General features: G+C 74.6%; 54 protein-coding genes, 2 pseudogenes and 1 riboswitch (1 of these 57 running past the window's edge). Of the genes and pseudogenes, 25 read left to right on the top strand and 31 right to left on the bottom strand.

The window, feature by feature from the left end:
• The 3 genes from LPU43_RS17460 to LPU43_RS17450 all read left to right on the top strand — a co-directional run.
• A partial coding sequence (locus LPU43_RS17460; protein WP_229401514.1) for a S8 family serine peptidase occupies positions 1–589 on the top strand: 589 nt, incomplete at its 5' end.
• Between the two features lie 34 nt (positions 590–623).
• Positions 624–1,256 (top strand): RNA polymerase sigma factor, encoded by a 633-nt coding sequence (locus tag LPU43_RS17455; protein ID WP_229401513.1) that lies wholly within the window; start codon positions 624–626, stop codon positions 1,254–1,256.
• Positions 1,231–1,695: a hypothetical protein gene (locus tag LPU43_RS17450; RefSeq protein WP_229401512.1), complete on the top strand. Its 465-nt coding sequence runs from the start codon at positions 1,231–1,233 to the stop codon at positions 1,693–1,695. The genes LPU43_RS17455 and LPU43_RS17450 overlap by 26 nt, the downstream gene beginning before the upstream one ends.
• Before the next feature lie 13 nt (positions 1,696–1,708).
• Here LPU43_RS17450 and LPU43_RS17445 read toward each other — a convergent pair whose 3' ends face one another.
• Positions 1,709–2,332, bottom strand: coding sequence for a class I SAM-dependent methyltransferase (locus tag LPU43_RS17445; protein ID WP_229401511.1), 624 nt, complete (start codon positions 2,330–2,332; stop codon positions 1,709–1,711).
• Between the two features lie 59 nt (positions 2,333–2,391).
• Entirely contained in the window at positions 2,392–2,991 is a 600-nt protein-coding gene (locus tag LPU43_RS17440) for a hypothetical protein (protein WP_229401510.1), read from the bottom strand.
• Between the two features lie 272 nt (positions 2,992–3,263).
• On the opposite strand from LPU43_RS17440, the gene LPU43_RS17435 reads away from it, so the two are divergent.
• The gene (locus LPU43_RS17435; protein WP_229401509.1) at positions 3,264–4,979 is read left to right on the top strand and encodes a DEAD/DEAH box helicase; all 1,716 of its coding nucleotides are present in this window, start codon (positions 3,264–3,266) and stop codon (positions 4,977–4,979) included.
• On the opposite strand, the gene LPU43_RS17430 is transcribed toward LPU43_RS17435, so the two are convergent.
• The 3 genes from LPU43_RS17430 to LPU43_RS17420 all read right to left on the bottom strand — a co-directional run bounded on the left by LPU43_RS17430 (position 4,933) and on the right by LPU43_RS17420 (position 7,135).
• On the bottom strand, positions 4,933–5,238 hold the full coding sequence (locus LPU43_RS17430) for a hypothetical protein (RefSeq protein WP_229401508.1): 306 nt from the start codon (positions 5,236–5,238) through the stop codon (positions 4,933–4,935). The genes LPU43_RS17435 and LPU43_RS17430 overlap by 47 nt on opposite strands.
• Before the next feature lie 23 nt (positions 5,239–5,261).
• Positions 5,262–6,365 carry a putative manganese transporter gene (locus LPU43_RS17425; RefSeq protein ID WP_229401507.1) on the bottom strand — a complete coding sequence of 368 codons (1,104 nt, stop codon included), beginning with the start codon at positions 6,363–6,365 and terminating at the stop codon, positions 5,262–5,264.
• A 68-nt stretch (positions 6,366–6,433) separates the two neighbouring features.
• Entirely contained in the window at positions 6,434–7,135 is a 702-nt protein-coding gene (locus tag LPU43_RS17420) for a manganese catalase family protein (RefSeq protein WP_229401506.1), read from the bottom strand.
• Between the two features lie 40 nt (positions 7,136–7,175).
• On the opposite strand from LPU43_RS17420, the gene LPU43_RS17415 reads away from it, so the two are divergent.
• The gene (locus tag LPU43_RS17415) at positions 7,176–7,817 is read left to right on the top strand and encodes a response regulator transcription factor (protein WP_229401505.1); all 642 of its coding nucleotides are present in this window, start codon (positions 7,176–7,178) and stop codon (positions 7,815–7,817) included.
• Positions 7,818–7,964: 147 nt separating this feature from the next.
• Positions 7,965–8,312 (top strand): histone-like nucleoid-structuring protein Lsr2, encoded by a 348-nt coding sequence (locus LPU43_RS17410; RefSeq protein ID WP_229401504.1) that lies wholly within the window; start codon positions 7,965–7,967, stop codon positions 8,310–8,312.
• Between the two features lie 586 nt (positions 8,313–8,898).
• On the opposite strand, the gene LPU43_RS17405 is transcribed toward LPU43_RS17410, so the two are convergent.
• Entirely contained in the window at positions 8,899–9,792 is an 894-nt protein-coding gene (locus tag LPU43_RS17405; RefSeq protein ID WP_229401503.1) for a PDDEXK family nuclease, read from the bottom strand.
• Between the two features lie 167 nt (positions 9,793–9,959).
• On the opposite strand from LPU43_RS17405, the gene LPU43_RS17400 reads away from it, so the two are divergent.
• Complete coding sequence (locus LPU43_RS17400) at positions 9,960–11,096, top strand: DICT sensory domain-containing protein (protein WP_229401502.1); 1,137 nt, start codon at positions 9,960–9,962, stop codon at positions 11,094–11,096.
• A 27-nt stretch (positions 11,097–11,123) separates the two neighbouring features.
• On the opposite strand, the gene LPU43_RS17395 is transcribed toward LPU43_RS17400, so the two are convergent.
• On the bottom strand, positions 11,124–11,822 hold the full coding sequence (locus LPU43_RS17395) for a CBS domain-containing protein (protein ID WP_229401501.1): 699 nt from the start codon (positions 11,820–11,822) through the stop codon (positions 11,124–11,126).
• Between the two features lie 222 nt (positions 11,823–12,044).
• Here LPU43_RS17395 and LPU43_RS17390 point away from each other — a divergent pair, with 222 nt between their 5' ends.
• The gene (locus LPU43_RS17390; RefSeq protein WP_373321738.1) at positions 12,045–12,593 is read left to right on the top strand and encodes a hypothetical protein; all 549 of its coding nucleotides are present in this window, start codon (positions 12,045–12,047) and stop codon (positions 12,591–12,593) included.
• 163 nt (positions 12,594–12,756) lie between these two features.
• Positions 12,757–13,125 carry an FKBP-type peptidyl-prolyl cis-trans isomerase gene (locus tag LPU43_RS17385; RefSeq protein ID WP_229401500.1) on the top strand — a complete coding sequence of 123 codons (369 nt, stop codon included), beginning with the start codon at positions 12,757–12,759 and terminating at the stop codon, positions 13,123–13,125.
• A 61-nt stretch (positions 13,126–13,186) separates the two neighbouring features.
• Here LPU43_RS17385 and LPU43_RS17380 read toward each other — a convergent pair whose 3' ends face one another.
• From LPU43_RS17380 to pdhA, 6 genes are all read right to left on the bottom strand, one after another.
• The gene (locus LPU43_RS17380; protein WP_229401499.1) at positions 13,187–13,693 is read right to left on the bottom strand and encodes an STAS domain-containing protein; all 507 of its coding nucleotides are present in this window, start codon (positions 13,691–13,693) and stop codon (positions 13,187–13,189) included.
• A gap of 288 nt (positions 13,694–13,981) precedes the next feature.
• On the bottom strand, positions 13,982–15,253 hold the full coding sequence (locus LPU43_RS17375) for a L,D-transpeptidase (protein WP_229401498.1): 1,272 nt from the start codon (positions 15,251–15,253) through the stop codon (positions 13,982–13,984).
• Positions 15,254–15,465: 212 nt separating this feature from the next.
• Complete coding sequence (locus LPU43_RS17370; protein ID WP_229401497.1) at positions 15,466–17,145, bottom strand: right-handed parallel beta-helix repeat-containing protein; 1,680 nt, start codon at positions 17,143–17,145, stop codon at positions 15,466–15,468.
• 446 nt (positions 17,146–17,591) lie between these two features.
• Positions 17,592–19,049, bottom strand: coding sequence for a dihydrolipoamide acetyltransferase family protein (locus tag LPU43_RS17365; protein WP_373321745.1), 1,458 nt, complete (start codon positions 19,047–19,049; stop codon positions 17,592–17,594).
• Entirely contained in the window at positions 19,034–20,038 is a 1,005-nt protein-coding gene (locus tag LPU43_RS17360) for an alpha-ketoacid dehydrogenase subunit beta (protein ID WP_229401495.1), read from the bottom strand. The genes LPU43_RS17365 and LPU43_RS17360 overlap by 16 nt, the downstream gene beginning before the upstream one ends.
• Positions 20,038–21,240, bottom strand: a complete 1,203-nt coding sequence (gene pdhA / locus LPU43_RS17355) for a pyruvate dehydrogenase (acetyl-transferring) E1 component subunit alpha (protein ID WP_229401494.1) — start codon at positions 21,238–21,240, stop codon at positions 20,038–20,040. The genes LPU43_RS17360 and pdhA overlap by 1 nt, the downstream gene beginning before the upstream one ends.
• Positions 21,241–21,344: 104 nt before the next feature.
• Here pdhA and LPU43_RS17350 point away from each other — a divergent pair, with 104 nt between their 5' ends.
• Positions 21,345–21,851 carry an Lrp/AsnC family transcriptional regulator gene (locus LPU43_RS17350; protein ID WP_373321737.1) on the top strand — a complete coding sequence of 169 codons (507 nt, stop codon included), beginning with the start codon at positions 21,345–21,347 and terminating at the stop codon, positions 21,849–21,851.
• Positions 21,852–21,911: 60 nt separating this feature from the next.
• On the opposite strand, the gene LPU43_RS17345 is transcribed toward LPU43_RS17350, so the two are convergent.
• From LPU43_RS17345 to LPU43_RS17335, 3 genes are all read right to left on the bottom strand, one after another.
• The gene (locus tag LPU43_RS17345; protein ID WP_229401493.1) at positions 21,912–22,733 is read right to left on the bottom strand and encodes an SAM-dependent methyltransferase; all 822 of its coding nucleotides are present in this window, start codon (positions 22,731–22,733) and stop codon (positions 21,912–21,914) included.
• Positions 22,734–22,806: 73 nt separating this feature from the next.
• Entirely contained in the window at positions 22,807–23,136 is a 330-nt protein-coding gene (locus LPU43_RS17340; protein WP_229401492.1) for a hypothetical protein, read from the bottom strand.
• 178 nt (positions 23,137–23,314) lie between these two features.
• Positions 23,315–25,291 (bottom strand): Xaa-Pro dipeptidyl-peptidase, encoded by a 1,977-nt coding sequence (locus LPU43_RS17335; protein ID WP_229401491.1) that lies wholly within the window; start codon positions 25,289–25,291, stop codon positions 23,315–23,317.
• A gap of 133 nt (positions 25,292–25,424) precedes the next feature.
• Here LPU43_RS17335 and LPU43_RS17330 point away from each other — a divergent pair, with 133 nt between their 5' ends.
• From LPU43_RS17330 to LPU43_RS17320, 3 genes are all read left to right on the top strand, one after another.
• On the top strand, positions 25,425–26,156 hold the full coding sequence (locus LPU43_RS17330) for a histidine phosphatase family protein (protein WP_229401490.1): 732 nt from the start codon (positions 25,425–25,427) through the stop codon (positions 26,154–26,156).
• Positions 26,140–27,003 carry an NAD(P)H-hydrate dehydratase gene (locus tag LPU43_RS17325; protein ID WP_229401489.1) on the top strand — a complete coding sequence of 288 codons (864 nt, stop codon included), beginning with the start codon at positions 26,140–26,142 and terminating at the stop codon, positions 27,001–27,003. The genes LPU43_RS17330 and LPU43_RS17325 overlap by 17 nt, the downstream gene beginning before the upstream one ends.
• A 147-nt stretch (positions 27,004–27,150) precedes the next feature.
• The gene (locus LPU43_RS17320) at positions 27,151–28,638 is read left to right on the top strand and encodes a S8 family peptidase (RefSeq protein ID WP_229401488.1); all 1,488 of its coding nucleotides are present in this window, start codon (positions 27,151–27,153) and stop codon (positions 28,636–28,638) included.
• Between the two features lie 394 nt (positions 28,639–29,032).
• Here LPU43_RS17320 and LPU43_RS17315 read toward each other — a convergent pair.
• Positions 29,033–29,334 (bottom strand): annotated as a pseudogene (locus tag LPU43_RS17315) (transposase family protein); the annotation flags it as partial.
• A 478-nt stretch (positions 29,335–29,812) separates the two neighbouring features.
• On the opposite strand from LPU43_RS17315, the pseudogene LPU43_RS17310 reads away from it, so the two are divergent.
• Positions 29,813–30,303, top strand: a pseudogene (locus LPU43_RS17310) (transposase family protein); the annotation flags it as partial.
• A gap of 69 nt (positions 30,304–30,372) precedes the next feature.
• Entirely contained in the window at positions 30,373–30,858 is a 486-nt protein-coding gene (locus LPU43_RS17305) for a GNAT family N-acetyltransferase (RefSeq protein ID WP_229401487.1), read from the top strand.
• 33 nt (positions 30,859–30,891) lie between these two features.
• On the opposite strand, the gene surE is transcribed toward LPU43_RS17305, so the two are convergent.
• Complete coding sequence (gene surE, locus LPU43_RS17300; protein WP_229401486.1) at positions 30,892–31,818, bottom strand: 5'/3'-nucleotidase SurE; 927 nt, start codon at positions 31,816–31,818, stop codon at positions 30,892–30,894.
• 204 nt (positions 31,819–32,022) lie between these two features.
• Here surE and LPU43_RS17295 point away from each other — a divergent pair, with 204 nt between their 5' ends.
• Positions 32,023–32,790: an HAD family hydrolase gene (locus tag LPU43_RS17295; RefSeq protein WP_229401485.1), complete on the top strand. Its 768-nt coding sequence runs from the start codon at positions 32,023–32,025 to the stop codon at positions 32,788–32,790.
• 65 nt (positions 32,791–32,855) lie between these two features.
• The gene (locus tag LPU43_RS17290) at positions 32,856–33,356 is read left to right on the top strand and encodes a hemerythrin domain-containing protein (protein ID WP_229401484.1); all 501 of its coding nucleotides are present in this window, start codon (positions 32,856–32,858) and stop codon (positions 33,354–33,356) included.
• Between the two features lie 117 nt (positions 33,357–33,473).
• Here LPU43_RS17290 and LPU43_RS17285 read toward each other — a convergent pair whose 3' ends face one another.
• Positions 33,474–34,319: a metallophosphoesterase family protein gene (locus LPU43_RS17285; RefSeq protein WP_229401483.1), complete on the bottom strand. Its 846-nt coding sequence runs from the start codon at positions 34,317–34,319 to the stop codon at positions 33,474–33,476.
• Between the two features lie 128 nt (positions 34,320–34,447).
• Positions 34,448–34,537: riboswitch (ZMP/ZTP riboswitch) on the top strand.
• An 18-nt stretch (positions 34,538–34,555) separates the two neighbouring features.
• On the opposite strand from LPU43_RS17285, the gene LPU43_RS17280 reads away from it, so the two are divergent.
• Positions 34,556–35,995 carry a glycine hydroxymethyltransferase gene (locus tag LPU43_RS17280; protein ID WP_229401482.1) on the top strand — a complete coding sequence of 480 codons (1,440 nt, stop codon included), beginning with the start codon at positions 34,556–34,558 and terminating at the stop codon, positions 35,993–35,995.
• Positions 35,996–36,042: 47 nt separating this feature from the next.
• On the opposite strand, the gene LPU43_RS17275 is transcribed toward LPU43_RS17280, so the two are convergent.
• The 6 genes from LPU43_RS17275 to LPU43_RS17250 all read right to left on the bottom strand — a co-directional run bounded on the left by LPU43_RS17275 (position 36,043) and on the right by LPU43_RS17250 (position 42,456).
• Positions 36,043–36,303: a hypothetical protein gene (locus LPU43_RS17275; protein WP_229401481.1), complete on the bottom strand. Its 261-nt coding sequence runs from the start codon at positions 36,301–36,303 to the stop codon at positions 36,043–36,045.
• Between the two features lie 59 nt (positions 36,304–36,362).
• Positions 36,363–37,673, bottom strand: a complete 1,311-nt coding sequence (locus tag LPU43_RS17270) for an aminotransferase-like domain-containing protein (RefSeq protein WP_229401480.1) — start codon at positions 37,671–37,673, stop codon at positions 36,363–36,365.
• A 21-nt stretch (positions 37,674–37,694) separates the two neighbouring features.
• The gene (locus LPU43_RS17265; RefSeq protein WP_229401479.1) at positions 37,695–38,873 is read right to left on the bottom strand and encodes an alpha-hydroxy acid oxidase; all 1,179 of its coding nucleotides are present in this window, start codon (positions 38,871–38,873) and stop codon (positions 37,695–37,697) included.
• Complete coding sequence (gene lipP1 / locus LPU43_RS17260; protein ID WP_229401478.1) at positions 38,866–39,837, bottom strand: LipP1 family hormone-sensitive lipase; 972 nt, start codon at positions 39,835–39,837, stop codon at positions 38,866–38,868. Before lipP1 ends, LPU43_RS17265 begins: the two co-directional genes overlap by 8 nt.
• A 9-nt stretch (positions 39,838–39,846) precedes the next feature.
• Positions 39,847–41,064, bottom strand: coding sequence for a cytochrome P450 (locus LPU43_RS17255; RefSeq protein WP_229401477.1), 1,218 nt, complete (start codon positions 41,062–41,064; stop codon positions 39,847–39,849).
• 66 nt (positions 41,065–41,130) lie between these two features.
• On the bottom strand, positions 41,131–42,456 hold the full coding sequence (locus tag LPU43_RS17250; protein WP_229401476.1) for an SGNH/GDSL hydrolase family protein: 1,326 nt from the start codon (positions 42,454–42,456) through the stop codon (positions 41,131–41,133).
• A gap of 328 nt (positions 42,457–42,784) precedes the next feature.
• Here LPU43_RS17250 and LPU43_RS17245 point away from each other — a divergent pair, with 328 nt between their 5' ends.
• Positions 42,785–44,359, top strand: a complete 1,575-nt coding sequence (locus tag LPU43_RS17245; protein WP_229401475.1) for an AMP-binding protein — start codon at positions 42,785–42,787, stop codon at positions 44,357–44,359.
• A 191-nt stretch (positions 44,360–44,550) separates the two neighbouring features.
• Entirely contained in the window at positions 44,551–45,753 is a 1,203-nt protein-coding gene (locus LPU43_RS17240; protein WP_229401719.1) for an MFS transporter, read from the top strand.
• A 64-nt stretch (positions 45,754–45,817) separates the two neighbouring features.
• On the opposite strand, the gene LPU43_RS17235 is transcribed toward LPU43_RS17240, so the two are convergent.
• A complete protein-coding gene (locus tag LPU43_RS17235) occupies positions 45,818–46,246 on the bottom strand; it encodes a hypothetical protein (RefSeq protein ID WP_229401474.1) in 429 nt (142 codons plus the stop codon).
• Between the two features lie 72 nt (positions 46,247–46,318).
• On the opposite strand from LPU43_RS17235, the gene yidD reads away from it, so the two are divergent.
• Entirely contained in the window at positions 46,319–46,735 is a 417-nt protein-coding gene (gene yidD, locus LPU43_RS17230) for a membrane protein insertion efficiency factor YidD (RefSeq protein WP_229401473.1), read from the top strand.
• Between the two features lie 179 nt (positions 46,736–46,914).
• Complete coding sequence (locus LPU43_RS17225) at positions 46,915–47,634, top strand: hypothetical protein (protein ID WP_229401472.1); 720 nt, start codon at positions 46,915–46,917, stop codon at positions 47,632–47,634.
• Positions 47,635–47,685: 51 nt separating this feature from the next.
• On the opposite strand, the gene LPU43_RS17220 is transcribed toward LPU43_RS17225, so the two are convergent.
• Positions 47,686–48,177, bottom strand: coding sequence for an FBP domain-containing protein (locus LPU43_RS17220; protein WP_229401471.1), 492 nt, complete (start codon positions 48,175–48,177; stop codon positions 47,686–47,688).
• A 71-nt stretch (positions 48,178–48,248) separates the two neighbouring features.
• On the opposite strand from LPU43_RS17220, the gene LPU43_RS17215 reads away from it, so the two are divergent.
• The 3 genes from LPU43_RS17215 to LPU43_RS17205 all read left to right on the top strand — a co-directional run bounded on the left by LPU43_RS17215 (position 48,249) and on the right by LPU43_RS17205 (position 50,154).
• Positions 48,249–48,818, top strand: a complete 570-nt coding sequence (locus LPU43_RS17215; protein WP_229401470.1) for a TetR/AcrR family transcriptional regulator — start codon at positions 48,249–48,251, stop codon at positions 48,816–48,818.
• Between the two features lie 63 nt (positions 48,819–48,881).
• Positions 48,882–49,448, top strand: a complete 567-nt coding sequence (locus LPU43_RS17210; protein WP_229401469.1) for a hypothetical protein — start codon at positions 48,882–48,884, stop codon at positions 49,446–49,448.
• Between the two features lie 10 nt (positions 49,449–49,458).
• Positions 49,459–50,154: an SGNH/GDSL hydrolase family protein gene (locus tag LPU43_RS17205; RefSeq protein WP_229401468.1), complete on the top strand. Its 696-nt coding sequence runs from the start codon at positions 49,459–49,461 to the stop codon at positions 50,152–50,154.
• 102 nt (positions 50,155–50,256) lie between these two features.
• Here the strand turns inward: LPU43_RS17205 and LPU43_RS17200 are convergent, their stop codons facing one another.
• The 4 genes in view from LPU43_RS17200 to LPU43_RS17185 are tightly spaced (each overlapping or abutting the next) and all read right to left on the bottom strand, a layout consistent with a single transcriptional unit that may run on beyond the window.
• Positions 50,257–51,615 (bottom strand): ATP-grasp domain-containing protein, encoded by a 1,359-nt coding sequence (locus tag LPU43_RS17200; RefSeq protein ID WP_229401467.1) that lies wholly within the window; start codon positions 51,613–51,615, stop codon positions 50,257–50,259.
• Entirely contained in the window at positions 51,615–52,586 is a 972-nt protein-coding gene (locus LPU43_RS17195; RefSeq protein WP_229401466.1) for an alpha-ketoacid dehydrogenase subunit beta, read from the bottom strand. Before LPU43_RS17195 ends, LPU43_RS17200 begins: the two co-directional genes overlap by 1 nt.
• A complete protein-coding gene (locus LPU43_RS17190) occupies positions 52,586–53,557 on the bottom strand; it encodes a thiamine pyrophosphate-dependent dehydrogenase E1 component subunit alpha (RefSeq protein WP_229401465.1) in 972 nt (323 codons plus the stop codon). The genes LPU43_RS17195 and LPU43_RS17190 overlap by 1 nt, the downstream gene beginning before the upstream one ends.
• Positions 53,554–53,832: the end of a DUF3050 domain-containing protein gene (locus tag LPU43_RS17185; RefSeq protein ID WP_229401464.1), read on the bottom strand. The gene runs 519 nt beyond the window's last position; only the last 279 of its 798 coding nucleotides appear in the window; its start codon lies off the right edge, out of view — the gene reads right to left on this strand; the stop codon is at positions 53,554–53,556. Before LPU43_RS17185 ends, LPU43_RS17190 begins: the two co-directional genes overlap by 4 nt.

The raw sequence follows: 53,832 nt of genomic DNA, 5'->3' as shown, positions 1-53,832 counted from the left end.
GCAGGCCGCACCGGGCGTACACGTCGACCCGGAGCAGGCGCTCAACCCGACCGGCGTGGGCGACGAGGCGAGCGTGGTGGCGGCGATCGGCCGGCTCAGCCCGCAGGTGTCGGTCGTCAACCTCTCCCTGGGCGGCTTCACCCAGGACGACCTGCCCCCGCTGCCCCTGGTCAACGCCGTGGCCGCGCTGCCCGCACAGATCGCGGTGGTGGCCGCCGCCGGCAACGCCGGAACCAGCCGGCCCGTGTGGCCGGCCGCCCTGGGCCGGGTGCTGGGCGTGGCCGCCGTGAGCCGCTCCGGCACGGCGGTGGTGCCGGCGCCGTACAGCGGCTACGGCGCGTGGGTCGACGCGTGCGCCGTCGGCGAGCGCGACAGCACGTACGTCGTGGGTCAGCTTCCGCTGCCGGCGCGGCCGACCCGGGTCTTCCACGGCTTCGCCTCCTGGGCGGGCAGCTCGTTCGCCACCGCCCACGTCTCCGGCCGGCTCGCCGCCATGATGACCGCCGGCGGCCTCAGCGCCGACGGGGCGCGGCTGGCCCTGCTCGCCGCGCCCCGGTGGCACGCCGACTACGGCGTGCTGGTCCCGTGAGCGACGCGACGGGTCGCTGCGCGGCGGCGCGCCGATGACCGACCGGAGCGCCACGGCCCTGGTCGCCGCAGCCGGGGCCGGGGACGAGTCGGCGTGGGCCGAGCTGGTGCGCCGCTACGCCCCGCTGGTGGCGGCCGTGATCCGGGCCCACGGGATGAGCCGCGCCGACGCCGCCGACGTCAACCAGACCGTCTGGCTGCGCCTGGTGGAGCGGCTGGACCAGATACGCGACCCGGAGGCGCTGGCCGCCTGGCTGGCCACCACGACCCGGCGGGAGTGCTACCGGCTGTCCCGGCTGGACCGCCGCAGCCGGCCGGTCGACCCGTACGACGACACGCTCGACGCCCGCCACGGGCTGCCGGCCGAGGCGGGCGCGCCGGACGAGGCGCTGCTGCGGGCAGAGCGACGGCAGGCGCTGCGGGAGGGGTTCGCCCAGCTCCCGCCGCGCTGCCAGGAGCTGCTGGCGCTGCTGACGGCCGACCCGCCGGTCAGCTACCGTGAGGTCGGCGAGCGGCTGGGCATGCCGCTGGGCAGCATCGGCCCGACCCAGGCCCGCTGCCTGCACAGGCTGCGCAACTGCCCGGCGCTCGCCCCGTTCCTCGGGGCCCGCCGCGGCGTCGAGACGAACGGGGGTGAACGCGATGGCGCTGTGGCCGCCGGCCGATGACGACGCCCTGACGGTGGAGCTGGGCGCGGCGCTGTGGGACGCCGGGCCGGTGCCGGAGGAGTTCCTGACCGCCGCCCGGGCGGCGTTCGCCTGGCGGACGGTGGACGCCGAGTTGGCCGTCGCCGAGCTGACCTTCGACTCGGCGTGCGACGCCGAGCCCGCCGGCCTGACCCGCTCGGGCGGGCCGGCGCGGACGCTGTCGTTCCGCAGCGGCCAGGTGGTGCTGGAGATCGAGGTGACCGAGGCCGGCATCGTCGGCCAGCTCTCCCCGCCCCGGGGCGGGCGGGTCACCGCCCGGACGACCGCCGGCCCGTACGACGAGTCGCCGGTCGACGAGGTGGGCTTCTTCTCGCTGGGCGCGCCCCCGGCGGGCCCGGTCCGGCTCTCCGCCCGCGCGGACGGGTACGCGGTGGCCACCGACTGGGTCAGCCTGGGCTGACCCGGTCGGGCCGTCAGCCCGGTGGCCGCCGCGACCACACGAGGGTGTGCCCGCTGCTCCCCTCCGGCACGAACTGCTCGGCGGTCGTCGCCAGCCCCGCCCGCTCCAGCCAGAGCCGGTAGGTGGCGGCGTCCGCCTGACTCCACCACATGGTGGCCGGGCCGCCGAGCCAGTTGTCCTGCGTGCCGGTCCAGGCGTCGTGGCCGACGGTCGCCAGCAGCCAACCGCCGGGGCGCAGCCAGGTGGCGATCCGGTCGACGAGGCCGGGCTGGTCGGCCAAAGGCAGGTGGATGAGGGCGTAGAGGCAGACGACCGCGTCGAACGAGGCCGGCGGCAGGTCGAGCGTGGCGGCGTCGGCGCGCAGGAAGGTGCCGTCGGGCACCAACCGGCGGGCCCGCGCGACCTGCACGTCGCTGATGTCGACGCCGGTGACGCGGTGACCGGCGCGGGCGAGGAAGCGGGCGACCGGCACGCCGCAACCGCAGCCGAGGTCGAGGACGGCGGCGCCGGCCGGCAGGCGCTGGTGCAGCTCGGCCAGCCAGGGGCCGTACCGGCCGTCGTCGGCGTCGTCGCGGCGGTAGTGGTACGACAGGGCGTCGTACCCCCGCCGGACCAGTTCCCGCTCGTCGTCGCCCACGCCGGCCGACACTACGAGTTCCCGTGCGCGAGGACGAATGATTTCGTCGCCGCCTACGGTCAGACGGACAACAGGTCCTTCCAGGCGATGTTGTTGTTGTACTGGGTGTTGATGGAGATGTCCGGGCCCTCGAAGACGATCGGGTCGTTCGGCGACTCCCAGCGGGCCAGGATGGAGAAGTGACCGGGCCCGGGGACGGCACCCCACGGGATGACGACCGTCGTCACGCCCGGGGGGACGGTCACGGTCTGTGCGGCAATCTGGGTCCAGTCCAACGGCCAGGTCCTTCCGCCGCCCGGGGTGGTGCGGAGGAGCCGCAGGATGCCGGTGTCGGTGCCCGAGCCGTACGGCCCGGGGTTGCGCAGCTTGACGAAGACGTAGTTCGTCATGCCGACGACCGGCCACTGGCTGGTGGCGCACTCCACGGCGGTCGGGCAGACCTTGATGTCGGAGCTGTTCCAGAGCGGGGTGCCCATGTGCGGCTGGTACCCGAGGTCGGCGACGACGTCCCTGATGTAGATGTCGGTGACGGTCATGATCCGGTCCGGCTCCGCCTGTGGCGGGGCGGCGGTGGCGGTGGCGCCCAGCAGGCCGGCCAGGGCCGTGCCGGCGAGCAGGGTCAGCGCCGCGCGGCGGGCGCGGGTTCCCAGGATTGCCATGACGACGTGTCTCCCATCGACGGGCGGTGGCCGACCCGGGACGTGCGGGTCGGCCAGGTCACGACTTCAGGAGCCGCCGGGCCCGACGCAGATACCCGCCCGCGCCCCGGCCCTTTGGCACATGACGCCAGGCCAGAACAATCCGGCGTCCCGACCTCCGGTGGGCGCGGCGGACGGCAAACGCTCGCCGGTGCCGCCCCGCGCGCGGGGTCGCCGGGGCGGGTGTGCCGGTCGCCGAAACGCGCCCGCCGGGGTGATGAAAGGCTTGTGGCATGAGTTCCGCACCGACACCAGATTCGCAGCTTCCCGGCGCCGAGGACGAGGCCAGCGCCTTCACCGACCTCGGGCTGCGCGCCGAACTGCTCAACGCCCTGTCCGCCCTCGGCTACGAGGAGCCGACCCCGATCCAGCGGGAGGCCATCCCTCCCCTGCTGGCCGGCCGGGACCTGCTGGGTCAGGCGGCCACCGGTACGGGCAAGACGGCCGCGTTCGCGCTGCCGCTGTTGCAGCGGATGCCCGAGGGCCGGACCGGCGGCGACCCGGTGGCGTTGGTGCTGGTGCCGACGCGGGAGCTGGCGGTGCAGGTCTCCGAGGCGTTCCACCGGTACGGCAAGGACCTGGGCGCCCGGGTGCTGCCGATCTACGGCGGCCAGCCGATCGGCCGGCAGTTGCGCGCCCTGGACCTGGGCGTGGACGTGGTGGTGGCCACCCCGGGCCGGGCCCTGGACCACATCGCCCGGGGCACCCTGCGCCTGGGCGAGCTGGCCACGGTCGTGCTCGACGAGGCCGACGAGATGCTCGACATGGGCTTCGCCGAGGACATCGAGGCGATCCTGGAGCACGCCCCGGCGCAGCGGCAGACCGTGCTGTTCTCGGCGACGATGCCCTCGCGCATCGACGGCATGGCCCGGCAGCACCTGAGCGACCCGGTGCGCATCCAGATCGGCCGGGAGCAGCCGGTGGCCGGCGAGACGCCCCGGGTGCGGCAGAGCGCGTACATCGTCGCGCGGGCGCACAAGCCGGCGGCGCTGGGCCGGGTGCTGGACGTGGAGTCCCCGACGGCGGCGATCGTCTTCTGCCGCAGCCGGGAGGAGGTGGACCGGCTCACCGAGACGATGAACGGCCGGGGGTACCGGGCCGAGGCGTTGCACGGCGGGATGAGCCAGGAGCAGCGGGACCGGGTGATGGGGCGGCTGCGCGCCGGCACCGCCGACCTGCTGGTCGCCACCGACGTGGCGGCCCGGGGCCTGGACGTCGAGCAGCTCACCCACGTGGTCAACTACGACGTCCCGTCGGCCCCCGAGTCGTACGTGCACCGCATCGGCCGGGTGGGCCGGGCCGGGCGCGAGGGGGTGGCGATCACCCTCGCCGAGCCGCGCGAGCACCGAATGCTCAAGACCATCGAGCGGGTCACCGGGCAGCGGATCGCCATCGACAAGATCCCCACGGTGGCGGACCTGCGCACCCGCCGGCTGGAGCTGACCCAGGCGGCGCTGCGGGAGAGCCTGCTGGAGGACGACCTGGACCCGTTCCGGGTGATCGTGGAGTCGCTCTCCGACGAGTTCGACCTGATGGAGGTCGCCCTCGCGGCGGTGAAGCTGGCCCACGAGGCGACCCTGCCCGGCTCCGCCGACGACGGGGAGGAGGAGATCCCGCAGGTGGCGGTCCGCCCGCAGCGGGAGGCCCGCCCCGGGTACGAGGGGCGCGGCGGCGACCGCCGGCCGGGCGGCCGTCCCCGCTCGGCGGGGACCACGCAGGTCTTCATCGGGCTGGGCCGGCGCGCCGGGGTGCGCCCGCAGGACCTGGTGGGCGCGATCACCGGGGAGACCGGGATCAACGGCCGGGACATCGGCTCGATCGAGATCGCCGACCGGTTCTCGCTGGTCGAGGTGCCCAGCGCGGTGGCCGACGAGGTGATCGCCGGGCTGCGCGGCAGCACGATCAAGGGCCGCAGGACGACCGTACGCCGGGACCGCGACCGTCCCTGACGCCCGTCGGCGCGGGCGGCCGGCCACCGGCCCGGCCCGTCCGGCCCGGGGGCCGTCGCCCGGGCCGGACGAGGGCCCGCAGCAGGCCCCCGCCGCCGGCCAGGGCGACGGCGAGCGGGATCGCCAGGCTGGTCAGCGCCAGTGCGGCCACGGTGGGGGCCGGCAGGCCGGCGACGGCGGCCACGACCGCGAGGGCGGCGAAGACCGCCAGCTTGACCCGGGTACGCCCCAGCGGCACCGGGCTCGGGTGGTGCGACATCCTTGCCTCCTCGCGTCGGGGCGTCAGCCGTGCAGGACGAGCACGGCCGCGCCGACGGCCGCGGCGGGGACCGTGGTGATGACGGTGGCCAGGGCGGCCGACCGGCGGCGCAGCGCCGCCAGCGGGATCAGCGCGTCGCCGTCCTGGCTGACCGCGTTGGCGACCAGGGTCGACAGCGGCAGCCCGCCGCTGATGAACAGGCCGGTGAAGACGATCTGGACGGCGCACCCGGGGATCAGGCCGATCCCCGCGCCGACCAGCACCCCGGCGATCCCGGCCAGGGCGATCTGCGAGCCGTCGAAGCCGGTGGTGGCGCTGAACACCGCCCAGGCGACGTACGCGACGGCCACCCAGACGGTCACGAAGGACGCCTCGTGCGCGCTGTGCCGCAGCGTGTCGCGCATCGACCGGCAGTGGGCGGTCTCCAGGCTGTCGTCGGCCAGCCGCCCCCGACCGGCGGCGAAGATCAGCCCGGCGACGAGCGTGCCGAGCACCCCCAGCGCGAGGTACGGGTCGACCCCGCCGAGCGGCCTCGCCAGCGCCGCCGGGTCGACGAGCTGGAACACCACCGGCACCGAGACCAGGAAGGCCGGCGTGGTCAGCCCCCAGAAGGCGGTCGCCGGGCTCCGGCGGCCCAGCCGGGCCAGCCACCGGCGCTCGGCGGCCGGCACGGGGACGGGCAGCGCCGGGGCGGTCGACGGGCCGGCGGTGGCGTGGGGCACCGCGCCCGCCCGGGCCGGGTCGATGCCGAGGGCGTCCACGACGTACCCGGTGACCAGGCCGACGGCGAACAGCAGCAGGTGCAGGCGCAGGGCGAAGGCGGGATCGGCGGCGATCACCACCCACGACGAGTCGCCCATGGTGGCGGCCAGCGCGGCGACGACGGTGCCGAAGGAGACCTTCCCCCGGGCGTACAGCGGCATCAGCACGATGGCCCCGCCGCAGCCCGGGCTCACCCCGAGCAGCGCCCCGACCAGCGGGCCGAGCCTCGGCCGGTTGGTCAGCCCGTCGGTGACCCGGTCGCCGTAGCGCCAGCGCAGCCAGCCGAACAGGGCCACCATGACGGCGACGTAGACACCCACCTGCATGAAGGCGTCCGCCAGCGGACGCAGTACCAACTCGGTCACGGCACACCTCCCTCGGGTGCGACACGGCCGGGCCGCCCACGACGCGCGGACGGCCCGGCGCCACGGTGTCAGGTGAGCTTGCTCTTGACCTTGTTGACCATGCCCCCGGCCATGCCGGGGTTGGTGCCGTACAGGCGCGGGTCGCCCGGGGGCAGCACCGGCTCGGGGGCGTGCGCGCGGGGGCTGTTGTCGTAGCGGAACTCGCCCTTGCCGTCCGGGCTCGGCCCGGACGCCCACCGCCCCTGCGCCGCGTCGTCCCCGGGCGAGAAGTCCAGGTACGTGTAGCTGAACTCGGCGAACTCCTTGGAGTCCGGGAAGGCGTCCGGCACCGGCATCTCCTCCAGGCCGTCCTCCTTCAACTGCTCGATCGCGGCCAGCCACATGTTCTGGTGCATGGTGTCGCGGGCCAGCAGGAAGCGGAGCATCTGCTTGACACCCGGGTCGTCGGTCATGCCGAACAGCCGGGACACCTGCAACCGGCCCTGCGCCTCCGCCGTCACGTTGAGCTGGAAGTCGGCCATCAGGTTGCCGCTGGCGGTGATGAAGTTGCCGTTCCACGGCACGCCGCTGCTGTCCACCGCCAGGGCGCCGCCGCCGCCGTGGATGAAGTGCGCCGGGTTGGACCCGCCGTAGATCGCCCCGACCATCGGGTTGGCCCCGGCGGCGTCCTCCAACGACAGCGGGGCGTTCTCCAGCAGGCCACCGGGTGCGAAACCCGCCCCGAACGCGCATCCCCCAGACTCCCCTCGCTTATCGCCTGATACCGGCACACAGGCGCATGATCCTTACCCGCTCGGGAAGAAAACAGGCATGTCCGAGCCCCCGACCCTGCGGCTCGCGGTCGTGGACGACCATCCCCTCTTCGTCCGCGGCCTGGAGTTGCTGCTGCCGGCCACCACGCGGGGGCGGGCCGCGGTGGTCGGCTCGACCGCGGACGCGTCCGGGGCGGCCGGGCTGGTCAGCCGCTGCCAACCCGACCTCGCCCTGGTCGACCTGCACATGCCCCCGCCCGGCGGCATCCGCGCGGTGGCCGCGATCCGGCGGATCGCCCCACGGGTGCGGGTGGTCGCCATGTCCGGCTCCGACGACCCGGCTCCGGCGCTGGAGGCGCTGCGCGCCGGCGCGGAGGGTCTCCTGCCCAAGAGCAGCGAGCCCGAGGAGTTGCTGCCGCCGTTGCTGGCGATCCTCGACGGGTGGGCCGTGCTGCCGGGGCCCCTGCTGCGCGGCCTGCTGACGCCCACCCGCCGGCCCCCGAGCGGGCTGGACACGGAGGAGCGGCGGCTGCTGCAACTGATCGCGGCCGGACAGAGCACGGTCGAGATCGCCGAGGAGCTGCACGTCTCCGAGCGGACCGTGAAGCGGATGACCGCGGCGCTGCTGCGCCGGCTGCGGGTCTCCAGCCGCACCGAGGCCGCCGCCCTGGCCGGGCACGCCGGTCTGCTCGCCGACTGACCCGGCCTGGCAATTTCCACCGGTCGAGCGGGATTCCGACGCGCGTAAGTCGACGCGCCGAATGCAAACGGGGCATATTCTTGCGGATTTGCCCGGCGATACGTCAAACTCTTAGCACACCCCGCCCCACACGAGGAGTAATTGACGATGGCCCGGAAAGTAATCACCGTTCTGACTGATGACCTCGACGGCGGGAAGGCGGATCGGACCGTCGAGTTCAGCCTGGACGGCGTGGCGTACACCATCGATGTGTCGGACGAGAACGCCGGCACCCTGCGCAAGGCACTCGACCCCTACATCAACGCCGGCCGGCGTATCGGCAGGGGGCCGGTGGAGGCTCCCCGGGCCGTCCGTCGCCCCGGTCGGGGTTCGGTCTCGGGAATGGACCGCGAGCAGAACCGGGCCATCCGGGAATGGGCGAGCAAGAACGGCTACGAGATTTCCGACCGTGGGCGCATCCCGGTGTCGGTCGTCGAGGCCTACAAGAATCGCTGAGCGGTCCGCCCACTCACGACCCGACCGCACCGGGGTCGCGCCGGCCTCGGCGTGACCCCGGGCACTTTCCGGCGGATCCCGGGCACTTTTCGGCGGTTGACCTCGCCGTCGACCCGTCGGGCCGGACCGCGGTCGACCCGTCGCGGCACGAAGCCGGCACCCGCCCCACGCAGTTCCGGCGGCGACACCGGACGCAACGCACGCGTGTCGACAACCGCATGCGGTCGACACCGCGCCCGTTACCGCCGGCACCGACGCGCCCCCGAGCGGCGGCGGGCCGAATTGCTCTTCCGCGCGATCCGATGCCCCCACTCGCGACCCCGCCGCGCTGATCGATTCCGGTTGACCGCCTCGGCGGGGATCACTTCGACCGGCCGGGTGGCGCGTCGACGCCCGGCGATGCCCTTTCCGCATCGCGGGCCGGCCCGCCCGACGCCGGGGCCGGAGATCTGTGACCATTCACACCCGGCCACGGTTGCGCGGCGGCGAGGGTTCACCGGTGATCGGGAAAACGGCGGGGCGGCGCATTGGGCCGCAGCGCGGGTAAGGAGAATCCGGCTCGGCGGAACGGTGCGCCCGGCCCCGCTCAGTCGGCGCAGAGGTGGTCGAAGCCAAAGCCGTCGCGCATCTCGGCGCGCCGCTCGCGCAGGTTACGGATGTCGCCGTCGAGCCGTTCCCGGGGCACCAGGCCCGGCGGCGCGTCGTCGGGGCCGCGCAGCCGCTCGCCCACCGCCACGGCGGCCAGGTCCTCGGCGAACCGGGCCGCGTCCACCCCACAGGAGAAGCGGTGCGGGAAGACCTCGACCCGCTCCACGAGGCAGTGGCCGGGAAGCACCTCGACCCAGCTCCAGCCCTCGGCCGGGCCGTCCGCCCAGCGCACGTGCAGGCCACGGACGATCGGGTCGACCAGCCGCCGCGCCACGTACGCCTCGACGGCCGCCGCCCGGGCCAGGGCGCCGAGGTCGTTGACGTGGCCGCTGCGCCCGTCGGGTAGCCGCCCGACGATGTCCCGGAACGCCACGGGCGTCGCCTCCCCCGCCTCGGGGTGCTCCGGCTCCGGGCCGACGGCGTCGGCGTACCCGCGCGCGTCGATGACGTACTCGACGATCCGCCGACCGTGGTCGGCGGCGCGCAGGGTGGGCGAGACGATCCGCAGCACCGGCAGGCCGGCCGCCGCGCAGACCGCGTTCGCCATCCGCTCGGCGCGCTGGGCCGCGGAGTTGGCCGGCGCGGGCGGGCCGATCCCGACGGCGAACAGCGGGCGGCCGGTGTCGCCGGCGCACACCACGTGGTCGAAGCCCTCCCGGGCCGCCGAGCTCCACTGGTGCCCGGTGACGCCGGGCGGGCGGCCGTGCAGCAGCTCGCCGAGCCGCCGGCCCGCGTACACGACCTGGCCGGCGCGGACGAGGACCGGACCGCGCCCGGTCGACGCCGCCACGGGGCGCAGCAGGGAGCCGTCGTCAGTACCGCTGCTCGTCATCCGCCCGTTCCGTCCGTCGCGCCGCCGACGGCCCGAGTCTAGGCCGTCGATCATGGCGGCCCTCCCGCCGGTACGCCCGAATCGCGCCGCCGCCGCCGGCCTCGGGAGCCCCACGGGAGCCGGGGCCGGCGGAGGGGACGGTGGACCCGATTCTCTAGGCTCAGCGGGTGTTGCACAGTGGACGGGCTCCGGAACTTCTGACCAAGCGCAGCCTCGTCGCTGTCTCCCACGCCATCGAGAGCGCCGCCCTGGCCGTCGCCGAGGACGGGCCCCTCGTGGTGGTCGCGCTGTTCCAGCGGATGCCCTACCTGGAGCGCGAGCGGGCGGTGTACGAGCGGATCGCCGAGTGCGCCGCGGCGACCGTGGTGGCGGTGGTCGGGCAGCGCCCCGAGGCGCTTCCCGTCGGGGCGTACGGGGTGGTCCTGGACGAGGCCGAGGACCTGGCCCGGGAGTGGAGCGTGGTCGCGCTGACGCCCCGCTTCGGCGCGGCCCTCGTCGCCCACGACCGGGCGGAGGTGGAGCCGGCGGCCACGCTGGAGTCCGGCCGGCTCTTCGACGGGCGGTGGGGGTTCCGCCGGGACGAGGCGCTGCACGAGGTCGTGCGGCTGCGCGACCAGCTCGCCGACCGGCTGCCCGCGCCGGCCCGCGCCGCCGTGGACGAGACGCTGGCCCGGGTCCGCGACCTGCCGGCGACGCCCGGTGAGCCGCGCGGCGAGGCCGCGCTGCGCGTGATGTTCTCCCGCGCCGAGCGGGCGGCGCGGGCCCGCTGGGCGGCGGGCCAGGGCGCCGCCGACCGGGGCGGCGCGTCCGAGGGCGGCGGCGTACCGCTGCTGGACGAGGCGGGAATGCGCCGCTGGTCCGGCGCGGACGGCGTCACCGCCTCGGGCACGCTGCCGGTGGCGTTGATCGGGGTCCGGGTGGACGAGCCGGCGGGCGCGCCCGAGCGCTTCGGGCGGCGCAGCGTGGCCCGGGAGACGCAGGCGGTGATCGGGGCGGTCACCGCGTCGCTGCGCCCGGTCGACCGGGCGGTGCGCCTGTCGGAGCAGGAGTACCTGCTGATCCTGCCCGCGCTGACCGAGGAACAGGCCGTGGCGGTGGCCGGACAGGTCCACGAGGCCGTGGGCGGCCTCGCCCAGTCGTACCCCTTCGTGTCCTTCGCGGTGCACGCGGCGGTCACCGTCACCACCCGCCGGCCGCTGCCCGTGGGCGACGTCCGGCACGCCGTCGGGTGGGCCGCCCAGGAGGGCGTGCCCGTGGCCCGACTGGCCCCCGAGACGGCCGAGGTGCCGGCCGGGCAGTGGTGACGCCGCCCGGCCGGCCGCCCGGGGCGGTCAGGCCACCGGCGTGGCCCGCCCGGCGTCCAGCTCCACGAGCAGGCTGTCGTCGACGTCGTACCCGATGGTGTTGACGACCCGCACGACGCCGCCGACCTGCGCGGCCAGCCGGCCGGCCAGCTCGACCGCGCTGCGCCGGTCCAGCCGACCGTCCAGGGTGACCTCGCCGTCGCGCACCCGCACGGTCACCAGCCCGTCCCGCACGGACAGCACGCCGCGCAGCACCTCGCGCACGACCTCCTCGCGGATGTCGGCGTCGCTGCGCAGGTGCACGCGGAGCAGGTCGCCCCGGGTGACGATGCCGGCGAGCCGGCCGAGGTCGTCCAGGACGGGCAGCCGCTTGACCGCCTCCCGGTCCATCTGCCGCGCCGCGGCCGACAGGGACGCCTGCGGGCAGGTCGTCACGGCCGGCGCGGTCATCAGGTCCCGGGCGATGAGGGCGTCGGCCTTCTCCCGGCCGATCCGCCGGCGCCGCCCCTCGAAGACCCGCCGCTCCTCCGGATTCCCGGCCCGCTCGACCTTGTGCAGCAGGTCCGCCTCCGAGACCACGCCCAGCACCCGACGGAACCCGTCGACCACCGGCACGGCGCTGATCCCCCGGCGCACGAGCACGTCCACGATCTCCCGGTACGGGGTCTCCTCCCCCACCGTGGCGACGTCCGTGGTCATCACGTCGCCCACCTGCCAGGTCCTCATCACGACCTCCCTCACCGGTCCGTCGCCACCGACGCTACGAGCGCCCGGGCGCGGCCGGCAGGGGCCGTCGGCCGGGTCGGCACGGTCCACCGGACCGGGTGGAACGGGTCGAAGGTCCCGGTCCTGACCGGACCGTGCGGCCCTGACGGCCATGCCGGTGATCATGTTTTGCTGAATATGCCACCGGGAAGTGCGGTGCGAGGCAGAAAGGACGTGGACACCATGACCGCGACGACTGAGCGGACCACCGCCAGCACCATCGCTCCGGCGGCCGAGACCACCCGGGAGCGGGCCACCCGTTATCTGCTCGCCGGCATCCGGATCGCCCTCGGCTGGACGTTCCTCTGGGCCTTCCTCGACAAGCTGTTCGGCCTCGGCCACGAGACGGCGGCGAAGAGCGCCTGGATCAACGGCGGCAGCCCCACCAAGGGCTTCCTGGCCTTCGGCGCCGCCGGCCCGTTCAAGGGCCTCTACAGCGGGATCGCCGGCGCCGCCTGGGCGGACTGGCTGTTCATGATCGGCCTGGCCGCGATCGGCATGGCCCTGCTGCTCGGCATCGGCGTCCGGGTCGCCGCCGTCGCCGGTGGCCTGCTGCTGGTGATGATGTGGACGGCCGTCCTGCCCCCCGAGAACAACCCCTTCATGGACGACCACCTCATCTACGCCGCGGTGCTGGCGGTCCTGGCCCTGACCAGCGCCGGCGACACCCTCGGCCTCGGGCGGGCCTGGAAGCGGCTGACGGTCGTGCGGCGGTTCCCCTGGCTGCGGTGACGACAGGCACCGCTCCCGGCGGGCGTCACCCTCGCGGTGACGCCCGCCGTCGCGTGTGGGAGGCCGGCGGGACCCGCGCCCGGGGACCGCTGGGCATCGGCGGTTCACGATCCGGCAGGATCGACGGCGACCGCAGTGGACGCACGAGCAGGAGGCGTACGGCATGGACAAGCCCGACATCGGCCCGATCGAGGGCGCGCCGCCCGCCGATCTCGTCATCGAGGACATCACCGTCGGCGACGGGCCGGAGGCCCAGGTCGGCCAGCGGGCCAGCGTGCACTACGTCGGCGTGGCCCACTCGACGGGCGGCGAGTTCGACTCGTCCTGGAACCGGGGCGAGCCGTTCGAGTTCCCGCTCGGTGCCGGCCGGGTCATCACCGGCTGGGACCGGGGCGTGGTCGGCATGCGCGTGGGCGGCCGGCGCAAGCTCACCATCCCGCCGCACCTCGGGTACGGCAACCAGGGCGCGGGCGGTCTCATCAAGCCGGGCGAGACCCTGATCTTCGTCGTCGACCTGCTCGGCGTGCGCTGACGCTGGACGTGGCGGGGGCGTCGGCACCGGCCGGCGGCCCCGCGCGGGCGTGACCCGGCCGTCAGACGCAGGCCAGCGTCGGCTCGTCGCACGGCTGCGGCAGCCGCGCGGGGGACGACTCGGACAGCGGCGTCAGTGACCCCAGGGCGGCGGCGAGCGGCCCGGACGCGGCGACCCGCTCCGGTGCCAGCGTCACCGCCTCGGCGGGCCCCGGGGCGGGGCGGGCCGGGGCGACCGCGAGGGCGGCACCCTCCCGGACGGGGATGATGCGGTCCAGGCCGGTGACCCGCAGCACCCGGGCGACCATCGGGGCCGGATCGACGAGCACCAGCACGCCGCCCCGGGCGCGGACCCGGCGGTGGGCCGCGACCAGCGCCCGCACCCCGGCGGCGGAGAGCAGCCGCACCTCGGAGATGTCGAGCCGCAGCAGCGGCCGGGGCGGCGCGGCCCAGAGCGCGGAGCGGAGCACGCCGACCGTGGCGATGTCGACCTCGCCGGTCGCCCGCATCTCCACCACGTCGTCACTCACGCTGGTGCGCACGTGGAACCGGTCGTCGCGCTGCTGCATGCCCCGAATCTAGCCCCACCCACCGACAATTCCGCCCTGCCCGGGGGTGACTCCGGGTACACCCCGGGTCGGACCCCGAGGCGGTACGGGTCAACCCTGAGCAGGAGCGACCCCCACACCCCCGCCCACACCCCCGCCCGCCGCCCGGGTGCCCGCTTCGTCCCGCGTCGACGTGCCCGCAGCGGCGGCGGGGGACGTACCCGGGAGGGACGCGGCCGGCCCGCCACCGTGCGGTGACGGGCCGGCCCCTCGGTCGTTCCTCCCGGTTTCTCGGTCGCCTCCCGGCGCTCAGCCGCCGCTGACCGAGGGCGCCGGTGCCGGCGAACCGCCGCCGGCCACCGCCCCCGGGTGCGGCGCCGCCTGCGGGCTGGGCCGCAGATTGGCCGGTACGGGCAGGGCGCTGCCCGCGGCGAACTCCTCCCAGCTCACGTTCCAGGCCGTCCAGCCGTTGCCGGCCTGCAGCGGCACCTCGGTCCCCTTGACGGTCACCAGGTCGCCGACCTGGGTGATCCCCATCAGCCAGTCCGCCGCGCTGGCCGAGACGTTGGCGCAGCCGTGCGAGACGTTGGTGTTGCCCTGGTCGCCCTCGGACCAGGGCGCCGAGTGGATGAACTCCCCGCCCCAGGTGAGGCGCTGGGCGTCGTCGACGTCGATCACGTACCCCCCGTCAGGCTCGCCCCGGGTGTCGAAGGTCGTCCGGTCGTGCTTCTCCATGATCACCATCTTGCCGCTGGAGCTGGGCGTGCTCGGCTTGCCGAGGCTGGTCGGGATCCGCCGCACCAGCTTCCCGTCGCGGAAGACCGAGATCTGCTTGGTGGCGTTGTCGATGTCGAGGGAGACCTGCCGGCCGATCTTCGAGGTGGCCTTCCGCTCGGCGTCGCCCACGAGCTCCTTGCCGATCGGCAGCCCCTCCAGGGCCGCCCGGACGCTGATCGTGGTGCCCGGCCGCCAGTGGTCGGGTGCCCGGTAGTACACCTGGCTGCCGTCCTCCAGCCACGACCAGGTGCCCGGCTGCGGCGGGTCCGTCCTGACGAACAGCCGCTTCTGCACCGCCGCCCGGGCCTCCTTCGGCACCGCCGGCTCGAAGGCGACCGTCACGGGCATCGCGGTGCCGTAGGTCCGGTTCCCCGCGAAGTACAGCGTGCTGGTGATCGCCGGCTTGGTCGACTTCCGCGCGGTCGTGAAGGTCGTCTTCTGGGAGGCGGTGCGCCCCCGGTCCCCGGTGACGGTCACCTCGGCGGTGTACGTCTTCCCGCCGGCCAGGGGCGCGTCGGGCACCCAGCTCGACCCGTCCTCCCGTGGCTCGCCCCCGAGCTGCCTGCCGCTGTCGTCGGTGAGCCGGACGGCGGTGACCCGGCCGTGGCTGACCCTGGTGCCGATCTCGGCGCTGATCGGGACCTCCCGGGTCCGGTCGACGGGCGTCACGTCGACCGTCGGCGGCGGCGCCGCCCGCTCGGCCGACCCGGCGACCTTCTCACGCTCGGCGGTGCATCCGCCGAGGGCCAGTGGTGTGGCTGCGACGGTTGCCGCCAACAGCGCGAATCGCCGCCTCACGTCCATATTCCGCACCCCTTTTCCACTCCCCTTTGGCCACATTCTGTACGGCCCCGAAGCAGCTCCGTCGCAGTTTTCGGAAAAGGCGTCGAGGGGTTGCCACAGTTTCGGTGGAACCGGGACGAAAATCGTCGCCCCGCGCGCGGTTTCCCCGGCGTCACGATCGGCACCGTCCACCGGCGGACGCCCGGTTCGCCCCCTGCGACCCGGCCCGTCTTTCAGTCCCAGTCCTGGTCGCCGTGGTTGCGTTCCCACCGGCCGCCCACGGGCGGCGTGTCCAGGCGGGTGGCGGCCACGGCGTTGCCGGCCAGGTCGTTGTCCTCCACCCGGCAGGCGACGCAACTGCCCCGCTCGGTGATCCACAGCCCGTGGGTCTGGGTCCGTTCGGTGTGGTTGTCCCAGATCCGGTTGCCCCGGACGGTGGCCGAGTCGACCGCCGCGTTGATCGTGATGCCGGCCCGGCACTCCGGCGCCGCCGGCAGCTCGTAGCGGCAGCCGGGCAGCGGGGTGTCCCCGCTCCACGCCGTGAAGGCGTCCGGGCGCACCGGGGCGAGGGTGAGGCCGGTGCCGTCGTTGGCGGCGACCAGCGCGACCCGCTTGCCGACCCGGAGCACCTTGCCCCGGTGCCCGTCGTGCGGCCAGTTCGCCCCCCGGTCGACCAGCGACCGGTCGCTGTAGCGGACGGACTCGCCGCCCCCGACGAACGCCTCCGCGCACTGCCGGCCGTTGTTGCGGATGCGGTTGCCGGTCAGCACCGCGTCGGTCATCGGGCGGTCGATCCGGATCGCGTCGAGACCGTTGCCCCAGAAGTCGTTGCCGTCGACGACGACGTCCGTCGCCGCGCCCTGGTAGCCGTGCCCGAGGTCGTGCTCGTGGTAGCCGTAGGCCCCGTTCCCGCTGATCCGGTTGCCCCGGACCGTGTACGGGCCGGGGGTGTTGCCCATGCTGATGCCGTCGCGGACGTTGCCGTCGATGACGCAGTCGGCCAGCAGGCCGCCCCGGCCCGCCACGCCGGAGGTGCCCTCGCCGGAGACGTCGAAGCCGGCCTCCAGGTTGCCGATCATGGTGCAGGCGGAGACGACCAGCCCGTCCGCTCCCCAGTCGGAGATGCCGAACCGGTTGCCCTGACTGTGGCAGCCGACGATCCGGTAGCCGCGCGGCGGGGTCCAGTAGTCCTTCTGCAACTCCAGGAAGATGCCGTTGGTGCCGTTGGCGAGGGTGGTGCAGTTGGCGATGGTCAGCCGCTCGACGCTGCCCCAGCCGCCGATGCCGACGCCGATTCCGGCCCCGCCCATCTCCTGGCCGTTGTCCATCCGGCCGCAGCCGACCACCACCACCCCCTCGATCAGACTGTCCTGGAGGAAGTCGCAGCCCAGGCCGGTCGCCGCGGTGTGGTGGATGTAGAGGTTGCGGAAGACGCCGCGCACCACGTACTGGAGGCCGAGGCCCTTGGCCAGGTAGCTGTACTCGGCCATGGCCACCCCGGAGCCGTCGATCTCGAAGTCGGCGAACGTGCAGTCGGCGATGTGCCGGCCCCGGTCAGCGCCGTGCTGGACGGTCGTCCAGAAGGCCAGCGGCGTCGGGTCGGCCCGGTTCCCCTCGTTGCTGAGCAGGAACCGGGTCGCGCCCGGCCCGGCCCCGACGAGGGACACCCCGCTGCGCCAGACCGTGCCCGCGTCCCGGATCGAGTAGATGCCGGGCGGGCAGTAGATGACCCGGGCCCGGCCGTCGGCGGCGTACCCGTCGCCGAGCCGGTCCACGAGCGCGGCCAGCGCCGGCTGGTCGTTGGTCACCCCGTCACCGCGCAGGCCGTAGTCGGTGGCGTCGCAGTGCAGCGGCGCCCCGGCCACGGGCGGGCGGCGGTCACGGACGGCGGCGGGCAACCCCTGGAACGGCATCCGACTCTCCCCCTCGGGCGGGACGGCCGGACGGCCGTCGCCCACGCCGGTTTCCCGGCCCCGGCGGCGGAAAACGAGCGGCGCGGGGACCGTCCCGGACGCGCCATTCGGCAATCGCCGGCCCCGGACACGCCATTTCGGTAATTCTTGGTCCCCGCACGGTCCGGCCCGGCCTTACGACCGCTTCGGGCTCTTTTTCGCGCAATTCAATGGCACACCAATCGGCCCGGCTGGCGGGCCTGCACCATTTCTCAGCACGTGTCCCTGATTAACCGTTTCGGTACGTCGACGCCCCCGTGACGGTCCCGGCGCTGCCCACCTCCAGAGACTTCCGTCTCGCCAACTGGGAGGCCGGCAGACCTTGGTAAGGAACGGCCCCCATCGGGGCCGGAAACTACCAGGATCTGCCGGCCTGTCCCGGGCCCGGCGGGCCGGGTCGGGGTGGGTCACACGTTGGCGACCAGCAGGGCGGGCTGCTCGACGCAGTCGGCGACGTGCCGGAGGAAGCCGCCGGCCACGCCGCCGTCGCAGACGCGGTGGTCGAAGGTGAGGCTGAGCTGGGTCACCTTGCGCACGGCGAGTTGCCCGTCGACGACCCACGGCTTGTCCACGATCCGCCCCACCCCGAGCAGCGCCGCCTCCGGGTGGTTGATGATCGGGGTGGAGCCGTCGACGCCGAACACCCCGTAGTTGTTGAGGGTGAAGGTGCCGCCCGTGAGGCGGGCCGGCGGCAGGGTGCCCGCCCGGGCCGCCGCCGTGGTCTCGGCGAGCGCGGCGGCCAGCTCCCGGGTGGTGAGGCGCTGGGCGTCGCGCAGCACCGGGACGACCAGGCCCCGGTCGGTCTGCGCCGCGATGCCCAGGTGCACGCCGGCCGACTGCGTGATCCGCTGCCCCTCGGTGTCGACGTGCGCGTTGAGCTGCGGGAACCGGCGCAACCCGCTGAGACAGATCCGGGCCAGCAGGGCCAGGATGCTCACCGGCTCGTCGGGGGTGGCGGCGTTGATCGCCCGGCGGGTCTCCACCAGGGCGGTGGCGTCGGCGTCGACCCAGATGGTCACCTCGGGGATCTCCCGCCGGCTGCGGGAGAGCTTGTCGGCGATCACCTTGCGGATGCCGGTGAGCGGGATGACCAGGTCCCCACCGGCGGGGTCGGCGGACTCGGGGCGGCCCGGGACCGGGGCGAGCCGGGTGGGGGCCGGCGGGGCGGCCGAGAGCCCGGGGGGCGGGGCGGCCGAAGGCGCCGGGGCCGGCGCGGCGGCCAGGGCCGCCTCGACGTCGGCGCGGCGGACCACCCCGCCCGGGCCGGTGCCGCGCAGGGTCGCCGGGTCGATGCCGTGCTCGCGGGCCAGCCGCCGCACGATCGGCGAGATCACCAGCGCCGCGCCGGGTGCGGGAGCGGATGCGCGAGCCGATGCGGGGACGGGGAGCGGGGCGACGACCGCCGGGGCCGGGGTGGCGGTGGGGGCAGGGTCGGGGGCGAGCGCGAGGCGGGGGCGGCGTCGCCGCCGGCCCGTCGCGCCGTGTCCGGTGCCGTACCCGATGAGGACGTTGCCGGAGCCGGCCCGCTCCTCCTCCCGGTAGGTGGCGTGCCCGGCGGGCTCGCCCGCGCGGGCGGGCCCGGCCGCCTCTCCCGCGCCGTCGAGCGGCGCGATGGTGATCAGCGGCTGGCCCACGGGCCGCGTCTCGCCCGCCGCGCCGTGCAGGGCGACGACCCGGCCGGCGTACGGGCAGGGCACGTCCACGACGGCCTTGGCGGTCTCCACCTCGACCACGCTCTGGTCCACGGTGACGGTGTCGCCCACGGCGACCCGCCACTGCACGATCTCCGCCTCGGTCAGCCCCTCGCCGAGGTCGGGCAGGAGGAAGTCGAGGGTGCCCGTGGCGGTGCTCATGCCGCCACCCAGCGCGGGTCGGGCTGGTCGTCCCACTGGAGCCGGGCCACCGTGTCGAGCACCCGGTCCACGCCGGGCAGGTGGGTGTGCTCCAGCATCGGCGCCGGGTACGGGATGTCCAGGCCCGACACCCGCAGCACGGGGGCGTGCAGGGCGTGGAAGCAGCGCTCCTGCACCCGGGCGGCGATCTCCGCGCCGACCCCTGCGAAGCCCTGTGCCTCGGAGATCACCACGCACCGGCCGGTGCGGCGCACGGAGGCGGCGACCGTGGCGTCGTCGAACGGGACGATCGTGCGCACGTCCACGACCTCCAGGTCCCAGCCCTCGTCCCGGGCGGCCTCGGCGGCCTCCAGGGCGACCGGCACCGCCGGCCCGTACGCGACCAGGGTGGCGTCGCGGCCGGGGCGGCGCACGACGGCCCGGCCGAACGGCTCGGTGCGCGCCGGCAGGTCGGCCTCGGCGCTGGAGAAGTAGAGCTTCTTCGGCTCCATGAACACGACCGGGTCGGGGTCGGCGATCGCCTCCCGCAGCAGCGAGTACGCGTCGGCGACGGTCGCCGGGGTGACGACCTTCAGGCCCGGGGTGTGGGCGTAGTACGCCTCCGACGAGTCGCAGTGGTGCTCGACCCCGCCGATGCCCCCGGCGTACGGCACCCGGATCACCATGGGGACGCTCAGCGCCCCCCGGGTGCGGTTGCGCAGCTTCGCCACGTGCGAGGCGATCTGCTCGAACGCCGGGTAGGCGAACGCGTCGAACTGCATCTCCACGACCGGCCGCAGCCCGGACATGGCCAGGCCGACGGCGAAGCCGACGATGCCGGCCTCGGCGAGCGGGGTGTCGAAGCAGCGCTTGTCGCCGAAGCGGGCCTGGAGCCCGTCGGTGATCCGGAAGACGCCGCCGAGCCTGCCGACGTCCTCGCCGAAGACGAGCACCCGGTCGTCGTCGGCCAGCGCGTCGGCGAGCGCCGCGTTGAGCGCCTTCGCCATGGTGGTGGCGCCCATCAGTGCCCGTCCTCCTCGGCGGCGGCGGCCAGCTCGGCGCGGACCATCTCGCGCTGCTCGACCAGTTGCGGGGTCGGCTCGGCGTAGACGTGGTCGAAGAGGCTCAGCGGGTGCACCTCGGGCTGGGCGTTCATCCGCTGCCGCAGGTCGGCGGCGTACGCCTCGGCCTCCTCGGCGACCGCGGCGACGGCGGCGTCGTCGAGGGCGCCCCGGGCGCGCAGGTACGCCTCCAGCCGGGCGATCGGGTCGCGGTCGCGCCAGGTGTCGACCTCGGCGCCGTCGCGGTAGCGGGTGGCGTCGTCGGCGTTGGTGTGCGGCTCCATGCGGTAGGTGTGCGCCTCCACCAGGAACGGGCCGTGGCCCGCGCGGGCGTGCGCGACCGCGCGGGTCAGCACGGCGAGCACGGCCACCGGGTCGTTGCCGTCGACCTGCTCGCTGGGCACCCCGTAGCCGACGCCCTTGTACGCCAGCGACGGGGCGGCGGTCTGCCGGGACAGCGGCACGCTGATGGCGTACTTGTTGTTCTGCACGAAGTAGACGACGGGGGCCTTGAACACGGCGGCGAAGTTGACGCCCTCGTGGAAGTCGCCCTCGCTGGTGGCGCCGTCGCCGATGTACACCAGCGCCACGGTGTCGCGGCCCTGGTGGGTCTCGCCGTAGGCCAGGCCGGCGGCGTGCACGCACTGGGTGGCCAGGGGGGTGCACTGGGGCGCGGTGTGCACGGCGGTCGGGTCGTACCCGCAGTGCCAGTCGCCGCGCAGCAGGGTGAGCACCTCGACCGGGTCGATGCCCCGGGAGACCAGCGCCATCGACTCGCGGTAGGTCGGGAAGACCCAGTCGGTGTCGCGGACGGCGAGCACGCCGCCGACCTGGCACGCCTCCTGACCCCGGGAGGACGGGTAGACGGCGAGCCGGCCCTGCTTGGTCAGGGCGGTGGCCTGGGTGTCGAACCGGCGGCCGACGACCATCCGGCGGTACAGCTCGCGCAGCGCCTCGACGGGCGGCTCGGGGTAGTCGGCGCGGGCGGGCAACGGGGTGCCGTCGGCCTCGATCAGCCGCACCGGCTCGGCCTGCGGCAGCAGAACGGCCGACGGGTCGGTGGCCGGCTCGGGTGCGGGGGCCTTCGCGGCCTTGGCGGCCTTCTTGGCCGCTGGGCGGGTGCGCGGGGATGCCCTGCGGACCGCCTGGGGTGTGGTCGTCACGGCGGGACCTCCTGGACGTGTGGTGGCCCTATGCTCCTGCCGTTGGATGATTGACTCAACATCGCAGGTGAACGCGGGACGTTCGGCACTGGAAAGGGGCGTACGTGAGCCAGGAGATCAATCCGGGGGCCGGCGCGACGGGCGGGGCGGGACGTTCGGCCGGGACGCTGGACGAGGTCGACCGGCGCATCCTGCACGAGCTGGTCCGCGACGGCCGCATCTCCATCCGCTCCCTCGCCGAGCGGGTCCACGTCTCCCGCACCAACGCCTACGCCCGGGTGGAGCGGCTGCTGCGCGACGGCGTGGTCACGGGCTTCCGGGCCCGGATCGCGGCGGAGCCGGCCGGGCTGGGCACCTCGGCGTACATCGCGCTGACCATCGAGCAGAACACCTGGCGGGAGGTGTCGGCGGAGCTGGCCCGGGTGCGCCACATCGAGCACGCGGCCCTGCTCGGCGGCGAGCACGACGTCCTGGCCCTGGTCCGGGCCCCCGACAACGCCACCCTGCGGGACGTGGTGCTGGGGCGGGTGCAGAGCATCGCCGGGGTGCTCTCCACCCGCACCTGGCTGGTCTTCGAGGAGTTCGACGGCGCGCGCAGCCCGTGGGAGTAAGCGGCCCGTGGGAGTGAGGGGCCCCGCCGCCGCGACGCCCGGCCGTCGCCGGGCCGGGGTTCAGGGCTTGCGGGCCACGCAGCCGTACTGCGGCACGGGGCCGGGCTCCTCCCCGTCGCCCGGCCGCCAGCAGGCGCACGACACCAGGCCCGGGTCGAGCAGCTCCAGGCCGTCGAGGAAGCGGGCGATCTCCGCCCCGGTGCGGGTGCGGATCGGCGGGGCGGCGTTGGCGTTCCAGAACTCCATGGCCGCCACGTTCGCCTCGCCGCCCAGCTCCACGGTGGGGTGGGTGAGGGCGAGGAAGCTCCCCGACGGCATCGCGTCCATCAGCCGGCGCACTATCGCCACGGCCTCGTCGGTGTCGAGCACGAAGTTGAGGATGCCCAGCATCATCACCGCCACCGGCCGGTCGAGGTCCAGCGTGCGGGCGGCGCCGGCCATGACGGAGGCCGGATCGTGGACGTCGGCCTCGATGTAGTCGGTGGCCCCCTCGGGGGAGCTGGTCAGCAGCGCCCGGGCGTGCACCAGCACCATCGGGTCGTTGTCGACGTAGACGATCCGGGAGTCGGGGGCGACGGACTGCGCGACCTGGTGGGTGTTGTCGGCGCTGGGCAGGCCGGTGCCGATGTCGAGGAACTGCCGCACGCCCTCGCGCCCGGCCAGGTGCCGCACCGCGCGGGCGAGGAAGCGCCGGTCGGCCCGGGCGACCTCCTCGATGACCGGGAACATCGCGCGGACGTGCGCGCCGACGCGGCGGTCCGGCTCGAAGTTGTCCTTGCCGCCGAGCCAGTAGTTCCACACCCGGGCGTTGTGCGCCACCGTGGTGTCGATGCGTGGGGCCCGAGCCCCGTCGCGGGCGCCGACATCACCGGTTCCTGACACAAAAACTCCTCGCCTGACGCTGATGTGCGGTCAGCGTAGCCGAGCGGCCGACCAACCCGTCCGAAGGGGACGGTCAGGACAGCAGCGCCACCCCGAGCGCCATCAGCGGCAGCGACACGAAGAGGAAGATCCCGACCCCCGTGAGGACCCGGCCGCCGCCGGCGTCCTCGCGCTCCGGGGCCAGCCCGAACGTCGCCCGCGCCCCGAGCATGCCGATGCGGCTGAGGGTCAGGTCGCCGGTCAGGCCGAGCAGCGTGCCCACCACGACGAAGGCGACGCCGAGGCGGAAGACGAACTCGCCGCCGTCGACCGCCGTCCAGACGCCCACCACCACCGCGACGGCCACGACCGCGACGAGGAACAACACGAGGGCCTCCCGCAGGCCCTTGAGCACCGTCGTCATCGGCCACCCCTCCCGGCCGGCCCGCTCGCCGGCGTCGCACGACACCCGCGCCGCCGCAGCCCACGGCGGCGGCGCGGGTTCATTGTGCCGGTTCGATGCCAGCCGCACGGCCCCCGTGCGCGCCGGTCAGGCGGACCCGCTCGCGCCGGTCGCAGTCGGGAGCCCCGCGAGCTGTCGGTCAGCCGCCGGCGGGGACCTGCCGGCGGTCGCGGGGCGTCGACCGCTCGGCGGCCGGGGCCGGCGCGGCGTCGGCACGGGGCGCGCCGGCGGGCGCGGGCAGCCCGACCGGCCCGGCCGCCGGCAGGACCAGCGCGCTGCGGCCCAGGTCGACCCGGACGGTGGCGTCCCGGTCGGCGGTCTCGGTGAAGTCGGGGTCGCTCTGCCCGAGCGCCAGGCCGAGCACGTGCCCGGCCGGCACCACCGCGTCGTACGCGGACAGCGGCACCGTGACGTCGTACCACCGGTGCGGCTGCAGCGGCGTGGTGAGGCGCAGCGAGCGGTGGTGCGCGGCGTCGAGCCAGCCCCGGGTCAGCACCCCGTGGTCGGTGACGGCGGTGATCTCGGCGGTGTCCCGGTAGCAGGCGTCGTCGGCCGCGGTCGACTCCCCCCAGCACGACTCGGTGTCCAGGGTCCGGACGCCCTCGGAGACGTCGTACCGGATGCGCTCGGCGACGCCGTAGTCGACCAGCCGGGCGGTCAGCTCGGTGGTCGGCCGGTCCACCCGCACGCGCAGCCGCACCGACGGGGCGCCGGAGATCCGCAGCGGGGCGGTCAGCGGGCCGGAGAGGAAGACCAGCCGCCCCGCCCGGTCGACCGTGGGCTCGGTGACCAGCGCGTCCTCGGTCAGCGAGGCGTCGGTGTAGGCGGCCACCGCGCCGGGCCGGGCGCCCCGGCCGCCGAGGGTGCCGGTCACCCCGTCGCCCGCGCCGAGGGCGACCCGGACGGGGCGGGCCCCCGGCGTCGGCCAGTCGCGCTCGGTGGTCCACACCCCGGGGGCGGTCTCCAGGGTGGCCCGGGGCTCGGCCATGATCCCGGTGGGCAGGCCCTGGAGCCACCGGTCGAACCAGCGGTGCAGGGTGTCGACCCACTCGGCGCGGCGCACGTCGAACGGGTCCTCGTGGCCGGCCTGGTAGAGCCAGAGCTTGCGCGGCACGCCCCGCTGGGCCAGCGCCTCCCACCAGCGGGCGAACTGCGAGGTGCCGACGTTGACGTCGTTGACGCCGTGCGCGACGAGGACGCTGGCCCGCACCCGCCGGGCCGAGCGCAGGTAGTCCCGCTCGGCCCAGAACCCGTTGTAGTCCCCGGTGGACTCGGCGCTGTCGGCGCGCAGCCGCGCCAGCGCGCCCGAGCATGCCGGCGCGGGGCGGCCGGTGACCAGGCTGTGCAGGTACGCCGGGTAGTCGGCGGAGCGGAGCACCCCGTTGAAGCGCGTGTAGTCGTACCAGCTCGAGATGGCGGAGATCGGCACGATCGTCTCCAGCCCGCGCACCCCGGTGGCGGCGACGCCATTGGCGACCGAGCCGTCCCAGGACTTGCCGATCATGCCGACCTTGCCGGTGCTCCAGTCGGCGGTGACCCGGCGGCCGTCGGCGGTGAAGCCCCGCGCCCGGCCGTTGAGCCAGTCGACGACGGCCTTCGCGCCGGCCACCTCGGCCGGGCCGCCGACGTCCTCGCAGCCGGTGGAGCGGGCGGTGCCGGTCAGGTCGACCGCCGCGAAGGCGTACCCGCGCGGGACGAAGTAGTTGTCGTAGAAGAGCGGGGCCTTGGTGATCACGCCGTCGGCGTCGTACTCCTTGCGCTCGCTCTCGTTGCCGCGCCCGCAGCAGCGGTAGTACGGCGAGGCGTCCATGATCACCGGCACCCGCACCCCGGCGGCGGCGGCCTCCCGGGGGCGGACCAGGTCGACGGCGACCCGGTCCCGCGCGCCGTCGCCGTCGGAGTCCGTGGGGGTCTCCACCCAGACGCTCTCCCGCACGGCGTCCGGATAGGAGTAGACCGGCACGGTCCGGTCGCCCCGGACGTGGGCGGGGGTGGCGGGCGCGTCGCCGGCCGGCGCGGCGGCGACCGGCGACGCGGGGGCGGCGGCGAGCAGGAGCGCGGCCAGGGCGCAGGCGGCCAGGGCGCGCGGCCGGGAGGTGCGCGGAGGAGGCGGCATCGAGGTCCTTCCGACGGTACGACGCGTCCTGCCATTGGACATCATCGATCGAATCCCCGCCAGGGGTGTCGCCCGCGCCGGCCGGACGACCGGCGGAGGTTACCGGCGGCGGGGCGGCGGGTACGGGGGCCGCATGGCGGAACTGGCGGCGTTGTGGATCGTGCGGCACGGCGAGAGCACGGCCAACGTCTCCGCGACCGAGGCGGAGGCCTCCGGCGCGGAGCTGATCGGGCTGACCCATCGGGACGCGGACGTGCCCCTCTCCCCCACCGGCGAGGAGCAGGCCCTGGCCACGGGGCGCTGGCTGGCCGGGCTGCCGCAGCGGCGGCGGCCGGACGTGGCGGTGGTGTCGCCGTACCTGCGGGCGGTGCGGACCGCCGAGCTGGCCCTGGCCGGCACCGGCATCCCGGTGAGCCGGGACGAGCGGCTGCGCGACCGGGAGCTGGGCATCCTGGACGGGCTCACCGCGCACGGCGTCCAGCGGCGCTTCCCCGACGAGGCGCAGCGCCGCGCCCGGCTCGGCAAGTTCTACTACCGGCCGCCGGGCGGCGAGTCGTGGACGGACGTGGCGCTGCGGCTGCGCGCCCTGCTCGGCGACCTGCGCCGCGACCACGCCGGCCGGCGGGTGCTGCTGTTCGGCCACGACGCGCTGGTGTTCCTGCTCCGCTACCTGGTGGAGGGGCTGACGGAGGCGGAGCTGATGGCACTGACCCGCGAGCACGTCATCGCCAACTGCTCGGTGACCGGCTGGACCGCCGACGCCGACGGGCGGCTCGCGCCCGACACCTTCAACGACATCGGCCACCTGCACCGGCAGGGCGCCCGCCCCACCCGAGAGGACGAGGTCCATGCCGAGCCGGTCTGACGTGATCACCCCCGCGCTGCTGCGCGACTGGGCGCTGCCCGTGCCGACCGGGGGCAAGGAGGCCCGGGGCACGGTGCTGGTCGTCGGCGGCTCCCGGTTCACCCCGGGCGCGGTGCTGCTGGCCGGGGTGGCCGCGCTGCGGGCCGGCGCGGGGGTGCTGCAACTGGCCGCCGCCGAGTCCACCGCCGCCGCGCTGAGCATCCAGGTGCCCGAGGCACTGGTCGTCGGCCTGCCCGAGACCGACCAGGGGGCCGTCACGGGCCGCCCCGGCGACCTGCTGGACGGGCTGGTCGCGGGGGCGGACGTGGTGGCGGTCGGCCCCGGGCTCAAGGACATCGACTCCACCGGGGAGCTGCTGCGTGTGGTCCTCGACGCCACGCCGACCGAAACGGCGCTGGTGCTCGACGCGTACGCGCTCGGGGCGCTCAGCCACGCCCCGGACCTGCTGGTGGGCTCGGGCCGGCCGGTGGTGCTCACCCCCAACCTCACCGAGGCGCGGCACCTGCTGGGCCGCGACCCCGGCGACGACCTGGACGCCGAGGCGGCCGAGCTGGCCGGGCGGTACGAGGCCGTGGTCTCCCTCTACGGCCACATCGCCGCCCCCGACGGGCGGTGCTGGCGGGAGGAGAGCGGCGACGCCGGGCTGGGCACCTCCGGCAGCGGCGACGTGCGGGCCGGGCTGCTGGCCGGGCTGCTCTCCCGGGGCGCGGAGCCGGCGCAGGCGGCGTGCTGGGCGGCGTTCGCGCACGCGGTCAGCGGGCAGCGGCTGGTCCCCCGGTACGGCCGGATCGGCTTCCTCGCCCGCGAGCTGCTCGACGAGATCCCGCACACTCTCGCCACCGTCTGACAGGCGTTGTCTGTCCGAACGGCCGTGTGTAACGCGCCGTCCGGTTCCTAGGCTGGTGTCCCAGAGGCGGTCGTCCCGTCCGCCTCTCGCCGGCGTGCGCCCACACCCAGGGCTCGCACCGGCTGGAACAGCCCCCTGGGAGTCTGTGTGAACAACCTCCGTCGCAAGACCCTGGCCGCCGCGTCCACCGTGGCGCTCGGCGTCGGTCTCGCCCTCACCGGCGGACCGGCCCCGGCGGTGGCCGCCGGCACCGAGGCCACCTACCTGGTCGTCGCCCCGCTGCTCGGCAAGCCCGACCGGGCCGCCGCCCGGGTGGCCGCCGCCAACGGCACCGTGGTGGCCCGCTACGACCAGATCGGCGTGCTCGTCGCCCGCTCCGCCAACCCCAACTTCGTCGCGGACGTCAAGGGCGCCGGCGTCGAGGCCGCGGCCTCCACCGCCGGGCTCGGCGCGGCCCTGGAGGAGGGCGACACCGTCGAGGTCTCGGCCGCCGACGTGGTCAAGGCCACCACCGACCCGACCGCCGAGCCGATGTACGGCCAGCAGTGGGACATGTCGATGATCGACGTGCCGAAGGCGCACGCGGTCAACGCGGGTCGCTCCAGCGTGGTCGTCGGCGTGCTGGACAGCGGCATCTCCAGCAGCCACCCCGACCTGGCCAGCCAGATCGCCAAGGACAAGAGCGCCTCCTGCGTCGGCGGTGTCCCCGACACCACCGAGGCGGCCTGGAACCCGACCACCTCCGACCACGGCACCCACGTGGCCGGCACCATCGCCGCCGCCGTCAACGGCGTGGGCGTCACCGGCGTCGCCCCCGGCGTCAAGGTCGCCGCGGTGAAGGTCGTCGACGACGACGGCATGATCTACCCGGAGGCCGCGGTCTGCGGCTTCATGTGGGCGGCCGAGAAGGGCATGCGGCTGACCAACAACAGCTACTTCGTGGACCCGTGGCAGCTCAACTGCGTCAACGACCCGCGCCAGCGGCCGGCGTGGAAGGCCATCCACCGGGCGATCTGGTACTCCCAGACCAGGGGCGTGCTGAACATCGCCTCCGCCGGCAACTCGAACTGGGACCTCGCCGGCAAGATCACCGACGACGGCAGCCCGAACAACGGCGACCCGGAGACCCGCCCCGACCTGGGCAACGAGTGCCGCGTCCTGCCGGCCGAGGTGCCGGGCGTGGTGACCGTGTCGGCGGTCGGCCCGAACGGGCAGAAGAGCTACTACTCGTCGTACGGCAAGGGCGTCGTCGAGGTGACGGCCCCGGGCGGCGACACCCGGTTCCGCACCCAGGGCAAGCAGTCGACCAGCACCGACGGCATCCTGTCCACCACCTTCAACACGGTGACCCGGACCGACGGCTGGGGCTACAAGCAGGGCACCTCGATGTCGTCGCCGCACGCGACCGGCGTCGCCGCCCTGGCGCTGTCGGCCCGCCCGTGGATGGGGCCGCTGGTGCTGACGTCCTACCTGAAGGCCACCTCCGTGGCGCAGGCGTGCCCGGCGGGCGTGTACAACCCGGTGCCGCTGATCGCGGCCGGCCCGAACGCGTACGACGCGAAGTGCTCCGGCCCGAAGAGCAACAACGGGTTCTACGGCGCGGGCACGGTCAACGCGTACAACGTGGTGAAGTGACCGCCTGACGGCACGAACGTGACAGGGGCCCGGCGCGTGCGCGCCGGGCCCCGCTCGTTCCCGGCGTCAGGCCGACCGCCGTGGCCAGGTGCCCCACCCCGGCCGGTGCCGGGCCGTCACGCGCCACCTCGGCGGTCACGGTGCGTCCTCCCAGCGCCGCCCGCCTGCTGCGCTCGGCGGCCGGCCGGGGCCCCACGCCGACCTCCGCCCCAAGATCCGGGCAACTTCAGGGAAAGTGGGGCCATTCCGGGTCACCAGGCCCCACTTTCCCTGAAGTTGCGCAGGTCTTGATCGCGCCCCAGTCGGACGCGATCCGCCGCATCCTTGCGCGGGCTGGCTTCACCGCCCGGCGGTAAATACGGTCCACTCGGGACGCTGCACCCCTTGAGCCATTTCATCGTGCGTAGCGGTTGGCTTCGGCGTGGTGCAGGACGAGGATGGCCTGCACGATCGCGGCGGCGCGGCTCGGGCAGCAGCGCAGCGTGGCCAGGATTTTCCAGGTCTTGAGAGCGGCGATGGCGCGTTCACCGCGAGCGCGGCTTCTGGCTGGGCCCGATTGACTGCCTTCTGCCGCCGCGACAGTCTCGGCCGGAAGCGGCACCGTGTGAACGGGGTGCGCACGCTGCCCCGGACGCCCTGGTAGCCCTTGTCGGCGAAGGTCATCACGCCCGCGCTGGTCAGTGCATCGAATCGACCTCCGGGCTTACCACACCCGCCCTGAGCTGTAAGATCAGCTTGGAAGAGGCTCGCTCATGACGACGATTCCAGCCGCCCAGTGCGGCACATGCCGGCACTATCGCGGTCGGCGTGTCTGCGCGGCTTACCCGGACGGCATCCCGACGGGCATCTACCTGGGGTCGACCGACCATCGCCAGCCGCAGCCCGGCGATGCCGGTATTCGCTGGGAGTCTGATGGCCGCCCGTTCCCGGCGGCCACGCTACGGGCTATCAAGGCAATCGAGCAGTAGCAGGAAAGTCACCCAAGCCGGGCCGATCACCGCGGCGCGGTCCATTGCCATTTCCGCCTCCGGTGCGATGCCGAGGGCACATTAGCCTTCTCCAAGCTGATCTTGCAGCTCGGGGTGGGTGTGGCGGGCACGGTGATCGGTGGGTGCGAGGCTCCAGGTAGGACATCTGTCGACCAAGACCCGAAGCCCCGGCCGGGAGCATCGCCATGCTATCGAACCCTGCCACGATTCCGTTGTCCAGCCGGACCCTGCACGACCTCGCCGACCGTATCCGCATCCACCGCCAGCAGCGCGGGTATCGATGGCGTCGCCTGGACCCTGGCCGCCAAGCCTTGCTCGCACTGGCCCACCTGCGCAACGGCGACACCTACACGCGCCTCGCGGCTGGGTTCGAGATCGGCGTGGCCACTGCCTGGCGCTACGTCCAAGAGGCAACAACCCTGCTCAGCACCGCTGCCGAGGACCTGGAAACCGCCATGCGGCGCATCCGGCTCCTGGCTTACGCGATCCTGGACGGCACCCTGATCCCGGCCGACCGCGTCGCCGACCGAAGGCCCTACTACTCCGGCAAGCACAAACGCCACAGCGTGAACGTCCAGGTCATCGCTGATGCCGCAGGTCGGCTCGTCTGGGCCTCCGCCGCGCTGCCGGATCGACGCACAACCTGACCGCTGCCCGCGCCCACGGCATCATCGACCGACCCTTGCCCTGAGTCACGACATTCTGCCAGGGAGTGAAAAAGAACAGCGTTGCTAGGGTTCCCACGGTGACCCCACTTGAGCGGCTCGACGCGCGCCACGCCGACGCGCTGCTGCGCTTCGAGCGGGAGAACCGGGCGTACTTCGCGCGGTTCGTGCCGGACCGGGGCGACGACTACTTCGCCGGGTTCGCCGCGCGGCACGCGGAGCTGCTCGCCGAGCAGGCCGCCGGTCTGCACCACTTCCACGTCCTGGTCGACGCCGACGGGGCCGTGCTGGGGCGGTTCAACCTGGTCGGCGTCGCGGGCGCGGGTGCGGAGCTGGGGTTCCGGGTGGCCGAGCGGGCGACCGGGCGGGGCGTGGCGACGCAGGGCGTGCGCGGGGTCGTCGCGCTGGCCCGCGACGAGTACGGGCTGCGCCGGCTCGTGGCGTCGGCCGCACTGGAGAACGCCGGGTCGCTCGGGGTGCTGCGGCGCACCGGGTTCGTGCCAGTCGGCGAGGTGTCGCTCGACGGGCGTCCCGGGCTGCGGCACGTCCTGGAGCTGGGAGCCTGACGCGGGCGTCCGGCTCCCAGCTCCGTCAGGGCGTCAGGGGGTGACGCGCTCCAGGAAGTTCAGCCGGCCCGCGCCGCGCGGGTTCGCGCTGAGGTCGGCGTCGATCGGGGTGATGCTGACCTTGCCGGCCTGGAGCGCGCTCCAGTCGCTGCCGGGCGCGGGCGTGCCCGTGGGCCCGCCGAACGACAGGGCGTACGTCCCCGGCTGGCCCTGCGCCCCGGTGGTGTTGGTGAAGCCGAAGCGCAGGTAGCTGTTGCGGTCCATGCGGGTCAGGCTCGTGCCGTCGACCGTGGGGGTACCGGGGTAGTTGATGTTCAGGCCGAGGCCCTCGGGCAGGAGGGCCCCGCCACGGGCGTTGCGGGCGAGCGCCGCCACGACGTCGCTGGTGTACGCGGCGACCGTGTCCTTCAGCGCCAGGGACTGGGCGGGGGTCTTGCCGTCGACGCTGATGGCGATCGCCGGGACGTCGTTCTCCAGGGCGGCGATGGCCGCGCCGACCGTGCCGGAGTGGTTGGCGATCGAGCTGTAGTTCCCGCCCGGGTTGATGCCGGAGACCACGAGGTCGGGCGCGTTGCCGTGGAACACGGCGTCGAGGCCGACGATCAGGGAGTCGGTGGGCGTGCCGGTCACGGTCCACACGCCGGGCTCGGGGTTGGCGAGATTCACCGTCGGGTGGGTGATCAGCGTCCCGGTGCCGCTCTGGTTCGTCGCGGGGGCGACGACGGTCACGTCGTGGCCGTCGGCGACGAGGGCGTTGCGCATCGCCACGATCATCGGGGTGCTCGACCCGCCCGGCCCGATCCAGCCGTCGTCGTTGGTGATCAGGATGCGCAGGCGACGCTGCTCGGGCTGGTGGTTGGCCTGGCCGTCGGGCTGGGCGGCGGCGGCAGCGCCGAACGACGGGACCACGGCGACGGCCAGGGCCAGGGCGAGGGGGACGAAACGACGAGCAGTGCTCAAGGAAACTCCTTCTCTGGGGTTCCACCCCGGGACCGGCACCGCGTCGTCGCCGTTCCGCTAGGCGTGGGCCTGACGGCGGAAGGCACGCCAGTGGGTGCGCGGCGGGGAGTGTCGAGTGTAGACGATGGTTGATCATGGTGGGGGCATGTGCAGCAGCAGCGGTTCGCCCTTCACCTTCCCGCGCCGGTGCGACAGGATGCGGGGATGCCTCCCACGCCCCGCGCGCTCCTGCTCGACTTCGGTGGCGTCCTCGCCGACGCGCCGTCCCACTCCCCCGCCCCGCCCGAGCTGGTCGCCCGCCTGGTCGAGCTGGCCGGCGGCGCGCTGTCGGCCGAGCGGGTCACCCGGGACCTGACCGGAGCGTCCGGGGCGTACGCGCGGTGGCGCGACGACGTGGGCAACCGCGAGGGGTCGACGGAGCTGCCCCACGCGCGGGTGTGGGCCGAATTCCTGACCGGCGGCTGGCCCGCCGCGGCCCGGGAGGCCGTCGAGCGGGAGGCCACCCCGCTGGCGTACCTCTGGACGTGGCGCCCGCAGTGGGCCACGCGCCCCGGCATCCCCGAGGTGCTGGCCGCCGCCGCGCGGGCGGGCCTGCCCCTGGCGATCGTCAGCAACACGCTCTGCGGGGCCGCGCACCGGGACTTCCTGCGCGGGGTGGGCCTCGACGGGCTCTTCGCGGCGCAGTTCTACAGCGACGAGGCCGGGCCGCGCAAGCCGAACCCGGAGCTGATCCACCGCGCCGCGCGGGCGGTCGACGTGCCGGTGGGCGACTGCTGGTTCGTCGGCGACAGCGTGCAGCGGGACGTGGTGTGCGCCCGGCGCGCCGGGGTGGGCACGGCGGTGCTGATGCGCTCGCCGCGCACCGCGCGGGAGGCCCCGGTCCCGGGGTCCGCCCCGGACGCCGTGGTCGACGACGGTCACGGCCTGCTCGGGCTGCTCCGCCAGGCGGGGGCGATCCACCCGTCCGGGTGACAGTCGTTTCCGCTGCTCACCTCCCGGGTACCGGACGATCATCAGCCGAACCTAGGAGGTCACCGGTGTCCACCGATGCCATTGTCCTGCTCAAAGAGGACCACAAGGAGATGCGCCGCCTGTTCCGGGCCTTCCAGGCGGCCGAGGACGGGCCGGCGAGCGAGCGGCGGAAGATCGTCGGGCAGATCCTGGAGGCCCTCACGGTGCACACCTACCTGGAGAACGAGGTGATGTACCCGGAGGTCCGCAAGCTGCTGCCGGATCTGGAGGACGACATCCTCGAGTCGTACGAGGAGCACCACGTCGCCGACCTGCTCTGCGCCGAACTGGTCGCCATGGACGCCGAGGACGCGCACTTCAACGCCAAGACGACGGTGCTGATCGAGAACGTGGAGCACCACGTCGAGGAGGAGGAGCAGGAGTGGTTCCCGAAGGTGCGGGAGGCGCTCGGCCGCAAGCAGTTGCAGGAGATCGGCGAGCGGATGATCGCGCTGCGGCCCGACGCCCCGCGCAGCCCCACCGACCCGAAGGCGATCAAGAAGGCAGTCGACGCGGTGACCGCCTGACCTCTGTGCGACTCGATGTCGCTGACATCGCGCCTTTCCCCCGCCGCTGACCGCCCCATGTCGCCGACACGGTGACCCGGGGCGGTCGGCGCGCGTGGAGCGGTCGGCGCGCGTCGGTCAGGCGGGCGGCGGCGGAAGGATCTGGCGGAGTTGGCCGGGCGGGGTGCCACGGGGCCGCCACTCGCGGGGGTAGCCGAGCGAGACCTCCTCGAAGCGCACCCCGTCCTGCCAGGTCGTGCGGGGGATGTGCAGGTGGCCGTAGACAGCCGCGACCGCGTCGTGGCGCACGTGCCAGTCGGCGGTGGCGTCGGTGCCGCACCACTGGGCGAAGATCGGGTACCGCAGGACGCGGGTGGGGTGGCGGACCAGCGGCCAGTGGCTCACCAGCACCGTCGGCAGGGCCGGGTCGCGGGCGTCGAGCCGCCGGGCCGTCTCGGCCACCCGGGCCTCGCACCACGCCTGCCGGCTCGGGTACGGGTCGGGGTGCAGCAGGAACTCGTCGGTGCAGACGATCCCGGTGGCGTACGCCTCGGCCAGCGCCGCCTCGCGGGTGTCGAGCCCCTCGGGCCGCCACCCGTAGTCGTAGAGCAGGAACAGCGGCGCGACCAGCGCGGGCCCGCCGGGGCCCCGCCATACCGGGTACGGGTCCTCCGGGGTGAGCACGCCCAGGCGGCGGCAGACGTCGACGAGGTGCCGGTAGCGCTGCTCGCCGCGCAGGGTGACCGGGTCGGACGGCGGCGTCCACAGCTCGTGGTTGCCGGGCGCCCACACCACCGTGGCGAAGCGGTCGGCGAGCACGCCGAGCGCCCACTCGACGTCGGCCACGGTGTCCCCCACGTCGCCAGCGACCAGCAGCCAGTCGCCCGGCGAGCGGGGCCGCAGGCCCTCGACGACCGCCCGGTTCTCCGCGTACCCGACGTGCAGGTCACTGATCGCGAGCAGCGCGCCGTCCTCCTCGCCCATCCGTCGATCCTATGGCAGCGCGCCCCCGCCGCCACCGGCCGCTCCGCGCCGTCGTCCGGGGCCGGGCCGCGTCGGTCGCCTGCGGGGCGGAGGTCCGCCGGGGCGGCGGGGGCCGACCGGGTAGGATCGGGGCGGGCCGTGACTGGCGCGTGGGGATGGAGAACCATCGGGAAGCGGTCCCGTCATCAGGACGTTTGCCGAGCGCCTGGGCCTTCCGTACGTCACCAGGAGGTCGCATGTCGTCGCCGAACGCCGAGTCCACCGCTTTCCGCAGCGCCCTCGAGGTGATCCGCGCCGTCGAGCCCCGGGTCGCCGACGCGATCGGCGCGGAGCTGGTCGACCAGCGCGAGTCGCTCAAGCTGATCGCCAGCGAGAACTACGCCTCCCCCGCCACCCTGCTGGCGATGGGCAACTGGTTCAGCGACAAGTACGCCGAGGGCACGGTCGGCCGGCGCTTCTACGCCGGCTGCCAGAACGTCGACACCGTCGAGGCCTTGGCCGCCGAGCACGCCAAGGAGCTCTTCGGGGCCGCGCACGCCTACGTGCAGCCGCACTCCGGCATCGACGCGAACCTGGTGGCGTTCTGGGCGATCCTGGCCGACCGGGTGGAGTCCCCGGCGCTGAAGCGCGCCCAGGCCCGGCACGTCAACGACCTCACCGAGCAGGACTGGTTCGCGCTGCGCCGGGAGCTGGGCAACCAGCGGATGCTCGGCATGTCCCTGGACGCGGGCGGCCACCTCACCCACGGCTTCCGGCCGAACATCTCCGGCAAGATGTTCGACCAGCGCAGCTACGGCACCGACCCGGCCACCGGGCTGGTCGACTACGACAAGGTGGCCGAGGCGGCCCGCGAGTTCAAGCCGCTGATCCTGGTCGCCGGCTACTCCGCGTACCCGCGCAAGGTCAACTTCCGGATCATGCGGGAGATCGCCGACTCGGTCGGCGCGACGTTCATGGTCGACATGGCGCACTTCGCGGGCCTCGTCGCCGGCAAGGTCTTCACCGGCGACTTCGACCCGGTGCCGCACGCGCACATCGTCACCACCACCACGCACAAGTCGCTGCGCGGCCCGCGCGGCGGCATGGTGCTCTGCGGCCCGGAGCTGGCCGACCAGGTGGACCGGGGCTGCCCGATGGTGCTGGGCGGGCCGCTGCCGCACGTGATGGCCGCCAAGGCGGTCGCCCTGGCCGAGGCCCGCCGCCCCGACTTCGCCGACTACGCGTCCCGGATCGTCGACAACGCCCAGGCATTGGCCGAGGGGCTGCTGCGCCGGGGCGCGAAGCTGGTCACCGGCGGCACCGACAACCACCTGGTGCTCATCGACGTCTCCGGCTACGGGCTGACCGGCCGGCAGGCCGAGGCGGCGCTGCTCGACTCGGGCATCGTCACCAACCGCAACGCCGTCCCGCAGGACCCGAACGGCGCGTGGTACACCTCGGGCATCCGGATCGGCACCCCGGCGCTGACCACGCGGGGCCTCGGCACCGCCGAGATGGACGCCACCGCCGAGCTGATCCACACGGTGCTCACCCAGACCACCCCGGGGTCGAACGCCGACGGCACCCCGTCGAAGGCCAAGTACAACCTCGACCCGGCGCTGGCCGACAAGGTCGGGCACCAGGCCACGGAGCTGCTGGCCGCGTTCCCGCTGTACCCGTCGGTCAGCCTCGCCTGACCCGTCCGCGAGGCCCCCGCCCCCGGTGGGAGCGGGGGCCTCGGCGGTCAGGCGATCGGGCGCTTGAGGTGGTAGCGGTGCACCTCGGTGCTGCCCTGGACGTTGTTCACGTCCTCCGCGGCCGACACCAGCTCCCAGCCGTCGCGGCCGGCCCGGTTGAGATGGGCGATGGCGGTGTCGCCGTAGGCGGTGATGTCGGTGCGGGAGCCGTCCGGGCCGTACCAGATGAACGAGACGTGGAAGTTACGCCCCTGCCCCTGGTAGCGGCGGACCAACAACGCGTACTCCCATGCGACCATGCGGTCCATTATGGCCAATGCGCTCCGGGCGCGCGTACCGGGGGTGGCGGGTCGGCGACACTGCGGGGTCACACCGGGGCCGCCGCGCGGGCCAGCTCGTCGGCGACCAGCGCGGCCAGCCGGTCCAGGCCCAGGTCGATCTGCTCGCAGGTGACCGCGCTGATCGACAGCCGCAGGGCGGCCACCGGCGCGGTGTCGTCGTAGAAGTGCGCCATCGGGGTCCAGAGCACCCCGTACTCCTCGGCCGAGCGGCGCAGCAGCGCGTCGTCCACGGGGAACGGCACGGTCAGCACCGCGAAGAAGCCGCCGGCCGGGACGTTCCACGACACCGCCGACGGCGCGGGGAACCGGCGTTCGAGGCCGGCGACCAGGTGCGCCATGTTGCGGGCGTACGCGGCGCGCTGGCGGGTGTTCGCCGCGACCAGGCTGCACCCGTGGGCGAGCAGCGCCCCGCCGACGACCGCCTGGGCGATCGCCGAGGTGTTCACCGTGACCATGCTCTTGATCTTGGCAAGCTGGTCGGCGAGCGGCCCCACCGTGCCGTCGCCGTCGCGCACCCGCTGGTCGGCGACGACGTAGCCGACCCGGGCCCCGGGCAGCACGGTCTTGGCGAACGAGCCGAGGTAGACGACCCGGCGGGCGGTGTCCAGGGCCTTGAGCGTCGGCACCCGCTGCCCGCCGTCGGCGTGGAACAGCCCGTACGGGTTGTCCTCGATCAGCAGCAGGTCCTCCTCCTCGGCCAGCGCCAGCAGCCGCCGCCGGTCGGCCAGGCCGATGCTCGCCCCCGACGGGTTGGCGAAGTCCGGCATCACGTAGCAGGCGCGGGGGCGCAGCCCCTCGGCCCGCGCGCGGCGTACCTGCGCGCGCAGGTCCGCCAGGTCGACGCCGGCCGGTCCGCCGGCCACCGGGCGCACCGGCAGGTCCACCAGCCGGGCCGCGCCGGTCAGCCCCACGTACGTGGGGGCGACGGCGAGCAGCACGTCCCGGGGGCCGGCGCGCAGCGCCCGCAGCACCAGCAGCATCGCCTCCTGGCAGCCGACCGTCACCACGATCGACTCCGGGTCGACCGTGACCTGCTCGTCGACGGCGAGGGTGCGGGCGACCAGGTGGTGGATGACGCCCTTGGTGCGGCCGTACTGGAACAGGGTGCGGTGCACCTGCTCCGGGCCGTACCCGAGGTCGTCGACCAGGTGCGCCCGGAAGGTCTCCAGGTGCCGGTGCAGGTCGGCGGTGTCGAAGAACTCCTCGTACGGGCGGCCGGCGGCCAGCGACACCGCGTCCGGGTAGCGCTGGGCCACCTCGTTGAGGAAGTTCATCGAGTTCAGGGCCGGGTCGCCCACCGCCGGGTGCAGGTCCGCGACGTCCAGGTCCGCGTCCATCGGTCGTCCACCGTCCACTTCTCAGCCCTCCGTGATCGTGCGCAGGTCGCGGGCCTCGGCCGGGTCGGCGCAGCCGGCGAGGGTGAGCGCGTCGCGCAGCTCGGCGGCGAGCAGCGCGAACGCCGCGTCGACGCCGGCCCGCCCGCCCGCCGCCAGGGCCCAGAGCAGCGGGCGGCCCACCAGCGCCCCGGCCGCGCCGAGCGCCAGGGCGCGCAGCACGTCGACACCGCTGCTGACGCCCCCGTCGACCAGCACCTCGCACCGGTCGCCCACGGCGGTCAGCACCTCGGGCAGCACGGTGACGCCGGCCGGGGCGGCGTCGAGCTGTCGCCCGCCGTGGTTGGAGACCACCACCGCGTCCGCGCCCGCGTCGGCGGCCAGGACCGCGTCGCGGGGGTCGAGGACGCCCTTGACCACCAGCGGCAGGTCGGTGTACCCGGCCAGCCAGCCGATGTCGTCCCAGGTGAGGGCGGAGGCGAACGCGGCGGCGGTGTGCCGGGCGACGGCGGAGGTGCCGGGCGTGCCGGCGTGCGCGAGGTCGCTGCGGCTGCCCGGCAGGTTCGCCGCGGCCACCTCCGGCGGCAGGGCGAAGCCGTTGCGCACGTCGCGCAGGCGGGGGCCGAGGATCGGCACGTCGACGGTGACCATGAGGCCGGTGCAGCCGGCGGCGTGCGCCCGGTCCACCAGGTCGCGCACCATGCTCCGGTCGCGCAGCCAGTAGAGCTGGAACCAGACCTGCCCGCCGGCCGCCGCGATCTCCTCGATCGTGGCGCTGCTCAGGGTGCTCGCCACGTAGGGCACGCCGGCCGCTGCCGCCGCCGCCGCGAGCGCCGGCTCGCCGTCGGGGTGCACGAGCCGCTGGTACGCCATCGGCGCGACCGCCACCGGCAGGGCGTGCCGGTGGCCCAGCAGCGGGGCGTCGGTGCGCGGCCGGTCGACGCCGCGCAGCGCCCTGGGCAGCACGGCGACGCGGTCCAGGGCGGCGCGGTTCGCCGCGAGCGCGGCCTCGGCGCCGCTGCCGCCGGCCACGAAGTCGTAGACGTCGGGCGGCAGGACGTCGCGGGCCAGGGCGGCGAAGTCGGCGAGGCTCGCCGCGAACGGGACGGGACCCGCCGCGCCCGGCCCGGCCGAGGGGCCGGGGGCCGGGCGCGGCGGGGCGGGGTCAGCCGTCGCGGGGAGGCTAGGGGTCGGCTCAGCCATCGCCCGCGCCCGCCTCGGCGGGCCCGGCCGGGGCGGAGCCGAGCCGGTCGCGCAGGAACGCGGCGGCCCGGTCCTGCGCGTGCCGACCGGCCTCGAACGCACCGGGCATGGCGAAGAAGCCGTGGATCATCCCGTCGTAGCGGGCCAGTTCGACGGGCACCCCGGCGGCGCGCAGCCGCTCGGCGTACCGCTCGCCCTCCTCGCGCAGCGGGTCGTACTCGGCGGTGACGACCAGGGCGGGCGGCAGGCCGGTCAGGTCGTCGGCGAGCAGCGGGGAGGCGAGGGGGTCCGCGGCGTCGGCCGGGTCGGGCAGGTAGTGGCCCCGGTACCAGGCCACCGAGTGCCGGTTGAACAGCAGCGGGTCCTGCTCGCCGGCCGGGTCGTCCCGCTCCCGCTGGTCGGTGTTCGGGTACACCAGCAGTTGCGCGGCCAGCGCCGGCCCGCCGCGCTCGCGGGCCAGCAGGGTGACGGCGGCGGCGAGGTTGCCCCCGGCGCTGTCCCCGCCGACGGCCAGCCGGTCCGGGTCCACCCCGAACTCGTCGGCGTGCCCGGCGAGCCAGCGCACGGCGGCGTCGCAGTCGTGCACCGCCGCCGGGAAGGGGTGCTCGGGGGCGAGCCGGTAGCCGACGGTGACCACCTGGCAGCCGGTGGCGTTGGCCAGCCGGCGGCAGATCCCGTCGGCGGTGTCGACGCTGCCCAGCGTCCAGCCGCCGCCGAAGAAGTAGACCAGGGTCGGCAGCCGGCCCGCGCCGGCCGGCCGGTAGACGCGTACCGGCAGGTCACCGGCGGGGCCGGGCACGGTCGCGTCGCGCACCTCGCGCACCGGCTCGACGTCGCCGCCGCCGGCGCGGATCGCCGCCAGGTCGGCGGCGCGGGCCTGCGCGAGGGACTGGGTGTACAGCGGGGGGACGCCGGCCGCCTCACGGGCGGCCCGGTACGCCACCACCTGCGGGTCCAGGGGCATGTGGTTCTCCTACGATCCGGTCGAGACGAAGAGCTTGTCGACGCCGCGCAGGAAGAGGCTGCCGCTGTAGCTGTGCGGCTGCGTCACCCGCAGGTCGGGGAAGCGGGCGAAGAGGCGGGGCAGCGCCAGCCGCCCCTCCAGGCGGGACACCGCCGCGCCGAGGCAGAAGTGCAGGCCGACGCCGAAGGCCAGCGACGGCGGGCCGGAGCGGCGCGGGTCGAAGCGGTCCGGGTCGGGGAAGCGGGCCGGGTCCCGGTTCGCGGCGGCGATCAGGAGCATCACGTTCTCGTCCTTCGCCACCGGCACGCCGTGCAGGACGGTGTCGCGGGGCGCGGCCCGGGCCAGGAAATGCACGGGGGCCTCCATCCGCAGCACCTCGTCGACGCAGCCCCGGGTCAGCGCGTCGTCGCCGGGCAGGGCGGCGACCACCTCGGGGTGCGCCAGCAGCAGCGGCAGGCCGTTGCTGAACATGTAGACGGTGGTGACGAAGCTGGCGTTGAACATCACGATGAGGTTGCTGATCAGCTCCTCCTCCGTGAGGTCCACCTCGCCGGAGTCCAGGGCCTCGACCAGGCCGCTGATCAGGTCCTCCCCCGGGGTGCGGCGGCGGTCGGCGATCAGCTCCCGGTAGTAGGCGCGCAGCTCGGCGGCGGCGGTGTTCGCCCGGGACAGCCGCTCCGGGGTCTTGCCGTCGACGTCGAGGAACTCGTCGATCCAGTCCACCCGCTGCCGGTACCAGGCCAGGTCCGCCTCGGGCAGGCCGATGAACTCGGCCATCACCAGCGCCGGGATCGGGTACGCGAAGTCGGCCACGAAGTCGACCTCGGCCCCGCCTGCGCCGGCCTCGGCCATCCGGTCGAGCTGGCCGTCGGTGACCCGTTCGATCACCGGCTCCAGGGCGCCGAGGCGGCGCGGGGTGAAGGTCTTCGCGAACACCGACCGCATCCGGGTGTGGGCCGGCGGGTTGACGAACATCATCGAGGACTCGAAGGTCCGCAGGATCTCCTCGTCCTGCCAGCCCGGCGGGGACTGCTTGTACCACTCCGGGTCGCGCAGCACCTGGTCGACGACCTCGTAGCCGCCGGCCACGGCGCTGACGGTGCTCTGCGCGGGGCGGTCCGGGATCGCGCGGATGGGGCCCAGCTCGTGCAGGGCCGCGTAGAGGGGGTACGGGTTCTGCCGGCCCTGTTCGCTGTACAGGCCGGCGAGCAGCTCTTTGACGTCCACGGTGCGTTCCTCCCCAGGAAAGATGGTGACGGGGCGGCGGGAACGAACCCCGCCGCCCCGCCGGTGTCACAGACCGAGCAGGCGCAGCGGCACCGCGTCGGCCATCGCCTGGTTGCCCAGGTCGTTCGGGTGGATGTGGTCACCCGAGTCGTACGCCGGGAGCAGACGGCTCGGCTGGGCCGGGTCGCGCAGCGCCTTGTCGAAGTCGAGGACCCCGTCGAACTCGCTGCTGCCGCGCAGGTACGCGTTGACCGCCTGGCGGGTGGCCTCCTTCTCCGGCGTCCACACCCCCGGCTTGCCGTGCCCCTCGTACGGGGTCAGCGTGGCCACCAGGCTGGTCAGGCCGCGGGCCTTGACCTGCTTGTTGATCTGCCGCAGCGAGGCGATGATGCTGTCGGCGGAGTCGCCCGACATCCAGATGTCGTTGATGCCCAGGTGGGTGACGACGGTCTGCACGCCGGTCTGCGGGAAGACGTCCTCGTTGAGCCGGGCCAGGCCGTTGGGGCCCAGCTCGTAGTAGCCGGGGAAGCCGGCCGTGCCGGGCTCGGTGCCCTCGTGGTTGAGGCGGTTGCCGGCCAGGCTGAGGTTCAGCACGCCCGGGGTGCGCACCTCGGGGCGGGCGTCGATCAGCCGGTCGGCCAGCAGGTCCGGCCAGCGCTTGTTGGCGTTGACGGTGCTGCCGTTGCCGTCGGCGATCGAGTCGCCGAGGACGACCACGGCCCCGGGGCTCTTCTTGCGCTCCACGTCCACCCCGGACAGGAACATCCAGCAGCAGTCGGGGCGGGTCGTGAAGCCGGTGCCGGCGGCGGACCCGGTCAGGTCGTTGGCGCCGATGAAGGTGGTCTGCCGGGACTGGCCGTGGAAGGTGACCGGCCCGGTCGACACCGGGAAGTAGAGCGTGACGACCAGGTCCTCCTGGTCACCGACCGGGAGGTCGACCGGGTCGCTGAGCAGCTCGGCGCCCCGGTTCATGGTGGTCGTGGGGGAACCGTCGAAGGTCAGCTCCCGCACGGAGGAGGCCGTCACGTCGGACAGGTCCGTCGGGGTGGAGGTGTCCGGCCGGGCGACGGTGGCCCGGCCGACCTTCACGGCCCGCTCGCCGTAGATGTTGCTCAGTCGTACGCGCAGCCGGGGACCGCCCACGCTGGTGTGCACGATCATGCGGATGCTGTGGTTGTTCAGGCCGCTGTTGGTCAGCCCGACGTCGTTGCCGCGGGTCACGGCGGCGGCCCAGGTGCCCGCCCACACGCCGGTGTCCCGGCTCGGCGCCTTGTCCGGGCCGGCGGTGGCCACCACGGCCGGCGCCCCCACGACCAGGGCCGTGGCGACGGCGGCGACCATCTGCCATTTCTTCGGTGCGGTTATGACGTGCCATCTCTTCGGGGTCGACATTGAACCTCCATGCTGGCCGTCCAGGGTCGTCCACTGACGACAGCCGCCTGGACGATGGTCCAGAAACCTAATGCCGCCCCCAACAGGCGTCAATCAACCTGATCGACAAGATCAATTGCCGTCGAGCCGCAGCGTGGCACCGATCGGCCCTGTAACGGCGCGGGCCGGTCGGCCTAGTCTCGGAAGACGGCGGCGGCGCGGTCGCCGAAGCGCGCCACCGTTGCCGCGTCCTGGCCGTGGACTGCCCGGACGCCGCTCGCGGCCGGTCGTCGCAGGCGCCCCGCCGGGCCGCCGCCGACCGCCGCCGGGAACCTGATGGGGGCTGGCGATGACTGACGGGACCGACCGGCCGACCACCTACGCGCACGGGGCGCTGGAGCTGTTCGACGGCTTCGGCGACCGGGAGGCGCTGGTGGGCGGCGGACGCCGACTGACCTACGTGGACGTGGCCGCCGAGGTGCGCGGCATGGCCGGCGCGCTGGGCCGCGCCGGGGTCCGGCCGGGCGCGGCCGTGCTGGTGATGCTCGGCAACGCGGTGGAGGGCCCGCTGCTCCAGCTCGCCCTGCACCTGCTCGGCTGCCGCACGATGTGGGTCGCCCCGGTCACCTCCCGCCGGGAGGTCGACGACTTCGTCCGGCTGTCCCGTCCGGAGGCGTTCGTCTACGACGCGCGCACCGGCGACGGGCTGGGCGCGGAGATCGCCGCCGGGCTCGACGGCGTGCCGGTGCTCTGCCTCGGGCCGGGCGGCGCGGGCCCGGACCTCACCGCAGCCGGCCGCGAGCCGGCCGGCGAGCTGCCCGCCGACGTGCCGGAGCCCGAGTCGTTCCTGCAGACCAGCGGCACGACCGGCACCCCAAAGCTGGTGCACCACCGGCAGAGCTTCTACGACCAGATCCTCGCGTTGTCGGCCGGCTTCCGCTCGGGCGCGGTCCCGCTGCTGCGACACCTGTCGCACTCGCCCATGTGGCTGGCCAGCGGGCAGATCACCACGCTGGTCAACCTCTTCAGCGGCGGCGTGCTGTTCCTGCGCCAGCAGTGGGACCCGGCGGCGTTCGTCGCCACCGTCGAGCGGGAGCGGATCAACTCGACGTTCGTCACCCCGCCGATGCTCTACGAGGTGCTCGACCACCCGGCCCTCGACGGCGCGGACTTCTCCGCGATGTTCATGTTCAACGTGGGCGCCGGGCCCGCCGCGCCCGCCCGGCTGCGCCAGGCCATCGCGCGCTTCGGCCCGTGCCTGCGCATCGTGTACGGCCTCAGCGAGGCCGTCGTGATCACCGCCCAGCCGGGGCTGACCGAGGACCCGGAGCACCCGGAGCGGCTGCGCTCCTGCGGCAGGGCGTACGGGGACGTGGCCGTGGAGATCCGCGACGCCGACGGCGCGGTGCTGCCCGCCGGCGTCGACGGGGAGGTGTGGGTGCGCACGAAGCTCAGCTTCGCCGGCTACCACGGCCAGCCCGAACTGACCGCCGAGACCCTCGTCGACGGCTGGGTGCGCACCCGCGACATCGGCCACCTGGACGACGACGGCTACCTCTACCTCGTCGACCGGCTCCAGGACCGCATCCTCACCCGGCAACGGAGCTGGCCGATCTACTCCCGGCCCATCGAGGACGTCCTCGCCGGTCACCCGCAGGTGCGCGCCGCCGCGGTGATCGGGGTGCCCGACGAGGTGGCCGGCGAGCTGCCGTACGCGTACGTGGTGCCCGCGCCCGGGGCGACGGTGACCGGGCGGGAGCTGATCGACCTGGTCACCGCCGAGCTGAGCGAGACGTGGGCGCCGGGCGCGGTGGAGTTCGTCGACGCGCTGCCGCTGAACCGGTCGGCCAAGGTGGACAAGCGGGCGCTGCGCGAGCGGTACGCCGCCTCCCGGCCCGCCGCCCCGACCGGCAGTCCGGCGTGAGCACCGACGCCGCCCCGGAGGCCGGGGCGAAGCCGGATGCGGTACCGGAAGGGGTGAAGCCGGACGCGGCGAAGCCGGACGCGACGGGTGGGCCGGCGGCGAAGCCGGACGCGACACCGGGCGCGGCGAAACCGGACGCTACGGGCGGGCCGGCGGCGGGGCCGCGCGACCGGGCCGCCGCACGGCGGGAGCTGGTGACGCTGGTCGCCGCCGACCTGATCTCCAACCTGGGCAGCCGGATCTCGGTCATCGCGATCCCGTGGCTGGTGCTCACCACCACCGGCAGCCCCGCGAAGATGGGCATCGTGGCGGCGGCGGAGTTCCTGCCGTACATGCTCTCCAGCGCGCTCGCCACGCCGTGGGCCGACCGGTTCGGGGTGCGGCGTACCTCGGTGGTGGTGGACGCCACGAGCGCGGCGGCCGTGGCCGTGATCGCGCTCGCTCCGTGGCTCGGCTTCTGGCCGCTGGTCGTGCTGGTGGCGTTCGCCGGCGGGCTGCGCGGCATCGGCGACCGGGTCAAGCACGTGCTGTTCCGCCCGGCGGCGCAGCGCGCCGGGGTGGAGCTGATCCGGCTCACCTCCGCCTACGACGGGCTGGCCCGGGGCGTCACCCTGTTCGGGGCGGTGATCGGCGGCCTGCTCATCGACTGGGTCGGGGTGACCCGGGCCATCTGGGTCGACGCGGCCACCTTCGCGCTCTGCGCGCTGCTGGTCGGGGCGCTGGTGCGACCGCCGGCCGCCGACGCGCCGGCCGCGCCCCGCGAGCCCTACTTCCAGGCGCTGCGCACCGGCTTCGCCTACCTGCGCACCGACCGGGTGCTGCTGGCCATGCTGCTGGTGGTCTCCGCGCTGAACATGATGGCCGCCGCCAACACGACCGTGTGGCTGCCGGTCTGGATCCGCGACGTGCTCGGCGACCCGGCCGGCTTCGGTCTGGTGCTGGGCGTGTTCGGGGCGGGGGCGCTGCTGGGCAACCTGCTGTTCACCGCGCTCGGCCCCCGGCTGCCCCGCACGCTCGTCTTCGCCGTCGGCGCGGCGATGAGCGGCGCGCCCCGGCTCCTGACCATGGCGGTCACCGACCACCTCGTGGTGGTGCTGGTGGTGACGTTCCTGTCCGGGCTCGGCATCGCCGCGGTCAACCCACTGCTCGGGGCGACGCTCTACGAGCGGGTGCCGGACGCGTTGCAGACCCGGGTGCTGGGCATCGCCGGCTCGCTGGCGTTCGTCGGGCTGCCCATCGGGGGCCTGGTCGGCGGCTGGTCGGTGGCCCTGCTGGGGCTGAAGCCGGCGCTGCTGGTGATGGCGGTGCTGTGCGCGGCGCTGACCGTGGGCCCGCTGCTCGTCGGCCCACTGCGGGCGGGCCGGTCGCGACCGCGCCCCGCCCCGGCGGTCTGACCGCCGGTCCCGGATCCGGGCCGGTGGGTCGGTGGCCAGCCCGGTCGGCGGTCGGTTCGGCCGGTTACGCCGTCCGGCGCGTCGGGTCGGTCAGGCCGGCGAGGTCGCGTCGGACCAGCCCGAAGCGGTGGCAGAACTCGACCGGCTCGTCGAGAACCAGCGCCGTGACCACCGGCCCCACCGGCGGGGTGTCCGGCGCGACCCGGTAGCGGGTGCGCACCACGGCGTCGTCCGGGCCCTCCTCGTCGACCTCGTCGACGGCGGGCAGGAGGCCGGTGCCGTGCCAGCGTCCGGAGACCGTCCAGACGTAGCGCAGCTCCACCTCGCCCTCGCCCCGGCAGGCCCAGGTGAGCCGGCTCGCCGAGGAGCCGCCGACGTTGGCCCAGCTGCTCCAGCCCGTGCCGTCGTCGCGGAGGCAGAGCCAGCTCGACTCCATCACGCCGAGGTCGTAGGGACCGCTGTCCCACAGCCCCACCAGATCCGCGTCCCGCATCGGGCCATCGTGCCATCGCCTCTCCCCCGCCCGGCGCGGGCCGGCTCGACACGGTCGCGCATGATGATCCACATGATCCGACGGTTGTGGGAGACGGCCCGCGAGAACCGCAGGCAGCAGGACAAGTTCAACAAGCACTACCGGTCGAAGAACCCGGCGGGCTGCTGCGACTGCTGCGACCTGGGCCTGTTCTCGACGCTGCTGACGCTGGGCGCGGCAACGGCGGCGGCGACCCGGGCCCCGGCGCTGGACCGGGCCGGGGTGGCGGCCATCCGGGGCTACCGGCGGTGGCTGTCCCCGCACTGGCCGGGGCAGTGCCGGTTCACCCCCACCTGCGGGGCGTACGGGCTGGTGGCGGTGGAGCGGCACGGCCTCGCCGTCGGCGGGCGGATGGCCGCCGAGCGACTGCGGCGCTGCCGCCCGGGCGTGCCCCGGGGCACCCACGACCCGGTGCGGCCGGCCGGATCGCCGGCGCCCTCGGGCTCCTGACCGACGCCGCGCGGCGGCCCGTCATGATCGTCTGCTGTCTTCGGCGAGCCGGCTCGGCGTGTCGTCTCGGCAATCCGCAAGCGATCAGGGGCGGAGGCTTCACGGCGGAGTGAGCGGCAGCCACCGGGCCTCCCGCGAGCCACGGGCGGCAGCGCGTCATTCCGTCGGAGAATTCACGGGTGACGAGGGCTTCTCTTGCGCGGCAGGCGGTCGACCCCTCCCCTGCGCTGCACTACTACGTGGTCCACGACGGCACCGGCGCGCCGGAGGGGCTGCTGGTCGAGGAGTTCCTGCTCGCGGCGGACCACGCCGCTGCCGGGCTGGTGAGCGGCGGCTGGAGCCGGTCGGAGGGCCAGTGGCGCGACGCGTCGGCCACCAGTCGACGCCTACGCGTCGACACCGCGCTGCGGGCCCGGGTGACGCCCGTCGGCCGGACAGCGGCGGCGACGCTCTATCGCGACCTCTGCGGTGCCGACCTGCCGGGCGAGGCCGCGCTGCGGGCGTGCTTCGGCACCCCGCCCGCACAGCCGCCGCCGTTGCGGCTCAGCGGGCCCGAGGCCACGCCGGGATTCCGCGAGACGCGCGTCTACCGGATCCTCTTCACCGACGAGTTGCCCCCCGACGGCCTCGCGGCACTCAGCGAGGCGTGGCAGATGCCGGTCACCGGCGACCTCGCGGATCCCGGGACGCGCATCCTGGGCTCGGTGCGCCGCCAGGTCTCCGGCGACGTCTTCCGCTGGGACCTGCGCCGGGTCGCCGCGGGCGCCGGCTGGGCGCTGGACGTGACCTGCGACCTGGTGACGGAGCACGACGAGGCGGTCGGCGTGCTGCTGCGCGGCCTGACGACGCAGATGCGGCAGCAGGGGATGATCCCCGTCACCGTCGACCGGTTCCGCTGAGGCTTCCCCGGCTCCGGCGCTGCGCAGAGACCGTCCCGCCCTAGGCGCGCCTCACGCGGTGACCCGGTCGAGGAACGCGACGAGGTTGGCCACCGTACGGTCGATTTTCTCCTCCAGCGTGAGCGACTCCTGCATGCGCGCGCCGGGTCCCGGGTCCTTCCGCCCCCGCAGGTACAGCGAGCAGGCCAGGTCGGCGCAGATGTAGGTGCCCACGGAGTTGCCCTGCTGCCCGGCCTTGCCCGCCTTGCGGGCCACCATCAGGGCGACCCCGTCCGCGGGGGTGGTGAGGCACATCGAGCACATGTTGCGCCGGGGCTGCTGGGCGCTCGGGGTGGGGCAGCGCAGGGCGAGGCCCCTCGGATGGCCGTCCGGCGCGGTGACGAGGTAGGCGCGCTCGGGGGCCTGCGGATCGCGCCAGCCCAGGTAGTCCAGGTCGTCCCAGGGGCGGTCGGCCAGGTCGCGCGGGACGAAGAGGCGCTTCGTCTCCCCCTTGGTGCAGTTGACGAAGGCCGCGCGGAGCTCCTGCTCGGTCAGTTGCTTCATAACCGGCACGCTAATTTGCCTAAAGGTGTTAGGCAAACGCATAATCGGTTTCGGTCGAGAAAGGGAGGGCCGTGGCACGGGTGGGACTGACCCCGGAGCGACTGACCCGGGCGGGCGCGGAGCTGGCCGACGAGGTCGGCTTCGACCAGGTGACCGTCTCGGCGCTGGCCCGGCGGTTCGACGTCAAGGTCGCGAGCCTGTACTCGCACCTGGGCGGCTCGCAGGACCTCAGGACCAGGATCGCCCTGCTGGCCCTGGCGGAGATGGCCGACCGGGTCGCCGCCGCGCTGGCCGGGCGGGCCGGCAGGGACGCGCTGGCCGCCTTCGGCGACGTCTACCGCGACTACGCCCGGGAGCACCCCGGCCGCTACGCCGCCGCCCAGCTCCGGCTCGACGCGCAGACGGCGGCGACCAGCGCCGGCGTCCGGCACGCGCAGATGGCGCGGGCGGTCCTGCGCGGGTACGACCTGACGGAGCCGGACCAGACGCACGCGGTACGACTGCTGGGCAGCGTCTTCCACGGCTACGTCAGCCTGGAGCTGAGCGGCGGGTTCAGCCACAGCGCCCCCGACACGCAGGAGACCTGGACCCGGATCCTGGACGCCCTCGACGCCCTGCTGCGCAACTGGCCCGCGCGCTGACCCGGAGGACTCCCGCCCGTCCTGGGCGTTTGTCGACGGGGCCGAAGCGGGAACCAGGGCCGGATGGGCCAGCAATCCACATCGGACGGTTTCCGGTTCCGGCGGACGACGCCCAGGGCGGTGCTGGGCGCCACCGTCACGGTGACGGCGGCGCTGGCGGTGGTCTATCTGGTCCGGGTGGTCGTCTTCGGCCGGGCCTGGTACGACGTGTCCAGCCTGCTTCCGGCCCTCCTGGCCCCGATGCTCCTGATCTGGTTGGCACAACGGCAGGCGGGCCTGCCGCTGGTGCTGACCGATCGGGGGATCGTGCTGACCCATCCCGGCGGCGGTGAGGTGGCGATCGACTGGGACAACGTGGCGGTCGCGCAGGTGCGCGGTCGGCTCAACCCCGTCCTCGTCCTCGAGCTGATCGACCTGGACCGGGTCCGGCCGCCCCTGCGGCGGTGGGAGTGGATTCGGGCCGACCGGTCGGGCATGGCGCGGGCCCGGGGGCCCCGGGAGATACGGGTGCCCGTGGCCGGGGTGACCCCCGGGGTGGGCCGCCTGCGCGCGGAGCTGGCCCGTCGGCGGCCGGCCGCCCCGCCCCCGGCCGAGGGCCGGGGTGTCGACGGGCGGGGCGGGGTCGGCTAGCGTGCCGATCATGGCATCGACCCTGACCGAGGCGACCGATCCGCACTGCCTGCGGGCGGGCGAGAGCGCGCGGCTGCTGGCCGGTCACCCGTGGCGGCGGTTCGTGGTGCTGGGCGACAGCGTCGCCGAGGGGCTGTGCGAGCCGATCGACGGGTACCCGGACGTGCAGTGGGCCGACCGGATCGCCGCCGAGCTGGACGCGGCCCGCCCCGGGCTGGCGTACCTCAATCTGGGGTTGCGCGGGCTGCGGGCGCACGAGGTGCGGGCGACGCAGCTCGGCCCGGCGGTGGAGTTCGGCCCGGACCTGGCGCTGGTGGTGTGCGGCGGCAACGACGCGTTCCGGCAGGCGTACGACGCCGACGCCGTCGACGCCGAGCTGGCCGCGATGGTGACCGGTCTTCAGGCCGCCGGGGCGGACGTGGTCACGGTGGGGATGTTCGACGTGTCGCACAGCCCGGCGGTGCCGGAGCGGCTGCGCGCGGCCCTGGGCGAGCGGATGCGCAGGCTGGCGGCGCACACCCGGGTGCTGGGCGCGCGGCTGGGCACCCTGCACGTGCACCTGACCGACCACCCGGCGGTGGCCGAGGCGGGGCTCTACAGCGGCGACGGGCGGCACGGCAGCGCCCGCAGCGACGCCATCGCCGCCGCCGAGACGATCCGCCGCCTCGGCGCCCACCTGGCGGCGCGCGGGGCCGCCGCGCCGTGATCGTCTGACCAGAAGTGAGACGCCCCTCGGCGAGTCCTCTCACCCTCCCGCAGACGATCACGGGGCCGGCCACCCGCTGCGGCGGGTGGCCGGCGGCGTGGGTCAGTCCGTGAGGAGGATGCCCGTCAGCAGGACGCCGCGGGCGAGGTTGAGCACGCTCTCGCAGCCGGGGAAGCCGACCCGGGCCAGCGCGCCGGAGCCGGTCCGGCCGAACAGGTACGGCGCGAGGCTGTACGGGACGTCGGCGGTGACCGTCTCCCCCGTCTCCATCCGCACGAAGTCCATGGCGACCCGGTCGGCCGGCATGTACTCCTGGAGGATGTAGCCGCCCTCGTCGATGGCGGCGCGCAGCCCCTCCTCCCACGCCTGCTCGCTGGTCTCCCGGCCGAGCAGCACGCCAATGCCGGCGGAGCCGTCGGCGGGCTTGGCGACCAGGTCGTGCCGGTCGGCCAGGGCCCGGGGCAGCTCGGCGGCGGTGAGCGCGCTGGTGCGCGGCACGTACCGGCGGATCAGCGCCTGGTCGGCCTCGGGCAGGGTGTCGACGTCCTCCCAGAGCCAGGCGAAGTTGATCTTGTTGCCGAGCAGCCAGGCGGCGGTGCTGACGAACATCGGCAGGGTGCCGGCGGCCAGCGCCCCGGCCACGGCGTCCAGGCCGGCGCTGGGGTGCACCCGGTTGGGCACGAAGAGCCGGAACAGCGCGTCCACCGGGGCGCCGTCGACGACGAGCCGGTTCTGCTCGTCCAGCGTCGCCAGCTTGAGCTGGGCGATGACCAGGTCGATGCCGAAGTGGCGGGCCCGGTCGGCCAGCGGCGAGAGGATGCCGATGAAGAAGTCCGGGGTCTCCAGGCCGGGGTAGTCGGCGTCGAAGTCGAGCAGCAGCGCCACCCGCGCCCCGTCGGCCAGGCCCAGCTCGTCCCGGATAGCCACGAACCGCTGGTCCAGCAGGGACGGGGCGGGCCGCACCGGCAGCCCGTCGAGGATGCCCTTCTCGGCGTAGATGTTCGCGTACCGGTAGACGACCGTGTCGGCGTCGAAGCCGCCGCCGAGGCTGCTGTCGATGTTGTACTCGACGAACTTCGGCACGCCGCCGGAGATCAGCACGTCGGGCCGGTACGCGGCCAGCAGCGCCTCGGAGAGCTCCTCGTCAACGTCGAGCAGCTTCGTCTCCTCCGCCGGCACGCCGAGCAGCCGGGTCAGCTCCCCGGCCGTGCGGGCACGCCGCCGGCACGACTCCAGGATGAGCTGGGCGAGCCGGTCGCAGACCTCGTTCAGCTCCCGGAAGGCGTCCGCCGGCATCACCGGCGGGCGGGCCAGCCGCCACGTCTGGTTGTACGTGGCGCAGCCGTAGAAGACCTCCTTCCAGGCGGCGGCCCCGGCGGCCACCATCTGCGTGCGGGCCGACTCCGGCAGGTCGTTCCACGCCTGGTCCAGCGGGGGCCAGGGGTAGTTCGGGTCGATCATCATCCCTCCTTGAGGGTGAGTTGGATGGCGGTGCGGAGCTGCTCGCGGCCGGGCTGCACGGCCCGGTCCAGCGCCGGGGCGAAGGGCAACACCGCGCCGTCGGGGCGGGTCACCCGGGCCGGCGGCGCGAGCAGCCGCACCCGTTCGACCACGGTCGCGATGATCTCCCCGGCGATGCCGCAGGACCGATTGGAGTCGTCGATGACCACCAGCCGGCCGGTGCGGGAAACGGACTCGACGAGCCCGTCCCAGTCGAACGGGTACAGCGTGCGGGGGTCGAAGACCTCCACGGACGCCTGCCCGGCCAGCTCGTCGGCCACGGCGAGCGCGTCGTGCACCAGGTGCCCCACCGCGACCACCGTCACGTCGGTGCCGGCGCGGTGCACCCGCCCCTTCCCGATCGGCACCGGGGCCAGGGCGGCGAAGTCCACGTCGGCGCGCACGTCCATCGCCCCGGCCGGCGCGAAGACCACCACCGGGTCGACGTGCCGGATGGCCGAGACCAGCAGCCCGTACGCGTCGGCCGGGGTGGCCGGCACGACGGTGGTCACCCCGACGTGGGCGAAGAGGCCGTACGGGTGGTCGGAGTGCTGCCCCGCCCACCCGGTCCGCGACCCGGAGCCGGGGACCAGGTAGGTGACCGGCACCTCGCACTGCCCGCCGGTCATCAGCGGGAACTTGTGCGCGTGGTTGACGATCTGCTCGAAGACCAGGAACAGCAGCGAGGGGATCTGGAACTCCACCACCGGGCGCAGCCCGGCCAGGGCCGCGCCGGTGGCGAAGCTGGTGAACGCCTGCTCCGACAGCGGGGTGTCGATCACCCGCTCCGGCCCGAACTTCTTCAGCAGCCCGGCGGTGACGTTCGAGGCGGCCACCCGGATGTCCTCGCCGAGCAGGAAGACCGACTCGTCGCGGGTCATCTCGTCGGCGAGCGCCCGGGTGAGCGCCTTGCGGTAGGACAGCCGTGGCATCAGGCGTCTCCCGTCCGGGCGACCAGCCCGCTGGCGTACAGGTGCTCCAGCGCGCCGGCCGGCTCGGGCTCGGGGCTGGCCAGGGCGAACTCCACGGCCGCGTCGAGGGTGGCCTCGACCTCGGCGTCGACGGCGGCGCGGTCGGCGTCGCCGAGCCGGCCACCGGCGATCTCCACCGGGTCGCGGGAGCGGCCGACGGCCACCTCCTCCGGGGCGCGGTAGTCGAGGCGTACCACGTGCTCGAAGGTGTGGTGGGCGTCGAAGCGGTAGGTGCGTGCCTCGATCAGCTCGGGGCCGCCGCCGGCGCGCATCCGGGCGATGGCGGCGGCCGCGGCGACGCGTACCGCCTCGGGGTCCTGGCCGTCGACGACGGCGGCCTGCATGCCGAACGCCTCGGCCCGGCCGGGGATCGTGCCGGCCACCGCGCCGTCGACCGGCATGGTGGTGGCGTAGCCGTTGTTCTCGCAGACGAACAGCACCGGCACCCGCCAGAGCGCCGCCAGGTTGAACGCCTCCAGCAGCATCCCCTCGTTGACCGCGCCGTCGCCGAAGAACGTGGCCCCGACGAGGTCGTCGCCGCGCCGCCGGCGCGCCCACACCGCCCCGGTGAGGATCGCGCCGGCCGCCCCGACGATGGCGTTCGCGCCGAGCACCCCGATGCCGAAGTCGGCGGCGTGCATCGACCCGCCCCGGCCCCGGTTGAGCCCGGTGACCCGGCCCAGCAGCTCGGCGAGCATGCGGGCCGGGTCGGCGCCCTTGGCGAGCACGTGGCCGTGCCCCCGGTGGGTGCCGGTCACCAGGTCGTCGTCGCGCAGCGCCGCGCAGACCCCGGCGGCGATCCCCTCCTGACCGAGGTACGGGTGGATGCCGCCGACGATCGCACCCGAGCGCACCAGGTCGAGCGCCCGTTCCTCGAACCGGCGGATCAGCCGCACCGTCCGGTACAGCCGGACGGGATCGGATCGGATCACGCCGGGCGACCCTCTCTGATCGCGTCGAGGATGTCGTCCCAGAGCCTCGCCCGCGCGGCGAGCGCCAGGTTGACCGTGTCGGCGCACTCCTGCCACTTGGCGTCGTCGTCGCCGCACAGGTCGGCGAGCATCTGCATGGCCATCGGGGTGTGCTGCTCCCCGTCGACCTCGATGTGCCGCTCCAGGTAGTCGACGAACGTGTTCAGCTTCCGGCTGCGCTCGTTGACGGCGACGACCTGCGCGAACATGTCGGGGATCAGGTCCTCGCGGCCGAA

The sequence above is a fragment of the Micromonospora okii genome, assembly GCF_020884795.1.
Lineage (GTDB): Bacteria > Actinomycetota > Actinomycetes > Mycobacteriales > Micromonosporaceae > Micromonospora > Micromonospora okii.
Note: the sequence above shows the minus strand (reverse complement) of the source record. Positions and strands in the feature narration are given on the sequence as shown.

Coding starts and splice junctions, on each gene's coding strand:
- LPU43_RS17455 (WP_229401513.1), top strand. CDS start 624: ATGACCGACCGGAGCGCCACGGCCCTGGTCGCCGCAGCCGGGGCCGGG.
- LPU43_RS17450 (WP_229401512.1), top strand. CDS start 1,231: ATGGCGCTGTGGCCGCCGGCCGATGACGACGCCCTGACGGTGGAGCTG.
- LPU43_RS17440 (WP_229401510.1), bottom strand. CDS start 2,991: ATGGCAATCCTGGGAACCCGCGCCCGCCGCGCGGCGCTGACCCTGCTC.
- LPU43_RS17435 (WP_229401509.1), top strand. CDS start 3,264: ATGAGTTCCGCACCGACACCAGATTCGCAGCTTCCCGGCGCCGAGGAC.
- LPU43_RS17430 (WP_229401508.1), bottom strand. CDS start 5,238: ATGTCGCACCACCCGAGCCCGGTGCCGCTGGGGCGTACCCGGGTCAAG.
- LPU43_RS17415 (WP_229401505.1), top strand. CDS start 7,176: ATGTCCGAGCCCCCGACCCTGCGGCTCGCGGTCGTGGACGACCATCCC.
- LPU43_RS17410 (WP_229401504.1), top strand. CDS start 7,965: ATGGCCCGGAAAGTAATCACCGTTCTGACTGATGACCTCGACGGCGGG.
- LPU43_RS17405 (WP_229401503.1), bottom strand. CDS start 9,792: ATGACGAGCAGCGGTACTGACGACGGCTCCCTGCTGCGCCCCGTGGCG.
- LPU43_RS17395 (WP_229401501.1), bottom strand. CDS start 11,822: ATGAGGACCTGGCAGGTGGGCGACGTGATGACCACGGACGTCGCCACG.
- LPU43_RS17390 (WP_373321738.1), top strand. CDS start 12,045: ATGACCGCGACGACTGAGCGGACCACCGCCAGCACCATCGCTCCGGCG.
- LPU43_RS17385 (WP_229401500.1), top strand. CDS start 12,757: ATGGACAAGCCCGACATCGGCCCGATCGAGGGCGCGCCGCCCGCCGAT.
- LPU43_RS17380 (WP_229401499.1), bottom strand. CDS start 13,693: ATGCAGCAGCGCGACGACCGGTTCCACGTGCGCACCAGCGTGAGTGAC.
- LPU43_RS17375 (WP_229401498.1), bottom strand. CDS start 15,253: ATGGACGTGAGGCGGCGATTCGCGCTGTTGGCGGCAACCGTCGCAGCC.
- LPU43_RS17370 (WP_229401497.1), bottom strand. CDS start 17,145: ATGCCGTTCCAGGGGTTGCCCGCCGCCGTCCGTGACCGCCGCCCGCCC.
- LPU43_RS17360 (WP_229401495.1), bottom strand. CDS start 20,038: ATGGGCGCCACCACCATGGCGAAGGCGCTCAACGCGGCGCTCGCCGAC.
- LPU43_RS17340 (WP_229401492.1), bottom strand. CDS start 23,136: ATGACGACGGTGCTCAAGGGCCTGCGGGAGGCCCTCGTGTTGTTCCTC.
- LPU43_RS17335 (WP_229401491.1), bottom strand. CDS start 25,291: ATGCCGCCTCCTCCGCGCACCTCCCGGCCGCGCGCCCTGGCCGCCTGC.
- LPU43_RS17330 (WP_229401490.1), top strand. CDS start 25,425: ATGGCGGAACTGGCGGCGTTGTGGATCGTGCGGCACGGCGAGAGCACG.
- LPU43_RS17325 (WP_229401489.1), top strand. CDS start 26,140: ATGCCGAGCCGGTCTGACGTGATCACCCCCGCGCTGCTGCGCGACTGG.
- LPU43_RS17295 (WP_229401485.1), top strand. CDS start 32,023: ATGCCTCCCACGCCCCGCGCGCTCCTGCTCGACTTCGGTGGCGTCCTC.
- LPU43_RS17285 (WP_229401483.1), bottom strand. CDS start 34,319: ATGGGCGAGGAGGACGGCGCGCTGCTCGCGATCAGTGACCTGCACGTC.
- LPU43_RS17280 (WP_229401482.1), top strand. CDS start 34,556: ATGTCGTCGCCGAACGCCGAGTCCACCGCTTTCCGCAGCGCCCTCGAG.
- LPU43_RS17275 (WP_229401481.1), bottom strand. CDS start 36,303: ATGGACCGCATGGTCGCATGGGAGTACGCGTTGTTGGTCCGCCGCTAC.
- LPU43_RS17270 (WP_229401480.1), bottom strand. CDS start 37,673: ATGGACGCGGACCTGGACGTCGCGGACCTGCACCCGGCGGTGGGCGAC.
- LPU43_RS17265 (WP_229401479.1), bottom strand. CDS start 38,873: ATGGCTGAGCCGACCCCTAGCCTCCCCGCGACGGCTGACCCCGCCCCG.
- lipP1 (WP_229401478.1), bottom strand. CDS start 39,837: ATGCCCCTGGACCCGCAGGTGGTGGCGTACCGGGCCGCCCGTGAGGCG.
- LPU43_RS17250 (WP_229401476.1), bottom strand. CDS start 42,456: ATGTCGACCCCGAAGAGATGGCACGTCATAACCGCACCGAAGAAATGG.
- LPU43_RS17245 (WP_229401475.1), top strand. CDS start 42,785: ATGACTGACGGGACCGACCGGCCGACCACCTACGCGCACGGGGCGCTG.
- LPU43_RS17235 (WP_229401474.1), bottom strand. CDS start 46,246: ATGCGGGACGCGGATCTGGTGGGGCTGTGGGACAGCGGTCCCTACGAC.
- yidD (WP_229401473.1), top strand. CDS start 46,319: ATGATCCGACGGTTGTGGGAGACGGCCCGCGAGAACCGCAGGCAGCAG.
- LPU43_RS17220 (WP_229401471.1), bottom strand. CDS start 48,177: ATGAAGCAACTGACCGAGCAGGAGCTCCGCGCGGCCTTCGTCAACTGC.
- LPU43_RS17210 (WP_229401469.1), top strand. CDS start 48,882: ATGGGCCAGCAATCCACATCGGACGGTTTCCGGTTCCGGCGGACGACG.
- LPU43_RS17205 (WP_229401468.1), top strand. CDS start 49,459: ATGGCATCGACCCTGACCGAGGCGACCGATCCGCACTGCCTGCGGGCG.
- LPU43_RS17200 (WP_229401467.1), bottom strand. CDS start 51,615: ATGATCGACCCGAACTACCCCTGGCCCCCGCTGGACCAGGCGTGGAAC.
- LPU43_RS17195 (WP_229401466.1), bottom strand. CDS start 52,586: ATGCCACGGCTGTCCTACCGCAAGGCGCTCACCCGGGCGCTCGCCGAC.